Genomic DNA, 57,671 nt, shown 5'->3' with positions numbered 1-57,671 from the left:
TGAGCGCGGCGATCGGCCCGAAGAAGGCGGCGAGGACGGCGTGCGCGACCAGCCAGAGGGCGACGACCGCCCCGGCGAGGTAGGCGGTGAACTCGCCCGGGGTGACGTCGAGCCCGGTGGCGGCGAGCCGTTTCTCCAGGCGGCGGCCGTAGCGGGTGGCGCGGACCGCGCGGTCGAGGGCGGCGAAGCGGCGGCCCCGGCCGGTCACCGGCAGTCGGCGGTCGTCGGCGAGCCGGTCGACGACGGCGCGCCGCCGGTCCCGCCCGGACGCGTAGAGCTGGAGCCCGGCGACCGCGAGGACGCAGCTGAACAGGGCGGCGCCGACGGTGAGGAGCGCGGGGTCGAGGGCGCGCGTCATCGGGCCTCCCGGGTGGCGAGCTGATCGTCGGTGGCGGCGACGCCGAAGGCGGGCGGGACGGATTCGCCCGCCATCCGCAGGCGTTCGGCGGTCCGGCGCGGCAGCGGGAAGTGGCGGATGTGGCCGTGGACCCGGCGGTCGGCGGTCATCGGTTCGGTCTCGAAGCGGCAGACGGTGGCGAGGCGGTACGCCTGGTGGCCGCGGGAGTCGAGGAGGGCGACCTCGGTGATACGGCGGGCGCCGTCGGCGCCGCGCCCCAGCTGGACGAGGCAGTCGACGGCGCTGTTGATCTGGTCCCGCAGCGCCTCGAAGGGGATCTTGACGTCGGACATCGAGGCGAGGGTCTGGAGCCGCATCAGCGCGTCCTCGGCGCTGTTGGCGTGGACGGTGGCGAGCGAGCCGTCGTGACCGGTGGACATCGCCTGGAGCATGTCGAGGGTCTCGCCGCCGCGGACCTCGCCGACGATGATGCGGTCGGGCCGCATCCGCAGGGAGTTGCGGACCAGGTCGCGGATGGTGATGCGGCCCTTGCCCTCGACGTTGGGCGGCCGGGACTCCAGCCGGATGACATGGCTCTGCTGGAGCTGGAGTTCGGCGGCGTCCTCGACGGTGATGATCCGCTCGCCGTCCGGGATGAGCCCGGAGAGCGCGTTGAGCAGGGTGGTCTTCCCGGCGCCGGTGGCCCCGGAGACGACGATGTTGAAGCGGGCGCGGACGAGGGCGGCGAGCAGCAGCAGCATCTGTTCGTCGAGGGTGCCCATGCCGAGGAGTTCGGCGAGGGCGTAGGCGCGGGGGAAGCGGCGGATGGTGAGGACGGCGCCGTTGAGGGCGAGCGGCGGGATGATCACGTTGACGCGCTCACCGGACGGCAGCCGGGCGTCGACCATCGGATTCGACTCGTCGACCCGGCGGTTGACGGTGGAGACGATCCGCTCGATGGTCTGCATCAGCTGCTCGTGGGAGGCGAAGCGGACGGGGACCGGCTCGACCCGGCCGTGGCGTTCGACGTAGATCCGGTCCGGGCCGTTGACCATGATCTCGGTGATGGAGGTGTCCTCCAGGAGCGGTTCGAGGACGCCGAGGCCCAGCGCCTCGTCCACGACGCGGCGGATGAGCAGATCGCGTTCGGCGGTGGAGAGGACCGGGCCCTCGCGGCTGATGATGTGGCCGAGGACGCGCTCCAGCCGGGAGCGGCGCTCGGCGGCGGTCAGCGCGGACATCTCCGCCAGGTCGATCTCCTGGAGGAGCTTGGCGCGGTAGACGGGGACCAGCCGCCCGTCGGAGCGGGCCTCGCCCTCCGGTTCCGGGGCGGCGATGCGGCCTTTGAGACTCATGGCGCGAGGACTCCTTCCGGGGCGGCGCCCGGTGCGTGCGCGGCCGCGGGGCGGGGCATCGTCGCGCTGCGGCTGACGGTGCCGAGGGAGACACCGGGGATGACGGAGGGCAGGGTGACGGTCGTGGTGGCGCGGACCGCGTCGCCCGCGCCGCCGACGCCGATCCGGGCGCGCTCGGCGACCCAGCCGGTCATCGCGGCGCGCCCGGCGGCGGCCGGGTCGCGCTGCCGGTCCGGCGGGTCGAGCGAGGCGGTCCGGGCGGCGGCGCGGGCGCCCGTACCGGCCTGCTGCACGGCGAACGCGGCGATCCCGAGCTGGACGACGGCGAGCGCGACGACGAGCAGCAGCGGGAGGAACCCGAGGAATTCGATGGACGCCTGACCGCGGTCACCGGCCGGTCCGCGGAAGCGGCGGGCCCCTGCGGGCCGCCGCGCGCCGGGGGCGCGGGCGGCGTCGGACGCGCCGGGGGGCGTGCGGCGGGCGGGGTCCGTGCGGCGCGGTCCGCGCCCGCAGGTCCGGCTCATCGGCCCTCCTCGTCGACGGCTCCGGCGGTGCCGCTGACCGTCCAGGGGAAGGCGGCCGCACCCGGGAAGAGCACCGGGACCTTGAGGCGTACGGTCGCGTGCCACAGGCCCGCGTCGGCGGCGCAGGTGGTGGTGGCCGCGGAGCGCCAGGAGGCGGGGAGTTCGCCGGTGGCGGCGGTACGGCAGGCGCCGGGGCCGCCGTCGCGGAGCGCCACGGCGGCCCGCGCGCCCCGGTCGGCGGCGTGCGCGGCGAGCGAGAAGGTGTAGCCGACCAGCACGAACTGCCACAGCAGCACGAGGACCAGCAGGATCAGCGGCAGCATCCCGGCGAACTCGACGGTGACCTGACCGCGGTCCCCGGCGGGGCGGGTGCGGGGCGTCGCGGGGAGCCGACGGAGGCGGACGGGGCGCCCGCCGGGGCCGCGCCGTGGCGGACGCGCCGGGCCGGGCCGCCCCGGGCGCGCCGGGGCTCCCCCGCGGGAGCGCGTCGCCCGCGCCGCGCCGTGGTCTCCCGTACGCGCCTCGCCCGCCCGCCCCACCCGCTCAGCCCTCCTCGTACGGGGCGGACGGGCCCGCCGGTGCCGGAGGGGTGGCCGGGCCGGGGGTGGCCTGGGGCGGTACCGGGCCCGCCGGGAGGGCCTTGCGGCGGCGGCCGGTCAGCGACGGGCGGCCGCGGTGGCCGGATTTGAGGCGGGGGACGCCGGAGGCGGCGGCCACCAGGCCCAGCTCCCCGGCGAGCGCCCACAGGGCCGCGCGGACCGTGGAGCGGGCGTCCAAATCCTGCATCCGCCCGGAGTCGACGCAGGGCTGCAGCTCCTTGAAGGCCGCGGGCACGGTGGTGGCGGCGACGGCGGTGCCGGTGGCCTTGGCGATCAGCGGGGGCTGGATCTCGGTGTGCCGGGTGAGGCGGTTGACGACGGTGAGGGTGGACTCCGCCTTACGGATCCGCAGCCGGTCCCAGAGCCGGACCTGGCGTTTGGCGGCGCGTACCGCGACCACGTCCGGGGTGGTCACCAGCAGGGCGGTGTCGGCGAGTTCCACGGCGGCGGCGTTGGCGGACTGCATCTGGGAGCCGCAGTCGGCGATGACGACGTCGTAGCGGGCGCGCAGCGCGGTGACGATCTGCCGGGCGGCGTGGTCGTCGACCTCCTCGCCGCGCTCGCCCTCCTCGGGGGCGAGCAGCAGCGCGAGGCCGGTGGGGTGGTCGTGTATGGCGTCGGCCAGTACCCGGGCGGAGAGGTCGGCGATCCCGGCGAGGTCGACGACCGAGCGGCGGAACTGGACGTCCAGGTAGGAGGCGATGTCGCCGGACTGGAGGTCGAGGTCGACGAGGGCGACCCGGCGGCCCGCCTGGCGGGCGGCGAGGGCGAGTTGTACGGCGGTGACGGTGGTGCCGGTGCCGCCCTTTGCGCCGGTGACGGTGAGCAGGGTCCCGGCCGGTCCCGGCGGTGCCTCCCGCCCGCCGCCGAGGTGGACGCGGACGCCCGCGGCCCACTGGGCGGCGGCCCGGACGCGGGCGGCGAGTTCGTCGTGGCCGAGCGGCAGTCCGGCGACGCCGCGGGCGCCCGCGTCCATGGCGGCGGAGTAGAGCGCGGGCCCGGCGTCCGCGGTGAGCAGCACGACGCCGACCGCGGGGAAGCGGAGCGCCACCTCGCGGATCAGGTCGAGGGCGGGCAGCGGGCCGATGCGCTCGTGGACGAGGACGACCTCGGGCAGCGCCTCGACGGCGGCGGGCCCGGTGGCGTCCGGCGGCGCGGCTCCGGCGAGCGCGTCGAGGAGCGCCGCGGAGTCGGCGACCGGCGGCGCCGTGGCCGCGTCGGGCACCCCGGCGAGCAGGGTGGTCAGGGCGCGGGCGGCGTCGGGGTCGCCGACGGCCGGCAGGATGCGGATGGTCACCGGTGCCTCCGGGTCACTTGTCGCCGTCCAGGGTGTAGGTGCGGTCGGCCGGCGGGATGGCGCGGTCGGAGCCGGGGGCGAGCAGGGCGAGGCGTACGTGGGAGGCGAAGGACTCGGCGTAGGCGACGCGTTGGGCGTCCTTGGTGTCGAGCGAGAAGGTGATCGGGACGGCCTCGCCCTCCCGGCGGGCGCCGGTGGCGTCGCCGGGGTCCTGGGCGGCGAGCGGGGTGAGCTTGCCGACGTCGATGACCTGGGCACCGGCCACGATGACCTTGGAGACCGGCTTGTCCTCGGCGCGCTTGCCCTCGAACGTGGCGTAGATGTTGACCCGGGCGCCCGGGGTGATCTTCCCGGCGACACCGGTGGCCGCGTCGATCATGATGGCGATCTCCTGGCGACCGGGCTGGAGCGCGGGCCGGGCGACGATCATGTCGTTCTGGAGCAGCGAACCCTTGTGGAGGGGGGTGACCGCTATTTTCCCGCTGAGGGCGTCCAGATCGGTGACGGCGGTCGGCGGCAGCCAGCGCTCGGGCATCGCGACCTTCTCGAACTGCCCCGGATCCAGCGGGGTGTAGGCCGCCACATCGGCCTTGAGCCGGTACGCGGTCCGCTCCGGGCCGACCTTCGACTCGACGTTGCGGATGACGGAGAGCACCCCGGCGAAGGCGCCGGCCGCGCAGAGGACCGACAGCAGGAGCAGGATCAGGCCGCGGCGCTGACGTGCGTTCATGGGTGGGGGACCTCGATCGGGGCGGGACGGGGCGGCTGCGGACGGGGAACGCCTCCGGGCACGCCGGGCGGCGCCACCGGGGAGAGTCCGAGGGCGTACGGGGGCCCGGCCGCTGGCGGGGCCGCGGGCGGCGGGCCGGTGGGCGGCCGCCCGGCGAACGGGCCACCGGGGAGCGGCCCCGCCAGCGGCGTACCGCCCGGATACACCCCCGGGTACGGCGGCCCGGTGGGCGGCGCGTCCGGGGGCAACGGGGCGGGGCCCGCGGGCAGCCCGGGGACACAGGGCGCGCCGAAGGCGCCCGGCGCGCCCGGTACACCCGGCGTACCGAACGGCCGGGCCGCGGGCGGCGCTTCCCCGGGCGGGGCGGTATCGGGCGGGGCGGAGGCGGGCGGCGGGGCGGCGGACGCGGGGCCCGGGGGCAGCGGGCCGGGCAGCGGGCCGGGCGCCGTGCCCGGCAGCGGGGCGGGCGCTCCGGCCGAGGCGGGCGCTCCGGCGGCGGGGGGCTCGCCGCCTCCCGGGGGCAGCGCCGCGGGCGCCCCGCGGGTCCCCGTGGTCCCCTCGGTCACCGCGCGTCCACCTGCGGCGACGTGTTCCCCGCCGCGGCACGGTGTACCGCAGAACGCGCAGCGGTCGCCGAGGAGTTCGAGGCCGCACCAGGCGCACTCCTCGCGGCGTACCGAGGAGACCAGACGGTGCAGGAGCGCCGGGTCGGGGATGGCGGCGGCGAACTCGACCAGCTTGCGGGTGCCCCACCACTGCGCGGACTCGGTGGGCAGCGGCACCTCGTGGGCGCCGCGCACCTGCCAGGCGGGGGCGAGCACGGAGCCGACCCAGTCGCCGTTGAAATGGCCTCGGGCGAGGACCAGTTCCGTGGCGTACGACGGGGCGGGCAGCGCGGCGTCGGTGCGGTGGCGCTCGACCCTGACCAGGTGCGGCGCGGGCGCGGCGAGGACCGCGAACTGCACACCGGGCAGCCAGGACGCCATATGGGCGCGGAGGTCGACCTCGACGCGGTCCAGTCCGCCGACGGTGGCGAGCAGCGCCCCGGCGTGGATGTAGTGCGCCAGCAGCCGGGCGGCGCAGGCCAGGACGCCGGGGCTCAGCGCCGAGCGGGAGAGTTCGCGCAGCTGACGGGCGAGGACGGCGAGGCCGAGCGGCGGCAGGTCCACCTTGACCAGGGCGATGCGGTCGCTCTCCAGCAGCCCGCGGAGGGTGTGCAGCCGCCGTACGTGGTCGGCGGGGCAGGCGTCGGAGTAGAGGACGACGAGGTGGCCGTGGTGTTCGAGGACCGCGGCGGTCTGCGTCAGCGCCTCGTCGAGCGGTTGGAGGTGCGGGGCGGGGAGCACCACCGCCGCGGGGGTGGTGCGGTCGGCGGCGGGCAGCGCGAGATCGGAGCCGGTGACGGCAATCGCGGTCGGCACGCCGCTCCCTCCCAACTCCCTCCGGCCTCCGCTTCCCGGGGCCGCTGTCTGCACTGCTTGTCTCCGCACTGCTTGCGCACTCGGCGCCGTACGTCCAGCACTTTATCCGCGAGATACGTCCGGGAGAACACGTTCCGGGTCACTGACCCCGCGTCTGCGGCCCCTGGGGAAGGGCCACTTCACCTCCCGGCCATCGTCACGCCCGCCACCCGCAAGGGGCAACGGGTGGTGTCGGAAACCTTGACAGGGGCATTGGTCTGGACCACGTTGTACGGCAGCGCGGAGCTCTCTGCGCGCGCACCGCACACCCCCAACTCCCCCACAGCCGGAGGCAGTCGTGGTTGGCGCACGAAGCAGGAAGACACGTTCGGGTACGACGAGGAAGGCGCTGCCGGCCGTGGTCGCCGTGGCGGCGTTGTTGACGGGCGGTGCGCTCTCCGCGGGCACCGCGCAGGCGGCGCCGGAGGCCCACCGGCAATCCGTTCCGGCGGCGGGCGCGTCCGCGGTGGCCAAGCACGCGGTGACCGGCTACTGGCAGAACTTCAACAACGGCGCCACCGTCCAGAAGCTGAAGGACGTCGATGACGCGTACGACATCATCGCGGTCGCCTTCGCCGACGCGACGGGCAAGCCTGGCGAGATCACCTTCAACCTCGATCCGGCGGTCGGCTACGCCTCCGCCGACGATTTCAAGGCCGACATCAAGGCGAAGCAGTCGGCGGGGAAGTCCGTGATCCTCTCCGTCGGCGGCGAGAAAGGGGCCGTCTCGGTCAGCGACTCCGCCTCCGCGGACGCCTTCGCCGCGTCGCTGGACAAGCTGATGGACGAGTACGGCTTCAACGGCGTCGACATCGACCTGGAGAACGGCCTGAACTCCACGTACATGACGCAGGCGCTGAAGGCGGTGCACGCCAAGCACCCCGATGTGGTGGTGACGATGGCGCCGCAGACCATCGACATGCAGTCGCCGCAGAACGAGTACTTCAAGACGGCGCTGGGGATCAAGGACTTCCTGACCGTCGTCAACATGCAGTACTACAACAGCGGTTCGATGCTGGGCTGTGACGGCAAGGTCTACTCCCAGGGCACCGTGGACTTCCTGACCGGGCTCGCCTGCATCCAGCTGGAGAACGGCCTCGACCCCTCCCAGGTCGGTCTGGGTGTCCCGGCGTCCTCCAGTGCGGCGGGCGGCGGCTACACCGCCCCGTCGGTGGTCAACGACGCGCTGGACTGTCTGACGAAGGGCAGCGGCTGCGGCACCTTCAAGCCGTCGAAGACGTACCCCGGGCTGCGCGGTGCGATGACCTGGTCGACCAACTGGGACGCGGCGAACGGCAACGCCTTCGCGAGCCAGGTCGGCAAGCACGTGCACAGCCTGCCGTAACCACCGGCGCGGGCCCGGAGGTGGCGGGCCCCTCGAACGCCACCCCCCATACGGGCCGGGCCCCGCGTAGCGTGCGCGCGGGGCCCGGCCTCTTCATGTCTGCTGCGTTCAGCGGCGGACGCCGGACGGCTTGGGCAGCTCACAGCCGGAGGCGCTCAGGTCGAGCTTGTTGCCGTCGGTGAAGCACTTCGGGATGCCGTAGGTCTCCTGGCCGTACGGGGTGCCCTTGTGCACGGTGACGGCGCCGCTCTCGTCCACCTCGCAGGGGTTGTTGAGCGTGCACTTCTCACCGTCCTCGTTGACGGTGTTGTTGATGGCGGTGACCTTGCCGGTCTCGTCGTCGATCACCGGGGAGCCGGAGGTACCGCCGATCGTCTTGCAGTCGGTGGTGTAGCGGACCGAGTCCTTCCAGGTCCAGTCGCCCTCCTTGAGCTGGGGGACGAAGCCGTCGATGGCGCAGGAGTAGGTCTGCTTCCAGTAACCCGACACCACGGTGATCTTGTGGCCGTCGGTGGGGTGCGCGGTGTCCAGCTCCAAGGGCTTGATGCCGTACTTCTGCTGGATGTCGGCGTAGGTGGAGCCGCTCTCGTAGAGGGTGACGTCGGTGTCGGTCATCGTCGAGTAGACGACCTTGGTCGCCTTGACGGTGCCCAGCTCACCCGCCTTGGCGTCCAGGACGGTGAAGCTGCGGGTGGAGGGCTGGTCGACGATGACCTCGCCCGCCCCCGGCATCCCGGACTCCAGGCAGTGACCGTTCGTCATGACGAGTGCCGGGTCGGTGTCCTTGGAGGTCGGCATCTTCACGATGGAGCCGGAGCAGTTGCTGAGCGCCACCGTCCCGGCGAAGTCGACCGCCTGGGTGTGGGCCTTGGCCGGGGCGGATATGGGGGTGGTCGCACGGAAGGTGTTGGGGGCGTCCGTGCCGGACTGCTGGGCGGCACCGGCCGTTCCGGCGGTGCCCACCAGGGCGGCGGCGCCCAGCACGACGGTGGCGAGGGTGCCGACGAGAGGTCGGTTCATTGTGGGGTCCTCTCACGCTGCGTACCGCAGGGCGAACAGCCCTTCGGTTTGTCGTGCGCATTGTTGGCGCCCCACGGCCCCAGGGCAATGAATCGGCCCGGATCAGGCGGAAGTTGACGCACCGTGCCACCTTGCGCCGCCCGGACCGCCGGGGTCGTCCCGTTCCGTCCCCCGGCGGTCCGCCCCTCCGCTACACGACCAGACTGACCAGCGCCGCCACCGCGAAGCCCGCGACCGAGAGGACGGATTCCAGGACCGTCCAGGACTTCAGGGTGTCGCGCTCGGAGATGCCGAAGTACTTGGCGACCATCCAGAAGCCGCCGTCGTTGACGTGCGAGGCGAAGATCGAACCGGCCGAGATCGCCATGATGATCAGCGCCAGATGCGCCTGCGACATGCCCTGGCCCTGGACGAGCGGCAGGACGATCCCGGCGGTGGTGACGATGGCGACGGTCGCCGAGCCCTGGGCGACGCGCAGCACCAGCGAGAGCAGCCAGGCCAGCACGATGACCGGCAGCCCGACGCCGTGGAAGGTGTCGGAGAGGGCGTTCGCGACGCCGCTGCCCTGGAGGACCGCGCCGAAGACGCCGCCCGCGCCGACCACCAGCAGGATGTTGCCGATCGGCTTGAGCGAGGCGGTGGAGACCCGCTCCAGCGACTTGCGCGACCAGCCGCGGCGGATGCCGAGCAGGTAGTACGCGGCGAAGAGCGCGAGGCTCAGCGCGACGAACGGGTTGCCGAAGAACTCGACGACCGACCGGAACGTACTGGGGTCCAGCGCGATGGACGAGAACGTCGACAGCAGGATCAGCACCAGCGGTATCGCGATGATGGTGAGGACGGCGCCCAGCGACACCGGCTTCTCCTGCGGGGTGACCCCGGCGGCGCGCTGTTCGGCGAGGACCGCCGCCTTCGCCTCGTCCGCCGCCTCGGCCATGTCCTGCGGCAGTTCGACGAAGATCCGCTTACCGATCCAGGCGGCCCACGCCCAGGTGGCGAGGACCGCGGGGATACCGCAGACCAGGCCCATCAGGATGATCCAGCCGAGGTCCACGTGGAAGAGGCTCGCGGCGGCGACCGGTCCGGGGTGCGGCGGCAGGAAGGCGTGGGTCATCGACAGCGAGCCGAGCAGCGGCAGACAGTAGAGGAGCATCGACTTGCCGCCGCGTTTGGCCGCCGCGTAGACGATCGGGGCGAGGACGAAGATGCCGATGTCGAAGAAGACCGGGATGCCGAAGAGGAGGCCGGTCAGGCCCATGGCGAGCGGGGCGCGCTGCTCGCCGAAGAGGTTCAGCAGGCGGGTGCTGAGCACTTCACCGCCGCCGGAGACCTCCAGGATCGAGCCGAGCATGGTGCCCAGACCGATGATGATCGCGATATGGCCGAGGGTGCCGCCCATACCGCTCTCGATCATGGACTTCACATCGGACTTCTGGACCGTGCCGAAGAGTTCGGTGACGGAGAGTCCGGCGCCCAGTCCGACCGCGATGGAGACGGTGAGCAGCGCGACGAACGGCTGTAGCCGGAACTTGATGATCAGCACAAGCAGCAGGGCGATGCCGAGGACGGCGACGGTCAGCAGGCCCGGGGTGCCCGGTATCAGGGCGAGCAGCCCGCCCGTGTGCGGCGGCGGGGGCGGTGGCGCGGGGGCCGTGGCGGCGGCGAGGAACATCGTGTGACTCCGTTGTCGGCGGGGCCCGGAGGTCCGGGTGGCTCCCCTGGAATGCGTCTCGGGGCAGGGCGGACCGCGGCACGGCGCCCCGGAGGTGCGGGGCGCCGCGCCGTGCGGCGGACGGTGCGGGTGAAGGTGCTTTAAGGGCAAGGCGGTTGCTCGGTGGGGGGTGTGGGTGGCCGGGACCCTGCGGTGGGTGCCCGGCCCGGGCCCGTACGGCGACCCCTGCGGTGGGTGCCGTACGGACGGCCGGTGCGGCGGTGGACGGTGGCCGGGTGCGGCCCGGTCCGTCGGGTCAGCTCAGGACGGCGAGCGCGTCGATCTCGATGAGCAGGCCCTTGGGCAGACCGACGTAGACGGTCGTGCGGGCGGCGGGCGCCTCCTTGAGGCCCTGCTCCTCGAAGTAGGCGTTGTAGATCTCGTTCATCTCGGCGAAGTGGTCCACGTCGGTGAGGTAGACGCGCATCATCATGACGTCGTCCCAGGTCGCGCCGCCCTCTTCGAGGATCGCCTGGACGTTGGCGAAGGTCTGGAGGGTCTGCTCGCGCAGGGTGGGACCGGCCGGGGTGGGGGCCTTGCCCTCCTCGGCGGGGAGGAAGCCGACCTGGCCGGCGACCTGGAGGATGTTGCCCTTCCTGACGCCGTGGGAGAACTTCGCGGGCGGGGTGGTGTGGGTGGCCGGGGTGAGCGCGGTCTTCTCGGTCATGGTGTTCAGGCTTCCTGTGCGGGACCGGCGGAGGGCCGGGGGATTGCTGTTCCGGAGTACTCCCGGCTGATGGCGTCGGCGGTGCGGCGCACCAGCGGGAGGAGGGTGAGGAGTTCGTCGGCGGTGACGACGACGTTCGGTGCGGAGACCGACATCGCGGCGACCACCCGGCCGTCGGCGCCGCGGATCGGGGCGCCGACGCAGTTGATGGACTCCTCGTGGCCGCCGAGGTCGGTGGCCCAGCCCTGTTCGCGGACCTTGGCCAGTTCGGCCAGGAAGGCCGCGGCGTTCGGTGTCGAACGGGACGTGTAGAGGGGGTAGTCGAGCTTCTCCGCGATGCCGCGGCGCTCGGGGTCGGACAGGTCGGCGAGGAGCAGTTTGGCGACCGCGGCGACGGTGATCGCGACGGGCTTGCCGATCCGCGAGTACATCCGCACCGGGTAGCGGCTCTCGACCTTGTCGATGTAGAGGACCTCGTTCTCCTCGTAGACGGCGAGGTGGACGGTGTGTCCGCAACTCTCGTTGAGGGCGACGAGGTGGGGGTGGGCGATGTCGCGCACGTCGAGGTTCTCGACCGCCTGCTGGGCGAGGGCGAAGAGCCGGGCGCCGAGGCGGTAGCGCTGGTCGGGCTGGCGGTAGACGATGCCGTGCTCGTGCAGGGTCCGCAGCAGCCGCAGCGCGGTCGACTTGTGCACGCCGAGGCGGACCGCGACCTGTTCGAGGTTGGCCGGGCCCTCGGCGAGCAGCGGAAGGATGCTCAGTGCGCGGTCTACTGTCTGGCTCATGTCTGGGGGACCTCCACCCGTGTGTCGTGCAGCCCCGTCGTCCAGCCGGGGCCGAGACGCAGTCTCCCCCAGTCACCGGCGGGAAGGGCGGCGAGGCGGTCGGCGAGCGGGCGTGGCGGCGGTCCAGCGAGGTCACCGGGGACGGTCAGCGCGGCGGCGGCCATGAGGTGCCCGTGCCGGATCCGGTCGAACACCGGCAGCCCGCGCAGGGTCCCGGAGAGGAATCCGGCGGCGAAGGCGTCCCCCGCGCCGACGGAGGCGACGACGTCGACGGTGAGGGCGGGGGCGTAGGTGCGGGTGTCGGCGGCGGGCGTGTCGGCACCGGCTCCGGCGGGCGTGTCGGCACCGGCGGGCGCGCCGGGGGCCGTGCCGGGGTGCGCGCCGTCCGTGGCCTCCCGGTGGAGGACCGTGACGCCCTCGGAGCCCTGCTTGACGACGAGGACGGCCGGTTCGGGCAGCGCCGCGCGGATCGCCTCGGGCCCGTGCAGATCCCAGGCGGCCGCCGCCTCGTCCTCCCCGACGAAGACCACATCGGCGCCGCGGGCCAGGTCGAGCAGGGTCTCGGGGCCCTGCGGGCGGCCCTGCCACAGCCCGACGCGGTAGTTGACGTCGAAGGAGACCAGCGGGCGGTCCGGGGTGCGGCGGGTGAGGGTGCGCAGCACGGCGAGGCAGCTGTCGGAGAGCGCCGCGGTGATGCCGGTGAGGTGCAGCACCCGGGTGCCGTCGAGGGCGGCGGGGCCCGGCGAGTCGGGGGTCATGGCGGAGGCGGCGGATCCGGCGCGGTAGTAGACGACCTCGGCGGCGTCGGGCTCCTCGCCGTCCGCGCCGGTGGCCCGCTCCCCCGCGGTACGGAAGTAGATACCGGTCGGGCGGTGCGGGTCGCGGGCGACGTGGCCGGTGTCGACGCCGTGGGCGGCGATGGCGGCGACGAGGTGGTCGCCGAAGCCGTCGGCGCCGACCCGGGAGACCCAGCGGACGCGGTGTCCGGCGGCGGCCAGTACGCAGGCGACGTTGGACTCGGCGCCGCCGATGGCGCGCGCGAAGGAGGGTACGTCGGCGAGGCGCCCGGGGCGGGACGGCAGGAAGGTGACCATGGACTCGCCGAGGCAGACGACGTCGGTGGAGCCCGCCGGGAGCCCGGCGCCGTGGGTGGCGCCGCCGTCCTGGCCTGCGGTGCCGCTGGCGTTCGAGGGCCTGGTCACGAGGGTGGTGCTCCTTAGCTGTGCCGTGTGGGGAAGCCGTCGCCGGATCCGGGGACCCGGCCGTACCGCGGCGCCGGAGCCGTCCGTCCGGCACGCGTCGCGGCGGTGGACGTACCGGGCGGCGGCTCGGGGGCGAGGGCCGGGCGGCGGTCGCGGCGGGTGCGGGCGGCGGGTGCCGGGCGTCCGGTGGCGGTGCGGCCGACGACCGCGGTGACCACCGGATTTCCGGCCCGGGACACGGCGTGCGCGGCGGCCGTGACGACCGCCGACACCCGTCATTGACCCGGCGTCGGCTCGGATGTTAGACAGCATTAAGCGATATACGCAATGGGTGTTGCAGAATATGCAACGGATACGGAGAGGCCCGACCCGATCCGGCCCCGCCCCGATCCCCCGGCGCATACTTCGCCCAGCACCGACCGGCACGCCGCGGCGCAGCCCGCGCCCGGCGCCCAGCTCTGAGGAGGCCCCATGGCCGACGACCGGCTCACCCACGACCGGCCCGCCACGGACCCGCACGCCCCCGCGACGGCGGCCGCCCGGGCCCTCGCGGACGAACGCGTCGACCACCGCTTCAAGGCGCTCCCGCCGGACGCCGAGGGCCGCACCGTCGGGGAACTGGCCGCCGAACGCCGCAACCTCTTCGACGGCGGCTTCACCACCCCCGTCCTCGCGCTCTCCGCCGAGTCCGTGGCGCACAACCTCGCGCTGATGGAGACGTACGCGACGCGGCACGGCCTCGCCTTCGCCCCGCACGGCAAGACCTCCATGGCCCCGCAGCTCTTCGTCCGCCAGCTGGAGCACGGCGCCTGGGGCATCACCGCCGCCGTCCCCCACCAGGCCCGCGTCTACCGCGCCCACGGCATCGCCCGGATCTTCCTCGCCAACGAACTGGTCGACCCCGCCGCCCTGCGCTGGCTCGCCGCCGAGCTGGACGCCGACCCGGAGTTCCACTTCGTCTGCTACGTCGACTCCGTCCGCGGCGTCGAGCTGATGGACGCCGCGCTCCGCGACGCCGGGGCCCGCCGCCCCGTCGACGTCGTCGTCGAGCTGGGCGCGGGCGAGGGCGCCCGCACCGGCGTCCGCACCGAGGCGGAGTGCCGCGCGGTGGCCGACGCCGTCGCCGCGACCGCCACCCTGCGCCTGGCCGGTGTCGCCGGATACGAGGGCGAGGTCCCCGACGCGGACCACACCAAGGTCACCGCCTGGCTGCGCCGTCTGGTGGCGCTCGCCGCCGCGTTCGACGCCGAGGGCCGGTTCGCCGGGGTGGACGAGATCGTCGTCAGCGCGGGCGGCAGCGCCTGGTTCGACGCGGTCGCCGAGGTCTTCGCCGAGATCCCCGCGCTCTCCGCCCCGGTCCTCAAGCTGCTGCGCTCGGGCGCGTACGTCTCGCACGACGACGGCCACTACCGCCACCTCACACCGTTCAACCGGGTCCCCGAGGAGGGCACCCTCCAGCCCGCGTTCCGCCTCTGGGCGCAGATCGTCTCCCGCCCCACCCCGCACCAGGCGTTCGCCAACGCCGGGAAGCGGGACGCCGCCTACGACCTCGACCTGCCGCGGGCCCAGGTGGTCCGCTCCGCCCGGGACGGCGCCGAGCGGCCCGCCGCCGGAGTCACCGTCACCGGTCTCTCCGACCAGCACGCCTGGCTGGCCACCGAGTCCGCCGACGCCCTGGAGGTCGGCGACTGGGTCGGCATGGGCCTCTCCCACCCCTGCACCTCCTTCGACAAGTGGCAGCTGATCCCGCTGGTCGAATCCGACGGCACGGTCGTGGACTTCATCCGGACGTTCTTCTAGACCGGACGTTCCTCCGGACCTCCTTCCGGACGCTCTTCCGGAAGCGGTACGGGCGGGGGCGTTTCGCTCAGGAAGCCTTCCTGAACAAACCGCCCCCGCCCGGGCCACGCCCCCCACGTCTCACCCCGCCCCTCCGCCCCTCCCCACCCGACCGGCGAACCGCCCCGGACACCGGCCGACCGCAGGCTCGACCGCAAGGCCGACGTACCGAAAGGCAGCAGCTCCATGGACACCGTGCTCCGCGACGTACGCGTCATCGACGGGTCGGGGGGCCCGTCCTACCGCGCCGACGTCGCCCTGGTCGGCGGCCGGATCGCCACCGTGCACCGCGAGGGCGACGCCGGTCCCCGCCCGTCCGCCCGCCACACGCTCCCCGGCGACGGTCTCGCCCTCGCCCCCGGCTTCATCGACATGCACGCCCACAGCGACCTCGCCCTCCTCCGCGACCCCGCGCACGAGGCGAAGGCGGCGCAGGGCGTCACCCTCGAAGTCCTCGGCCAGGACGGCCTGTCGTACGCGCCCGTCGACGACCGCACCCTCGCGGAGGTCCGCGCCCAGATCGCCGGATGGAACGGCGACGGCAGCGACATCGACTTCACCTGGCGCTCGGTCGGCGGCTATCTCGACCGGCTCGACCACGGCTTCGACGGCGCCGGGATCGCCGTCAACGCCGCCTACCTCATCCCGCAGGGCACCGTCCGGATGCTCGCCCTGGGCTGGGAGGACCGCCCCGCCACCGCCGACGAGCTGACCCGGATGAAGCAACTCGTCGCCGAGGGCCTGGAACAGGGCGCCGTCGGCCTCTCCTCCGGCCTCACCTACACCCCCGGCATGTACGCCTCCGACGCCGAACTGACCGAACTCTGCCGCGTCGTGGCGGAATACGGCGGCTACTACTGCCCGCACCACCGCTCCTACGGCGCCGGTGCGCTCCAGGCGTACGAGGAGATGGTCGCCCTCACCCGCGAGGCGGGCTGCGCCCTCCATCTCGCCCACGCCACCATGAACTTCGGCGTCAACAAGGACCGCGCCCCCGAGCTGCTGGCCCTGCTGGACGCGGCGCTGGACGGCGGCGCCGACATCTCCCTCGACTCGTATCCGTACACCCCCGGCTGTACGACGCTGGTCGCGATGCTGCCGAGTTGGGCGAGCGAGGGCGGGCCCGAGGCGATTCTCGCCCGGCTGCGGGACGAGGGGAGCGCCGCCCGGATCCGGCACACCATGGAGGTCGAGGGCGCCGACGGCTGCCACGGCGTGCCCATCGAGTGGGACACCATCGAGATCTCCGGGACGACGGACCCGGCGTTCGCCCCGTACGTCGGGCGGACCGTCGCACAGAGCGCCGCCGCGCGCGGCGAGGAGCCGTGGACCGTAGCCCGCCGTCTGCTGATCGACGACCACCTCGGCCCGACGATCCTCCAGCACGTCGGCCACGAGGAGAACGTCCGCCGGATCATGCGCCACCGCGTCCACACCGGCGGCTCCGACGGCATCCTCCAGGGCGCCAAGCCGCATCCGCGCGCCTACGGCACCTTCCCCCACTACCTGGGCCACTACGTCCGTGAACTGGGCGTCCTCTCCCTGGAGGAGTGCGTCGCCCACCTCACCTCCCGGCCCGCCGCCCGCCTGCGCCTGCCCGACCGGGGCCTGATCCGCGAGGGCTACCGCGCCGACCTCGTCCTCTTCGACCCGGAAACGGTCGCCGCCGGCTCCACCTTCGCCGCCCCGCGCACCCTGCCCACCGGCATCCCCCACGTCCTCATCAACGGCGAGCCCGTCATCGAGAACGGCCACCGCACGGAGGTCCTGGCGGGAAGGGCGATCAGGCGCGCAGCGCCCCGGCCCTGACCGCGCCGCCGCACGCCTCGACGCGCCGGGCCCCCGCCTCACCCCCCGTGCCCCTCACCCCCGGCTCGCCGCCACAGCCTCCTCGATCCAGTCGAGCAGTACCCAGAGCCGGTCGGTCACGCCGAGCGCTCCGATCTCGGTGGCCCGGCGCTCGATCTCGGGGGTGATCCGGCCGGACAGGAAACCGACCGGTCCGGCGTACCGCTCCTCGTCCCGCAGGCGGCGGACGAAGGCGAAACCGGCGTCCGGATCGCCGCCCCGGGAGCAGTCGGAGAGGAACAGGTCCACCCGGTGGGCGGCGACCCGGGCCAGTGCCTCCGCCTCGGTGGCCGCGACCCACACGTCCACCCCCGGCCCCCGCACCCGCGCGACCAGCGACGACAGCGTCTCGGGGGTCTCGTCCAGCCACAGGACGGCCAGCTCCGGAGCGGAGGCGCTGCCCGACCGCTGCGCCGGAAGGGGCTCCGGCCGCCGCGCCCGCGCCCCGGTGTCGGGCGCCCCGGCCCGCTCCTCCGCGACCTCCCGCACCATCTCCCGCAACTCCTCCAGCTGATTGGTGATCCGTGCGCCCAACGACGCGGCGCGGTCCTCCCGTTCGGGGCTCTGCCGGATCGTGTAGAAGATCACCGGGCCGTCGTACCGCTGCCGCCCCCGGAGGCTCTCGACCATCGCGAACCCGGAGTTGTGGTCCCGGCCACGGCTGATGTCCGAGATCAGCAGGTCGGGGCGGCGCGTCCGCAGCGCGTCGACCGCCTCCCGGCTCGACCCCACATGCCGCACCCGCGCCCCCATGTTCAGCAGCATCTCCGCCACCTCACCCTTGCGCTCGGGCTGATCGTCCACCCAGAGCACATCGAGCCGCACCGGCAGGGCGTTCCCGTACTGGGCACGCAGGTTGCTGAGCCTGGACTCGTCCGGCCGTCGCCCCGACCATCCGAAGCCCCCGGGCTCGGTCCCGGAACCGCTCACCGCGTTGGGGTCCCCCAGCGCCATCATCCCGCTGACGGAACCGATCCGGCGGGAATCGGCGTCCCGCTCCGGCGGCTCCGGCGGCGCGTCCCGCCCCGGGTCGGCACCCGGCAGGCTCCCGCCCGGCGGAGACGTCAGCGCCCAGGCGAGCGGCGACCCGTCCGCGTCGAGCCCGTCCCGCATCCCGCCCAGGGCCTGCCGCAGCGGCTCCCACGCGGCCGACATCCGGGAGGGGCCGTCCCCGGAGAGCACCGGCCCCTCGCGCAGCCGCAGCAGCAGCCGCGCCGCGTCGTCCAGGTCGACCAGTTCGTCGATCAACGAGGTGAATCCGGAGTTCAGCACCAACTCCGGGAATTCTCGCGGGAGTTGGCGCTCCAGCGCGGCCAGGGTCTCCGGCCCGGTCGCGTCCGGCCCCTCCGGCAGCACCAGGTCGTAACGCCCGACGAACTCCGCCGCCTGCGCCGCCTCCCCCTCGGCGACCGACCCGCGCGGCGTCAGCAGCGTCCGCCGCACCGCCCGGTACGTACGGAACTCCGCGACCACATCGCCGTCCACCGTCCCCGACGGGCCGGTCATCATCCGGTAGAAGTCCGGATAGAAGTACTGGAGCAGCAGTGTGCGCAGCACCGCGTCCGGGCCGAAATCGCGCCAGACCGGGTTCAGCGTCGCCTCCAGTACGAAGCCGTTGACCAGGCGTTTGATCCGGCGCGGATTGCGGGCGCTGCGCTGCGCCAGCAGTTTGACCAGCGCGTCGTCCACCAGCGGCGCGACGCCCGCGGTCCGGGCACACCAGCGGATGTACTCCTCGACGCCGCGCCCGTCCGGCGCCGGGATGCGGTAGCTCGTCTGGAAGATCTTCTCCATGAACGCCGACCCGGCGGGCGACAGATCGCGCAGCAGCCCGTTGGGGCCCATCGCGGAGCGGTCGCAGCCGACGACGAAGGCGAGCCCGGGCACGTCCAGATAGACCTTGACCGCCTCGCAGACCGCGAGCACGGTCTCCTCCGAGCAGCGGTCCAGGTCGTCGATGAAGACGACCAGCATCCGCCGCAGCTCACCGGCGTTCCGCGCCCATTCGCCGACCAGTTCCCCGATGGCGGTCCGCATCTCGTTCCTGGCCTGCGAGTTGACGGACAGGCTCTTCCACAGTTCGTCCACCAGACCGGCGACGCCCAGCGGGCCCGCGGCGACCGTCGACGCGGCGCGGACCACCCGCAGCAGCGCCCGCTGCTCGGTGGCGCGCCGCAGCCCGCGCCGCAACACCCGCCGGTCGAACCGGAGCAGGACCGACTTGATCAGCCCCTCCAGCGCGTCCGCGCCGGTCGAGGTCCAGGCGTTGTACCAGACGGTGTGCACCTCGGACTGCGCGGTCAGCTCCGCGTCGACCAGCCGCATCAGGCTGCTCTTGCCCATCCCCCACCCGGCGTCCACCGCCAGCGTGAACGGGGTCGCCGGTCGCGAGGCGACCAGCAGCCCCGACAGCCGCCGCGCCGCCGCCTGCGCCCCGAGCAGATCCCCGCCCGCCTCGGTCACGGGCTCATCGCTCAACAACGAGAACGGCGTACTCCCCGCACCGCCGCCGTCGCCGCCACCGCTCCGTACCGCCGTCACCAGACCCCCGCGTCCCCGTCCCGGTCCGGCGGACCGCGCCCCTGGCCGGGCGCCGTCCGCCGACGATCGCCCGGAGCGTACCGCCGCGCCACCGCGCCCCGCAGCCGCTCCGCCCGCCTCCGCCCCCACCGGCCCAACGTGGGCAAGAACACCGCGCAGCTGGTCCTGGGCGGCCGTAAAGTGGCGGACATGCAGGTCATCCAGTCAACGAAGCTCGCCAACGTCTGCTACGAAATCCGCGGCCCGGTGCTGGAGGAGGCGATGCGGCTGGAAGCGGCAGGCCACCGCATCCTCAAGCTCAACACCGGCAACCCGGCGGCGTTCGGCTTCGAGTGCCCGCCGGAGATCCTGGAGGACATCCTCCGCTCCGTCGGCACCGCCCACGGCTACGGCGACGCCAAGGGCCTGCTCTCCGCCCGCCGCGCGGTCATGCAGCACTACCAGACCAAGGGCGTCGAGGTCTCCGTCGACGACATCTACCTCGGCAACGGCGTCTCCGAGCTGATCCAGATGTCCATGCAGGCGCTCCTCGACGACGGCGACGAGGTCCTCGTCCCCGCACCGGACTACCCGCTGTGGACGGCGTCGGTCTCCCTCTCCGGCGGCACCGCGGTCCACTACCGCTGCGACGAGCAGGCCGACTGGATGCCGGATCTCGCCGACATCGAGGCCAAGATCACCGACCGCACCAAGGCGATCGTCGTGATCAACCCGAACAACCCCACCGGCGCGGTCTACGACGACGCGCTCCTGGCGGGCATCGCGGAGATCGCCCGCCGCCACCACCTCATCGTCTGCGCCGACGAGATCTACGACAAGATCCTCTACGACGGCGTCACCCACACCCCGTTCGCCTCGCTCGCCCCCGACCTGCTGACGCTCACCTTCAACGGCCTGTCGAAGGCGTACCGCGTCGCCGGTTACCGCAGCGGCTGGATGGCGGTCTGCGGCCCGAAGGCGCACGCCACGTCGTACATCGAGGGCCTGACGATCCTCGCCAACATGCGCCTGTGCGCCAACATGCCGGCCCAGCACGCCGTCGCCACCGCCCTCGGCGGCCGCCAGTCCATCAACGACCTGGTCCTCCCCGGCGGCCGCCTCCTCGAACAACGCGACACCGCCTACGACCTGCTGACCCAGATCCCCGGCGTCACCTGCGTCAAACCCAAGGGCGCCCTCTACGCCTTCCCCCGCCTCGACCCCAAGCTCTACAAGATCACCGACGACCGCGAACTGGTCCTGGATCTGCTCCGCGCGGAGAAGATCATGATCGTCCACGGCACGGGGTTCAATCACCCGACGCCGGATCATTTCCGGTTGGTGACCTTGCCCAATAAGGATGATCTAACGGAGGCTGTTACTCGGATCGGGAACTTCTTGGAGGGGTACGGGAAGGGGTGAGAGTTGGCTCTCCGGGCAGGCGGGATGGGTAGAAAACCCCAGTTCGAGGAGGGTGAGCCCCGCAGGAGCGGGGATGGACCCGAGGTGGTGACGCCCATGTCCCGCAGCCCGTGGTGAGCCCCGCAGGAGCGGGGATGGACCCGCGGCGATGTCGCGGTTGTTGTGCAGGAGGTAGGTGAGCCCCGCAGGTGCGGGGATGGACCTACCATCGGCGATATTTTTACCAGCACGCTGTAGTGAGCCCCGCAGGTGCGGGGATGGACCTACCGCATCATTTCTCTGGGCGCAGGTGTCCAGGTGAGCCCCGCAGGTGCGGGGATGGACCCGCCAGGTAGACGATGCGGGCGTCCGGCATGCGGTGAGCCCCGCAGGAGCGGGGATGGCCCCATCCAGCCGGTGAAGGCGGTGGTGAGCTCCCAGCGTCCCCGCCGCCCGCGGGGATGCCCCGATTGCTCCCTCGGCGACCACTCAGGCGCCGTCTCGGCCCCGCGGAGGCGGGGATGCCCCCTGGGTCCCGTATTCGTTCAGCGTATCGGCGAGGCGCCCCGCACTCGCGGGGACAACGGCGGGAGGGGCGGCACCGCCTACCGCCCTCCCCTACCGCACCACCACCATCCCGCACCCATACGCCCGCCCATGCCCAACCCCGCTGGTCAGGACCCCCACGAACGTCTCCGGATCCGTCACCGTCAGCTTGCCGCGGATTTCGGCGCGGGTGAGGCGGAGGCCCTTGTGGGGGGCGGGGCTGGAGATGCGGGGGAGCATGCGGATGCCCAGAGTGTCCGGGTCGGCGTCGGCGCCGAGGCGAGTGAGACCGTCCGGGGCGACAGGTGGTTCGCCGAGTGGCTGGAGGCGGCGGATGAACCACTTCTTCACGTGGTCGGGCCGGGTGTGGGCGACCCGTACGCCCCGGGTCTTCGGCGGCGCGTCGGGTGGCGGCGGCTTGCTGTAGACGGGGTTCACCACGGTGCGGAAGCCGACCGTCTCCCCGATACCGAACGTCCGGTCCAGCGTCAGCGTCTCCGGCTTCGCGGCCAGCGCCTGCCGGGGGATGCGGCTCCAGTCGCCGGGGACCTGGGACTGCACGACGAGGGCGAGCCGCGCCTCGCGGAGGTTCAGCGTCCAGGTCGAGAGGATGCCCATCTGGGCGCGGGGGTCGCGGCTGCCGTCGTCGACCCAGCCGGGGAAGCCGCTCATGACCGTACGATGCATGTCCTGCGCGTCGATCAACGACTTGGCGGCGTACGGATGCTTGGCGTCGAGTGTCAGCAGGGTCTGGGTGGCGACGAAGCGGGCCGCCGCGGGGCGGGGCGCGTTCACGGGATGATGTTCCAATCGCGGGCGAGCGGGTGGATGTCGACGCGGGTACGGGTCTCCCAGCGTGGGGCGTGCCGCGCGCCGTCGGCATGGAAGTGCACCGGCTGATCCGCGACCGGCGCGGCGCCCGGCAGCGGTACCCGGCTCTCGATCCAGGCCCACGGCCGGTCGTCCTGTATCCGCGCGGACGCTTCAGTGGGCGACGGCAGCAGCGCCGACGACGCGAAGACCTCGGCGAGGGTGCCGGGCACGACGTCCAGCGTCACCTGCCCGGACGGCGGGCAGGACTTCCGGCCCAGCCACAGCAGCCGCGCGGGGTGCTCCAGCGCGTGGCCGATCCGCTCCAGCCACGTACGGTCCGGGCCCTCCAGCCCCACCAGGAACGCCGCGTCGGCGAGGTACCAGCGCTCGGTGACCATCGCGTTCCGCTGCACCTTGCCCGAGACGAGCGCCCCGGAGCGCGGGTCGGTGGCGATGAGTTTGGGTGCGCCGTACCAGTCCTCGACCTCGTGGTGTCCGAAGGAGCCGCCGGTCGCCGCGTCCGTCGTGGGCGCCGCAGCGGCCGCGCGCCGATGGTCGGTGACGAGGTCGCGGGGGCGCAGCGGATACCGCCCGGCGCCGACGGTGTGGTAGTCGCGGACCGGCTTGCCGGGGTGGTCGGCGCGTACGCCGAAGAGCAGCGGGGCGAGTCCGGAGAGCGGGTCCGGCTCGCCCTCCGCCGCCTCGCGCGGCAGGCCGAGCGCGGCGGCACACATCCCTATGACGCCCGACTTCGTGGGCCGGGAGTGGGTGTCACGCTGCCAGAACCGGCTGGCCACGCCCCACGACTGCAACGGCGCCGCGAGCCGCAGGAGCAGCACATGACTCACTGCGTCAGCGCCCCGATCGACGTCACGGACGTAACCCCCGACGTCTTCAGTACGGCATCGATCTGCGGGTCGTAGGTGAGGAAGCGAGCCGTTTCCAAGTCGTCGCGGCGGTCGCTGACGAAGGCGTGGTGGTCGAGAAGCCGCCGGACGGCTGCGGGTCCGGCCGGGCCCTCGCCGCGGGGGCTCTCGTCGACGGGGAGTTGGAAGGCGGCGGCGTAGTTGTAGGGCCGGTCGCCCTCGAAAGCGAGGACGAGCGCGGGAAGCGAGCCCGTGGACGCCGTGGAATTCTTCTTCGCCTCCGGGAACGCCTCCACGAACGCGTTGACGAACTCCTTCTCGGCGGCGACGGCCGCCTCCTCCGCCTCGTCCTCCGTCATCCCGGCGCCCCGGAGGTTGGTCCGCAACTGGACGCGGTCGAGGACGGCATGGCGGTAGAAGGTGCCCGAGATCAGCGACTGGTAGCCGGTCATTCCGGCCCCGGCGTCGTCGGCGGAGTCGAGAAAGTCCAGTGCATTGCGCTTACGTTCGAGCTTCGCGTCGTCGGCGGCGGCGTAGAAGTCGTCCATCTGCTCGGCCTCGTGGACAGTGAAGGCGTGACCGCTCTGGACCGCGCCATCCACGTTCGGAGAGTCGGCGATTTCGGCGAGGAAGCGGCCGTAGAGGGCGATGTCGATGGCATCACGCGGTGCGATGGCGAGGAGGACGGCATCACGGTGCTTCTTGGGCAGGGCGGGGAGAGAAGAGTCGGCGGCAGCGGCCGTGCCCTCCTCCGGTTCCGCCTTCTTAGCCCTCTTACGGGACGCCTTCTTCGCCAGCTCCCCTTGGGTGCGCAGATATCCGTCCCGCCACTCCCGGACCTCGTCGGCATGCGCGTGCACATGGGCGGCGATCCGGGTACCGGCGTCGGCGGGCGCGAAGAGCAGCACCTTCGTCAGATTGGCGACCGTCTTCTTGGCCGGGTCGCCAAACTTCAGCCCGGTGGCCTCGATGACCGCGCGGGCCGTGGCGATGGCCTCGTCCCGCTCCCAACCGTGCTCGCTCTCCAACGCCTTGGCGGTGATCAGTGCCCACTCACGGGTACGGAGCCCGGTGGTCCGCCCCTCCAGCGCACCGACCCCGGCGTTGGCCCGGTGCCGCGCATGCACCCGCTCGGCCCGCCGCCGCGCCTGGCTGCTGATCATGTGCCGTTCCACTCCGCCGTAGACGAAGCTCTTCGGCGCCCCGTTCTCATCCCGCACAGGCAGCACCGCGACCAGCGTCTCCAGCAGATGCAGGGAGAGAAATTGGCGGCTGCTTCGGGGGTCCTCGGTCACGTACTCGCGTCCTTCCGCGTCGTCCACGTCTACTTGTCCGTCCCGCTCCGGGCGCCGGGCCCGCTCCGCCGCCGGGCCTGCGGCTCGTGGAAGTCCACCGACCATCCGTAGGCGATCCGCGCCCGGCGGTCGTACCACCTGGTCAGATCATCGGTGAGCCGCGTCCAGGAGGGCGGCGCCTGCTCGCAGGAGCGCAGCCGGGTCACCGTGTGCTGGAGGTGCCGCCACGGGACGCGACGACTCGCCACCACCCGCGCCAACAGCCGCTGCGCCCCAGGATTCTCGGGCCCCCGCCCGCCCCCGTCCCCGATCCGCCGCGCCGCGGCCCCGAGACTCCCCGAACCGTACGAGGGGACGGAGCGCCCCTGGTGGTAGATCCCGAAGAGAAACGCAACCTTCTCGAAGGTCTCGCGGTGTTCTTCCGGGGCGAACCATCCGGCGCGGATGTGGGTGTCGGTGGGGCGGGTGCGGCGGAGATCGGCGAGTTGGCCGTATTCGCGGTTGTGCACGAGTGCCATGAGCCAGGCCGTCAGCTGTGCGCTGCCCTGCTGCTCGGACAGCTCCTCGGTCCACTCCGTCATGTGCGTCCCCCGGTCACGTGTACGTCTCCCCCCGGAGTTCTTCGGGCCCCTTGGGCGAGGCCAGATCGTCGTGGAAGCGCCGCTCTGCTCGGGCGCGGGCCTGCAGCCCTCTCGCATTGTGGGGCAGCGAGTCGAGTCGGTTCCGTAGGAACTCCTCGGCATGGGTACGGAGTTCCCCCGCGTAGCCGAGCAAGGAAAGCGGTACGGGGTCACCGTAGGCCGTCGCTTCGAGCAGCCTCAGGAAGGGGGCTTCCGCATCCGGCCAGAATTCCCGCCGCGCGTCGAACCGGGCCTGCTGTGCGGGCCGGTCGGCGGGCTTGGGATTCGGATATTGGACCTTCCACGCCGCGTACGCCGCACGCTCCAGCGACCAAGCCACATGCTCGGCGATGTCCGAGCCACGGCGCGACGCCACACACAACTCCTCCCCCAGACTCGGCGCGTACGGAAAGAAGCCTTCCGTCCAGGTGGACGCGACGGTCTTGTTGGCGAGGAGGCCAACGGCCCACAGCCTGCAGACCGTACGGTTCCCCTGCGTCGGGAACGTGAGGTCGCGCAACCGCCCGAAAAGGCCTTTCTCCTCGTCCCTGGCAGCGGCGTAGAGAGAGTGGGCGTTGCGCCACAGGGCGCGGGTGGGCGACGGCCACAGCGGTTTACGGTGGCCGTTGATCTTCTTCCCCAGGACGGCGTCTTCCAGGTCCCGCTCAGGGTCGAGGGTGAGGAGTTCACCGGCGCCGATCAGCACCCGGTCGACCATGACGGACTCACCATCCTTGCGCGGCGCCGCCTGCAGCAGTACCGACCGGCCGAGGTAACTGTGCAGGTCTGCCGGGCCGGAGGTAGCCCGCCCCGGAGGCCTCACATCGAAGGTACGCCGATCGACACCCTCGCCCGTCCATGAGTGGTTGAACCGCCCCGGCCCTCCGGCCGCCGGATAGAGGTTCATCCGCAGGGTGTCGCCGACCATCCGCCCCTGGACCACGACGCGGATACGCCCTTGGAGGCGCCCGGCGGAGAGGTTGGTCAGTCGTGGCCCGAGAGTCTTGCCGGAGATCCGCGCCCGGCCCGACAGCCCGTAGACATGCTGGGTGAGCATCGCCCGGAACGCCTCGGCTGCGGTCAGCGACGCCGGGTGCTCAAGGTGGTGGTGATCGAAGAACTGGACGTAGTCACCCACCCTTTCCAGCACCAGCTGCGCGGGGCCGGTGCCGTGTTCCGCCATCAAGTGGCCCAGAAGAATGTTCTGCCCCAACGGGCGTTCCGGGTGGAAGAGATCCCATGCGTCGTCAGGCTCCCCCGCCAGCCACTCCGCGGCTCTTCCGAGCCCCTGCCGCTCGGCGACCCAAACGTGCCACTCCTCGGTGGAACCGGGGAACACCCCCGAGGCGAAGCAGATCGCGAGCAGGTAGTCGACGAGGGCGACACCTTCGCCGGGGGTGGAACAGGAGAGGTGACTCAGGTCCTCTGCCCGGCGCAAGACATCGAGCAACGAAAGCTCGGCGCTCTCCCCCTCCGCTGTGACAACGGGCACGCACGGTTGATACCGCGGGTCCCAGGAGGGACGGCGCTCGGCGGATGGGCTCAGGACGGGCAAGACGTGGATACCGCTCTCATAATTGACCACCTTGGGTGACCGAAGTGACGCTAGCAGTACTGAAATCGGGCAGCCGCGCGTTTATGAAATTTCCCGGGCGGCGAGGGGTGCCGGCGAGTTCCCCGCCGCCCTGGTGCGACTCTCGACGGGAGGTTCCGCTTGAGGCTCACCCCCGCGGTCGGCGCCCCACCATGATCCGCAGCGTCTCGCGGGCGTCACGACGGCGGTCCCGGGCCCGCGCCAGGACGGAGGTGAGGGCGACGGCGGCGAGGACGACTGTGTACGTCGCCGTTCCGGCGGCAGCCAAGGCCGTAGCGTCGTGAAGGAGGGCAGGGAGCTGGAGCACGGCGGGGTCCTTCCGGTTGGCGCCCGACCTTCCGTATGCCGGGCAGTGCGAGCACTTTGGCCTCCCGAGGCCCCCGTCAACGATGTCGCGCTATGACGCATCGCCATAAAAATCGCAGGTCAGAGAGTGCACACGAGAGAAGGTGGACACCAGGTGAACAGAGCTGAGGGGAGCAGCAATGGTGACGAATGAGGCCGATAAAAGACAGAAGGCACGGCAGGAGTTCGGCGACAAGCTGAAGGAGTTGCAGGTCGCGGCCGGTAAGGCCGGCAGCGCCGCCGCCTGTGCACGGGCGACAGGGCTGAAGCCAGGAATGCTGGGGAGCTGGTTCCGGGGAGAGGTGGCCCCGGGCCGCGACCGCACGCACGCCGCACGGCGACTGGTGGAGTACCTCCGGGAGCAGGCCGGCCAGCCACCACTCTTCGACGACGGTTGGGCCCGGCTGCTCGAAGCGGCACAGCAGGAGGCGGACGAGCGGCGGGGACTCTCCGCACGCCGCTCGGGCGAACTCCGTGAGCGTGCTGACACGTGGGGAATCACGCAGCACCTGGCAGCCCCCTTCAGGGGCGGTGCCGAGCTGAAGGCCACCCGAGAGTTCATCCGTAGCAGGGCGCCCGACGCCCCCTCCTACCTCTGGTGGCAAGGGCCTCCCGGGGCCGGGAAGTCGGCCCTGCTGAGCCGAGTGGCGGCGCAGGCGTCACCTGACAACACCGACACCGCGGCCTTTTTCCTCTCCGCGGCCGAGGGCAGGGACAACGCCGGCGCCTTCGTGCGCACGATGGTCGGGCAGCTCACGAAAGTCCTGACAGGGAAGACACCAGACAGTTCGAGGCTCCCCTCGCCGGATGAGCTTCAGGACTTGTACCGGGAGGCGGCGGCGCGTTCCGCAAAGGAGGGACGCACGCTCCTGCTCGTGGTGGACGGGCTGGATGACGACGCCGCGTGGCGCGGCGGTGTCAGCAAGCGGCCTTCGCACAGCATCGCGTCGCTCCTGCCCGAGGTTCCGGCCTGCGGCCCCCTGAAATCAGGGGCCACGATCCGCGTCCTCGTCGCCGGACGCACCGTCGCGGAGCCGCCCACCGACGTGCCGGAGGGGCATCCGCTGCGCGCGCCGGAGACCATACGCCTGATCGGCACCCGGGAGACCGGGCCGGGCGCGGACCACGCCGTGCGGGAGGCGCTGGACCGGTGGGGAACATCTCGGGTGGAGCGGACCGTTCTCGGGCTGATCGCGGTGGCCGGGGCGGGGCTGCGGGCGAGCGATCTGGCTGAGCTGGCGGGCGTTGGGCAGACGGAGGCGGAGCGGCTGTTGCGGGCGGCCGGCGGCCGCTACCTCATCCCCGACGGGCCGGGCGTACCGCCGGACGGGCCCGCCGTCGAGGCGACGGTGCGCGCCGCCCGGGAGCGCACCGACGCCGCGACTCGGGACCGTTGTACCGAACAGCTCCACGACTGGGCCGCTTCCTGGCAGGGCAGAGGCTGGCCCCCGGACACACCGCCCTATCTGCTGTCCCGCCTCCCATCCCTGTTGCACGGCACCGATCTCCTCGTCCCGTACGTCCTCGATCCGCGCCGGCTGTCGCGGATGGTGGTGCGCGGGCAGGGCGATGAAGCACTGGCGCAGATCGCCCTCGTCGGGGGTGGGTACGGCTCCGATCTGGCGGTTTCCTTCCAGGTAGCGGTCGCGCGGGCATTGCTCGCCTCACGTCTGCGACGGGTGCCGCGGGAGTTCTGTGGGCTGTTCGCACAGGCGGGTGACGCACAGCGGGCCCGTGAGCTGGCATTGTCGGCGCCGCTGGAGGCGGACCGAGCGGTACGGCTCGCCGACGCCGCCAGGGCACTCGGTGGCGGCCCGGAGGCCGAAGATTTCGCCCGCGAGGCCGCTAGGTGGGCGGGACTGGCACTGAAAGACGCGCCCCGCGCAGCCGAGTCCGACAAGGCGCTGGAGGCCGTGGTCCGGGCAGGGCACGGGCTCCGCACGATCGGGCTGCGAGGAGGAGGCAACGTCGTACTCCAGGAGGCGGGCGAGAGCATGCTGCGGGCCACCGTCCACTGTGAGGCCCTGGCGTGGTCGACCCGAGTCCGCGCCGCGCAGGACCTGGAACCGAAGCAGGAGTCGAAGTCGAAACGGGGGCAGAAGAAGCCGACGCTGCTCAACCACATGCCTTCCTATGCAGCAGAGTTGGCTGCGCGTGGCCCTGCAGAGCAGGTCGAGGCGCTGGAGATCTGGGCGGAGGTGGCACGGAGCACCAGGGAACCGGCTGCCACCGCGGCGCGGGACGGAGTGGAGGCGTTCTGCGCCGGTCTGGAACCGGAATCCGATCTGACGCACATCGAGTTGCTCGCGCTCGGCGCCTGTGCGGTACTGCCGAAGCGACGGAGGACGGGCGCGGGGTTGGCGCTCCGGGCCCAGCGTGCACTGCTCGCCGCCTTCACCTCCCCCGAGGCGCTGCCGGACGCCGCCCGGGCCCAGCTCGCCCTGGAGATGGGCCCGGCTCTGACGTATACCGTCCGGGCGTTGTACAAGGCGGATCGGCCGTCCGACGCAAAGGAACTGCTGGCCGCCGTACCGTCTGCGTTGCACCGCGACCTGTTCGACGACGATGTCAAGGGCGAGGCGGATCGCGCGGCGAAGAAGGCCGCATCGGAGCGAGATGACGAGCTGACGCGGCGGGCCGCCAAGAACGAGAAGGCACGGCAGGCCAGGGAGAAAGCCGAGAAGACACAACAAGCCAGGAAGAAGGCCGCGCCGGGCGATAAAGCGGTGCGGAAGAGCCTCGCCGAAGAGGGCGGGACGGTCGAGGATGATGTCAGGAATCCGCCGCCACCCGAGTATCTGACGCCCGAGGAACACGAGTCCCTGTCCCAGCAGTTGAAGGTATCCGGTGATGTCGATCGGCAGCGTCTCGCCGAGGTGTACGCCCGTTGGAAGGGGCACGAGCCGGTGGCCGACGCGGGCGTGTGGGGTCTCGCCCTCGCCGGCGCGCTCGCCGCGACCGGACATCCCGAAGCGGCGGCGAAGCTCGCCGGGTACGCACGGGGCCCGGCCGACCTGGCGGGTGTGCGGGCCATCGTCGCGATGCACAGCGCGGTGGGCGGGCACGCGGTTGCTGCCGGGCAGTACGCGCAGTCGGCCACGGAACACGCCGATGCGACGTTGAGCGGCCTCCTCGCCCAGGCATTCGCGTACGCGGGAGAGAAGGTCGCCGCCAGGAGCTGGGCGGAGAAGGTGGGGCAGAGGCCTCGCGACCGGAATGCGCAGGAGTGGGCGGCCGTGGCCGTGACCGTGGGGCTCGCCCGGTGCGCGCCCGAGGACGCCGGAATTCTCATCGGGGAGCGGCTGCCTCCTAGTCGTCCGGGTGTGCCCCTCACCCCGGGCGTGCCCGGCATGCGTGACACGGCGCTGGCACGGATGGCCGCCCTGATCCCCGCGCTGCCCCATCCACACGCCCCGGACACTGCGGTGCACACAGAGCTCCGGAGGATCTGCGGCGACGGCACGAGGAGTGAGGACATCCGGCAGCAGAATCCACACACTGCGCTGCTCCTCTTTCTGCTGCACGAGAGCGGATGCTGTCCCGGCCTCGTATCGGAGGGGCAGATCCGGTCCTGGGAGCGGTACATGACCACGACCCGCCTCGCCAGTGGCCGCCCGATCGCCGAGTGGGCGGTCCTCCAGGCCGTTCGGGGCGACGTCCGGGCGGCGCAGGCCACGGTGGACCTGGCCGAGACGCCGGAGGAACGGGCGGCGGCGCTCGCGGCGGTGGCGACTTACCTGGCGGGCGTCCCAGTGATCGCCCCGCTCGCGGAGGGCTGGTCCCCGCAGCGGGTCCCTGTGCTCCGCTACCTCGCGCTCGCCGATGCGGTCGGCCCGGAGTCGTCGCGCGACGAGGCCGAGGCCCGGCGCCTCGCCCAGGAACTGCTGGCCGGGCCCCACTGGCGGTACGCACTCCCGCTGCTGCCGCGGCTGGCGCCGGAGAGCGCCGCATCCCTTGCGGAGTTGGCGCTGGCGCATATGTCTCCGTGACGACGGGCTCATGCAGGAAGCGACCGGGCCGCTGCGGGTACGGTCGAGGGCCCGCCATGTGGGGATGGCCCCGGGTGCGGCGCGCAGCCGTGATTCCAGCCGCCGTGAGCCCGGGTATGCGGGGATGAACCCGCGCCGCCGCCGATGGTGACACGCGTGTCCACGTGAACCCCGCGGGCCCGAGGGTGCCCCTCCATCGACGCCGTCCAGGCGGCACCGGCCCGTGGGCCAGGGCGAGCACGATCCCCACCACCTCACCCACGAAGAAACCCAACTTTAGACTCAATCTAAGTTAGGATGGTTTCCTAGTCGTTTTCAGGAGGCTGTCCCATGTACGAACCGATCCGTTCCAAGTCGGTCCACACCATGGCCGGCGTCGGGGAGTTTCCGCACCGTTCGCGGGCGGAGGAGTTGGATATCCGGCTCGCCGGGCATCTGACCGCGCTGTTGACCGTCACCGATGAGCTGCGGGCGTTGGCGTCCGGGGCGGACGGGGAGGCGCTGGCGGCGGCGGCCGATCGGATCGCCGGGCAGGTGGCGCGGCTGCGGGGTGGGCGGTATGCGCTGCGGGCCGAGCCGACCGGTGGGGATCCGGCGCGGGCGCGGGCGTTGCACCGGCGGGCGTACGCCCTGGCCGGGCATGCGCTGACCGTCGCCACCTCGCGGAACGACGCGGCGGCCGTCGCGCTCGCCGCCGAGCGCCGCGCCGCCCACGAGGGCCCCGCCGCTGCGACCCACCCGCACCTCGCCTCGGCGTAACCGGGGAGACCGGGCCCACGGCCCCGTACACAACCCGAGGGACCCCACGCCACCAGGTGCGGGGCCCCTCGGTCCGTTCACGGGGCGCCGTCGCACGGCGCCACCGGCCTCACCCCAGCCGCTGCACCAGCGACCGGTACTCGTCCCACAGTTCCTTCGGGGCGTGGTCGCCGAAGGTGTTGAGGTGCTCGGGGATCAGGGACGCCTCGTCGCGCCAGACGTCCTTGTCGACCGTGAGGAGGAAGTCGAGGTCGGAGTCGGAGAGGTCGAGGCCCTCGGTGTCCAGGGCGTTCTTCGTCGGGAGGATGCCGATGGGGGTCTCGACGCCCTCGGCCTTGCCGTCGAGGCGCTCGACGATCCACTTCAGGACGCGGCTGTTCTCGCCGAAGCCCGGCCACACGAAGCGGCCCTTGTCGTCCTTGCGGAACCAGTTGACGTAGTAGATCTTCGGGAGCTTGGCCTGGTCCTTGTCCGCGCCGACCTTCACCCAGTGACCCATGTAGTCGCCCATGTTGTAGCCGCAGAACGGCAGCATGGCGAATGGGTCGCGGCGCAGCTCGCCGACCTTGCCCTCGGCGGCGGCGGTCTTCTCGGAGGCGACGTTCGCGCCGAGGAAGACGCCGTGCTGCCAGGACATCGACTCGGTGACGAGCGGGACGGCGCTGGCGCGGCGGCCACCGAAGAGGATCGCGGAGATCGGCACGCCCTTGGGGTCCTCCCACTCGGGCGCGATGATCGGGCACTGACCGGCGGGGACGGTGAAGCGGGCGTTGGGGTGGGCCGCCGGGGTCTCGGACTCCGGGGTCCAGTCGTTGCCGCGCCAGTCGGTGAGGTGCGCGGGCAGCTCCTCGGTCATGCCCTCCCACCAGACGTCGCCGTCGTCGGTGAGCGCGACGTTGGTGAAGACGGAGTTGCCCCACATCGTCTTCATCGCGTTGGCGTTGGTGTGCTCGCCGGTGCCGGGCGCGACGCCGAAGAAACCGGCCTCGGGGTTGATCGCGTAGAGGCGGCCGTCCTCGCCGAAGCGCATCCAGGCGATGTCGTCGCCGATGGTCTCGACCGTCCAGCCCGGGATGGTCGGCTCCAGCATCGCGAGGTTGGTCTTGCCGCACGCCGACGGGAACGCGGCGGCGACGTACTTCGCCTCACCCTGCGGCGGGGTGAGCTTGAGGATCAGCATGTGCTCGGCGAGCCAGCCCTCGTCGCGCGCCATGACGGAGGCGATGCGCAGCGCGTAGCACTTCTTGCCGAGCAGCGCGTTGCCGCCGTAGCCGGAACCGTACGACCAGATCTCGCGGTCCTCGGGGAAGTGCGAGATGTATTTGGTGGTGTTGCAGGGCCACGGCACGTCGGCCTCGCCCTCGGCGAGCGGGGCGCCCAGGGTGTGTACGGCCTTGACGAAGAAGCCGTCCTCGCCCAGTTCGTCCAGGACCGCCTGGCCCATGCGCGTCATGGTGCGCATCGAGACGGCGACGTAGGCGGAGTCGGTGATCTCGACGCCGATCGCGGAGAGCGGCGAGCCGAGCGGGCCCATGCAGAACGGGACGACGTACATCGTCCGGCCGCGCATCGAGCCGCGGAAGATGCCCTGGTCACCGGCGAAGATCTCCCGCATCTCGGCGGGGTCCTTCCAGTGGTTGGTCGGGCCGGCGTCCTCCTCCTTGGCGGAGCAGATGAAGGTGCGGTCCTCGACGCGGGCGACGTCGCGGGGGTCCGACGCGGCGTAGTAGGAGTTGGGGCGCTTGACCGGGTCGAGCTTGGTGAACGTGCCCTTTTCGACGAGCTCCTCGCACAGCCGCTCGTACTCCGCCTCCGAGCCGTCGCACCAGACGACCCGGTCGGGCTGGGTGAGGGCGGCGATCTCGTCGACCCAGGCGATGAGCTCCTGGTGACGGGTCTGGGTGGTGGGAGCCGCGTTGTCGCGCGCCACGATCGCTCCTAGATGAGGGTGTGGACGGACCCCGACGGGCCGGGCCGGGGGCTGCCGGTCCGGTGCGGGAGATCCGCTTCTTTGGTTGATGCCCCTTGGGGGCTGCGACCCGGACGCTTCGTGACCGCTCATCCGGTGCCGACCGCACTCATTTGATCATCCGACCCCGGCGGGCTTCTGTCCAGGGGGCCCCGTGGTGACCGTCACCACTCGCTCCCGTACGTACACCCGCGGCGAAAAGCCCTCGTCAAGCGTGTGCCAAGCGTTCGCCAAGCGCCTTCGGGCCGAGCGGTGGCCGACGGCTCCCGCCGGGCCGCGCCCTCACCCGACCGCGTCCGGCAACCCGCGCATCCGGGTCCGTCATCGCCCGGGCGGCGGCCACCGGACCGGGAACTTACGGTGCCGTAGATAGCATGACCGGCATGACTTCCGCGCCCGATGCCGCAGCGAGCCAGCCCCCGTCCGCGCCCGCGGCGGCCGAAGCGGTCCCCCCGACCGGAGCGGCCACCGCCGCGGCCGATCCGGCGGCGACCGTCCCGGCCAAGCCCCGGCTGCGGGGCTGGCTGCACGCCGGGATGTTCCCGGCCGTTCTGCTGTCCGGCGTCTTCCTCACCGCACTCGCCGACAGCACCCGCGGCCGAGTGGCCTGCGCCGTCTACACGCTCACCGCCTGCCTGCTGTTCGGCGTCAGCGCGCTCTACCACCGCGGCAACTGGAGCCCGCGCGTCGGCGGGGTGCTGCGACGGCTGGATCACGCCAACATCTTTCTGATCATCGCCGGTACGTACACCCCGCTGACGATGCTGCTGGTCCCGGGCAGCCGCGGGCAGATCCTGCTCTGGGCGGTGTGGGCGGCGGCGCTCGCCGGGATCGCCTTCCGGGTGTTCTGGGTCGGCGCGCCGCGCTGGCTCTACACCCCCTGCTACATCGCGATGGGCTGGGCCGCCGTCTTCTTCCTCCCCGACTTCCTGCGCACCGGCGGCATCGCCGTCCTCGTCCTGGTGATCGTCGGCGGGCTGCTCTACAGCGCGGGCGGCGTGATCTACGGGATCAAGCGGCCCAACCCGTCCCCGCGCTGGTTCGGCTTCCACGAGGTCTTCCACTCGTTCACGCTGGCGGCGTTCGTGGTGCACTACGTCGGTATCTCGCTGGTCGCCTACTCGCACGGCTGACGCCGGTGACCACCGCACGCGCGGCCGGTACGGCGCCGCCCGCCGTACCGCGCCCCGCCGCGCCCGCCGACGGGCTGCGGGAGCGGAAGAAGCGCCGCACCCGCCAGGCCATCCGCGACGCCGCCTTCCGCCTCTTCGACTCCCGGGGGTACGACGCGACCTCCGTCGACCGGATCGCCGAGGCGGCCGATGTCTCCCCCAGCACCGTCGCGCGGTACTTCCCGGCCAAGGAGGACATCGTCCTGCGGGACGTCCACGGGGAGCTGCTGGTGGCGGAGTTGGCCGCCCGGCCCGACGGGGAACCGCTGCCCGAGGCGCTGCGCGCCGCCGCCCTGGCGGTCTCCGCACGGCTGTCCGCCCGGGACCTGCGGGAGCTGCGGCGGCGGGCCCGGCTGATCCGCGACGTCCCGGCGGTCCGCCGCCGCACCGCCGACCACCACGCCCGCGCCGCCGCCGACCTCACCGCCGCCCTCACCGCGCGGACCGGCCGCCCCGCCGACGACCTGGAGATCCGGGTGATCGGCGCGGCGCTGCCCGCCGCCCTCCAGGAGGCGCTGCTGCACTGGGCGGAAGGGCCGTCCGGCGGCCGGGGCACGGAGCTGGCGGCGGCGATCGGTCAGGCGCTGGACGTACTGCTGCGGGGGCTGACGCTGTCCTCCTCCCCGGAGTGAGGCGGGGGCGACGGGGCTTCTGGGGCGGGCCCGCCGGGGCTTCTGAGGCGGGCGGGCCGGATGCGGCACCGTGACCGCCTTCCGGGCCCGGCCGCCCGTCCCAAGACCGTCCCAAGAGGCCCGTGCGCACTCCCACCCCAAGGAGTGACGGCCGGTCGCCGTGCCATGCCCACGCCAGAGTGAACGGCGGCGTTCACCCCTCGGCGCGGCCCGTACCCCCGGCGGCCACCGCGCCGTCCGCCCGTAGCGCCTCCTCGATGCCCGCCGCCCAGCCGAGGACCGCCGGATCGGAGCCGTACGGGCCCACCAGCTGGAGGCCGAGCGGCAGGCCGTTCGCGGCGTACCCGGCGGGCAGACTCACCGACGGCAGACCGGCGTTGCTCCACGGCAGGCACATCACCGACGTACCGGTGGAGCCCAGGCCGAAGGGGGCCGGGCCGGTGGCCGCGGGGGTGAGCCAGAGATCGGCACCGGCCGCCCGCCGCGCCGCGTCCAGCTCCTCGCGGAACGCGGCGCGCCGGGTGCGCGCCGCCTCGTAGGCGGTGTCCGTGACGGCGTGGCCCTCGTGCAGGGCGGTCGCGGTCTGCTCCCGGTAGAGGTCGCCGAAGCGCGCGTACCACTCGGTGTGCGCGCGGGCGACCTCGTAGCGGTTCATGGTGAACAGCTGGGTGACGATCTCCTCGAAGTCCGCCATCACCGCCACCTCGACGACGGTGTACCCGGCGCGCCGCAGCACCTCCCGCTGCGCCCGGAGGGCGGCCAGCGCCTCGTCGTCCGCGCGGCGCAGATACGGGCCGACGGGCACGCCCAGCACCGGCCGTCCGGGCGCCGCGTCCGGGCCGTCCGGCCAGCCGTCGCACAGCACCGGGGCGGCCAGCGCGGCGCCCGCGACGTCCTGCGCGTACCAGCCGACGGTGTCGAAGCTGCGCGCGTTGGGGATCACCCCGGCGGTCGGGACGCGGTCGAAGCTCGGTTTGAAGCCGACGATGCCGCAGTACGCGGCCGGGCGGATCATCGAGCCGACGGTCTGGGTGCCGAGGGCCAGCGGCACCAGGCCCGCCGCGACGGCAGCCGCCGAACCGCTGCTCGACCCGCCGGGCGTGTGGCCGACATGGTGCGGATTACGGGTCGGGCCCGGCGCGGTCACCGCGAACTCCGCGGTCACCGTCTTGCCCGCGATCAGCGCGCCCGCCGCGACCAGCCGGTCCACGACGGTCGCCTGCGGACCGGCGAGCACACCGGGCGGCAGCAGGGAGCCCGCGCGGGTGGGCAGTCCATCGACCCGGATGATGTCCTTCACCCCGACCGGCACGCCGTACAGCGGCGGTGTGGCGGGGCGGTCGGGGGCGCCCGCCGTCGCGCCGCCCCAGGTGGCGACGGCGCGTTCGGCCGCGGCCAGCAGCCGCTCCCGCCGGTCCGGTTCGGGTACGAAGGCGAGGAGGTGCGGGTCGACGGCGTCGATACGGTCGCAGGTGCGGCGCGCCGCCGCCACGGGGTCGTCCGCACCGGACCGCAGCGCCGCGGCCTCCCGGACGAGTGAGCGGTACCGGAGAAGGCTGTCCACGGCGGCAGGCTACCGCCGCAGGGTGCGGGGCGGGGGCGGATGCCGGAAGAGCCGGGCGCCGCCGCCCCGCCCGGCTCACAACTCCACGATCACCGCGCCCATATGACGTCCCTCGGTCAGCTCCCGCAGCGCGGTCGGCGCCTGCTCGATGCCGTGCAGACGGCTGTGCGGGAAGGTGAACGTGCCGTCCCGAAGGCCCTTGCCGAAGCGGGCGTTCCACTCCGGGATCAGGTCCAGGTGGTCGTGGAGGGCGACACCGCGCAGCGTGATGCCCCGGCCGAGCAGCGAGAGCGTGTCGATCTCCAGCGGGGCCGAGCCGCGCCCGTCCATCTGCGCGGCGAGCGAGCCGACGACCGCGATCCGGGCCCCGCGGTTGGCCACCGCGAACGCGGCGCGCAGCTGCTCCCCGCCGACGTTGTCGAAGACCGCGTCGACGCCCTCCGGGGCGACCCGGCGCAGCTCCTCCTCGAACGGACCGGCGCCCCGGAGCACCACGGCGTCGTAGCCGAGGTGCTCGACCAACTGGTCGGCCTTGGCCTGCGAACCGGTGCTGCCGATGACCCGGGCGGCGCCCTGCGCCCGGGCGATCTGCCCGGCCAGCGAGCCGACGCCACCGGCCGCGCCGCTGATGAACACGGTGTCCCCGGGCCGCACCTCGGCGCCCCGGACGACGCCCATCCACGCGGTGGGGCCCTGGGAGAGATGGGCGGCCGGGTCGGGCAGCTCCGCCGGGTCGAGCCGCTGCACGGCCGCGGCGTCCACCAGCGCGTACTCGCGCCAGCCCAGGCGGTGCTGCACCAGCGCGCCGACGGCCACCTCGCCGCCGGGCGCGGCGACGACCTCGCCGACGGCCGGTCCGCTCAGCGGCTCACCCAGCGCGAACGGCGTGAGCGGCACCACGCTGGACTCGTCCATGAGGGTGCGCATCACGGCGGCGACGCTCATCAGGGTGTTGCGCACCAGGACCTGCCCGGGCGCGGGCTCGGGGACCGGCACCTCCACGATCTCGAAGAGCGCGTCGGTGACCGGCCCCTCGGGACGGGCCGTCAGATGGACTTCACGTGCGGTGCGCTGCGTCATGGCTCGATCTCACGCCCGATTCCCACCCGGCGTCAACTCCGTCTTTCGACGGAGCGCTTCGGACCTAGGGGGCGCGCCCGTAGGAGGGGCGCCGCCCGCCCGCCCCTCCTCAGCGCACCGTCCCGCGGAGCCGACCGCCCAGTTCGTCCGGGTCGGTGACCGGCCGCTCGCAGGCGAAGTGACGGCAGACGTACGCGGCGGGGGCGCCGTCGACCAGCGGCCGGTCCCGCAGCAGCGCCACCGCGCCCGCGTCGTCCGTGTCCGGCGCGCCGAGCGCGACGACCGCGCCGGGGGTGTTGCCGAGCAGCGCGGTGCGGTGCAGCGCCCGGGTGGCGGCGTCCTCCGGCGGGCCGACGACGGCGATCTCCCGGGGGCCGTCCAGCGCCGCCTCGGCGACCGCCAGCCCCCAGCCGATGAACCGCGGCACCCGCCCGGCCAGCGCCGTCACCACGGCGAGCGCCTGCTCGGCCGCCTCCCGGTGCGGGGCGCTGCCGGTGAGCGCCCCGTAGGAGAGCAGCGCCCCGGCGGCGGCGGTCCAGCCGGACGGGGTGGCGTTGTCCGTCGGGTCCTGCGGGCGGCGGATCAGCGCCTCGGCGTCCGCCGCGGTGTCGTAGAGCGAACCGTCCTCGGCCCGGAACTGCACCAGCACCGTGTCGAGGAGGAAGCCCGCGAAGTCCACCCAGACGCCCTCGCCGGTGACGGAGGCGAGGGTGAGGAAGCCCTCCGCGACGTTCCCGTAGTCCTCCAGCACACCGCCGTTGTCACCGGCGACGCCGTCCCGGGAGGTGCGGTGCAGCCGCGCCTGCCAGTCCATGTGGACGCGGACCAGCAGATCGGCGGCGTCCGTGGCCGCCCGGACGAGGTCCGGCCGGTCGAAGTACGCGCCGGTCTCGGCGAGCGCGGCGATCGCCAGCCCGTTCCAGGACGCGACGATCTTGTCGTCCCGCCCCGGGCGCAGCCGTGTCTCCCGCGCCGCCAGCAGCCGCTCGCGCACCGACCGGACCCGCTCGGCGTCCACCGGGCCGACCCCGTCCGGGAGTTGCAGCACCGAGGCGCCCTCCTCGAAGGTGCCCTCCTCGGTCACCCCGAAGTACCCGGCGGCGAACTCCCCGTCCGCCTCCCCGAGCACCTCCCGCAGCTGCTCGGGGGTCCAGACGTAATACGCGCCCTCGGCGTGGCGCCCGCTGCCCGACCCGTCGTCGCTGTCCGCGTCCAGCGCGGAGGCGAACCCGCCCTGGACGGTACGGAGTTCCCGCACCATGAAGTCGGCGGTGGCGAGCGCGACCCGGCGGGCCGGGGCGGAGCCGGTGGCCCGCCACAGGTGCGCGTAGACGCGGCAGAGCAGCGCGTTGTCGTAGAGCATCTTCTCGAAGTGCGGCACCGTCCATGTCGCGTCGACGGCGTAGCGCGCGAAGCCGCCGCCGAGCTGATCGTGGATCCCGCCGCGCGCCATCGCCTCGCACGTCGCCTCGACCATCTCCACGGCGCCCTCGGAGTCCGTGCGCGCGTGGTGGCGCAGCAGGAACTCCAACGCCATGGCCGGCGGGAACTTCGGGGCCCCGCCGAAACCGCCGTGCACCGCGTCGAAGTCCCTGGTCAGCGCCATCAGGGCGGCGGCCAGGTCCTCCGGCCCGGGAGGCCCGTCGGCCGACAGCGACCCGGCCAGGGAGCGCCCGGCCAGATCCGTGGCGATCCGCCCGGCGACCTCCCCGACCTCCCCGCGCCGCTCCGCCCAGGCGCTCCGCACGCCCTCCAGCACCTGCCGGAACGACGGCATCCCGTGCCGCGGCTCCGGCGGGAAGTACGTCCCGAAGTAGAACGGCTCCCCGTCCGGCGTCATGAACACCGACATCGGCCACCCGCCCTGCCCCGTGGCCGCCTGCACCGCCTCCATGTAGACGGCGTCGACGTCGGGCCGCTCCTCCCGGTCCACCTTCACCGAGACGAAGTGCTCGTTCATGAACGCCGCCGTCGCCTCGTCCTCGAAGCTCTCGTGAGCGAGGACATGACACCAGTGACAGGCGCTGTACCCGACGCTCAGGAAGACGGGCACATCCCGCCGCCGCGCCTCCTCGAACGCCGCGGCCTCCCAGGGCCACCAGTCGACGGGGTTGTCGGCGTGTTGGAGCAGATACGGCGAGGTCACACCAGCCAGCCGGTTCATGTGATCCAGCCTCTCACAATGATCTCCTCAGCTCAGGCGGGGCACGGTGGCTGCGATCCAATTCGTGATGGAACGCTGCATTTTCGGAGAATCAACGAGGAGGGGTTCGAATTCAGGCCACGCTTCAGCAACCCGTGCAGCAGTGTTTGCCGCCACATCACCAAGCTGAGCTCCCGTACTTCCGAAGCGGTTATCCAGTCGACTTTCAAGGCGGGAGAAGGACGCTGCTGTGACGACTTCAAATCGCTTACTGCCGCCCAGCTTGAGCCCTAGGTCCTCCTCTTCACCAAATGGCGCGTAAGGAATCGTAGATACTATGTCATACGCGGGTGAGAGGCTGGGCGAAATGCGCCCATGGTAGATCAGCGACCAGTTCTTCAGGTGAGCGTCACCGTTTCCGATGGCCACGGCAAAGGAAATCCGTCGGGCCGCCTCACGCAGACTTTCTAGATCTCTTCCACGATACGCGTAAGATGCAACCGTTTCGAAAGAAGAATTGTACTTTTCAGCAGAGTAGACGTCTTTGATCTGAGCGAAGTCTTCAATATGGGTTCGGGGACTTCCTGGGCTTGAAGCGCGGTCAAAGCGACGCACCGCATATGCCCACTCCTCTTCATTCGGCCACATGCGGTCAGGGACATCGCGCAGTTCATCTCGGTGCACTAGACGCACTTCAGGCACATTAATGCCGACGCAGGCTGCCAGCGACATCATGGCGTGCTCGTTACGCGGAACCTGCGGGTGGCGGTAATCCGGGAATTTAACCAGCCAATCGCCAAGTTCGCCGCCCGATGGAACAGTTAGGCGATCACCGCGTGCCAGCATGGAGAATTTAAGGGCGACGCCAGCAAGTGAGAACCGCCACGGCGAGGAGTACTCCTGATTTCCCGAAGTCGCCCGGGACATTCTCGCGGCGTCTGCTTCTTCCCATGACCATCCGTCATCCGGCCCCCGTGCGGGCAACACCTGCACAGCTCCAGGAAGGTCGTGACCCACTTGGGCCAACAGCTCCATCTCACGGTCCAATGAGACGCCTCGGTCTTCAGCGATCCATTCCCGAAGCGGGCCTTCGGGAAGCAGGTTAGAGAACCAGCAGGGGAGGCGGAGAGCTGCTGAATACGAGGCCGTCAGATTCTCCTCAAAGCGGAGACCCAGCACAGGGCGATGCGGAGAGTCAAGGTAGTCCTGGTTAAAGACGAAGCGAGTGTGATCGCCGCGCTGGCAGAGGGTGCCCACGCGAGTCTCATGAAGAAAGACGGCGTGAAAAATCTCCGGAGAACTGGACATATTTTTCTTTCGGAGGCATCAGATGCGACTAGCGCAACCTATCATCGGAGAGGTCGAAGTCTTGCTCTGTCAACTCCTCCTCGTCATCATCGAGATCCATTTGGTCTAGTGTGGGCGTATCCTCGTAATCCCACTCGGCCATCCTGCCGAGGAACGATTCCAGGTGGGACTGGATGGATTCCTGACGAACCCTAAGAAACTCGGATCGATCATCCCGAGCCAGGGCTTCGACTGCTTGCTCGCCGATCAAGTGAGACCGCAGAATCATCTCTTGAAGGGGGGCACTAATATCGATGCGAGGCATAGAGAGGAATCGTGACATTTCAGTCGGACGCATCTCATCGAAGGGAATGAAAAGGCGGTTCGCGGCGGCAAGACGCATCTCTCGTTCCTTTTTTCCCTGGAGGCGGGGATACACGTACGGAGTGGCGAGTGCCGCCGTTTGCTCATCTCCCAGCAGACTCGAAAGGCTTTGAAGATCCGCTGGGTCGCCCGTCTCCAGAGAACGGGGACGCAGCGCCCACCAAGAGCAGAGTGTAATTCGCGTACTTGCATCATTGGTACGGAACTGTTGAAGGCTAGGCCTGGAACGCACCGCACCCTTGGTGGTATTAAGCAATGCCTGCAGCGATCCATCCTCGTCGCCAGGTTTGATGCGACTGCACAGAGTCCGACTGAAAGTCGTAAAGCTTCCTCGGAAAATCGTCGGACCATCCACAGATAGTCGCCAGAAAAGTCGCCGCAGCAGCCGCAGTGAGTTATTTCCGGGACTCGGGAAGTGCGCAAAGAAGCGCGCCAGAACCACCAGCTGCGCCCGATATGGGAGCATCACAATGTGCGGAACACCCGCTTCTTCGATTAGGAATGTAACAGCTCGCACCAAAGCATCTTGCACTTGACTGTATGCGGTTTGCTCATCCTCATCGAACTCTGCCTGTCGACTCATCTCGCCACGAATCTCGCGTGTGGGGTCAGGCCCTCGACGAGCAAGGAAAGCAGCCAGTACCGTATTCACATCGATAGTACCGAAGAGCGTCTCCGAAGCCACATTGTCCGCAATCGTGGAGAAGTTCAATCGGTCCTGGAATCCTTCTTCGATCCCAGAGTTAAGGGCGCTGAAGATCTCTGCACGGTTTAGCTTGCGACCGTGACTGTTCATGCGATCAAAAATATCAGTCAGGATTTTCAGGTCATCCTGACGCACCAGGTACGCGGGAACTTTGTACTGGCGTAGCTTCGTCGACACGACTTCGGCTTTATCGTAGTAATCTTCAGCGTTGGGCCCTTGAGTTCTAAACCAACTCAGGAGGCGGCGGCCGTTGAATAGCGTTGGCACGTCAATCTGATGCGCTTCAAGACCATTCCTCGGCGCCTCAATGAATTTTTCATCTTTGAGATCGTAGACAACATTGAACGGCGCATGCTTATTTCCCTCAACGCTGAGAGCATTTGCCAAGCTCGTAAGTCGCTGCTGCCCGTCGACAACCCAAAATGCTTCATCGGTGGCCGGCGCATCGATCTCAAGATTACCCAATTTAATGGTGTCGGCAGGGGACCTTCGGACCCAGAGGAGCAAGTTACCGATCGGGTAGCCTCGTACAATACTGTCAAAGAGTCGGAGTACGTCCTTAGACTTCCAGCGGAAGCCCCGCTGGAAATGTGGCACCCGGACCTTTCCCTCCCACGCGAGAGGTACCAGTGTCCCCAACTCGTACGTGTCGGCGCTGGGCTGAGTATCAAGACTGGGTTCAGTGCCAGACATTCCATGCTCCGTAGGGTTGATTCCGTCGGGATGAAGGCTCCGAATCAGAGGCTACGTTAGTTCGCTCTCAGACAGGGACTGGCTGCTGCCAGGCTCCACGCTCGGACCTGGACGTGAGACAAGCTCGTAGCCTGGGGCCACTGCCACGTCGTTCCCACCTGTCGGGGCCCGTGACGCACGACCCCAGCAAAACGCCATGTCGGCGGCATGACAGTCAGGCATGACCCAGTTTCAGACTTCTGGCAGCACGCGGTTCTATCACCCTTGTTGCCAGGGCTACCGGGTTGTCTTCACTGCTGCACCGATGAATAGCGCAGTACCGCGCGCTCAAAACACCGGCACATCCCGCCGCCGCGCCTCCTCGAACGCCGCGGCCTCCCAGGGCCACCAGTCGACGGGGTTGTCGGCGTGTTGGAGCAGATACGGCGAGGTGGCGTGCGCGAGTCGGTTGGCCATGGGGCCATCCTCGCGTACGGGGAGCGGGGGCGGTGGGGCGCGGGGCGGCGTGGCGGCGCGCGGGGAACGCGCGGGGGCCGGGCCGACGGGTCCGCCGCCGGGGACGCGGCCCCGGCGGCGGGTGCGCGTACGCCCCCGGGCGCCGGAGGGTCACCCGCTCCGGGCCGCCCGGCTACCGAGCGCAACCGCCCACCGGAACGGCCGCCCTCGGCCGGGCCCCGGGCACCCCCGCCCGGGTCCCGGCCGAGGGATCAGCCGGTCAAGGGATCAGCCGGCTTCCGCCTCTCCCTTGGGGGCGGAGGCGGTGGAGCCGGTGGCGGAAGCGGTCGCCGCTTCCTTCTCCTCGAAGTCCACCTTGCCCATGTGGCGGTTCATGGACTTCATCAGCAGCCATACGGCGCCGCCGATGACCGCGAAGACGATGAAGCCGAGGATGCCGGGGGTCACCTTGTCCTTGTCGAACGAGTCGGCAAGGGCGACGAAGTGCGTCAGGGCGAGGGTGCTGGTCGCGCTCATCATGAGGTCAATTGTTGCGGATGCCCGCGAAGAGGTCGTCCTCGGGGAGGGAAGTGTCCACGAGCGACTTCGCCAGCTCGTACTCCTCCGTCGGCCAGACCTCCTGCTGGATGTCCATCGGGACGCGGAACCAGCCGCCGTCGGGGTCGATCTGCGTGGCGTGCGCGATCAGCGCCTTGTCCCGCACCTCGAAGAAGTCGGCGCAGGGAACATACGTGGTCAGGGTGCGTTCGCGCTGTTCGAACTGCTTCCAGCGCTCCAGCCACTCGCCGTACGGGGACTCCAGACCGCGGGCGAGCAGCGCCTCGTGGAGGGCGACGGTGCGGGGGCGGTTGAAGCCCTGGTTGTAGTAGAGCTTCTGCGGCTGCCAGGGCTCACCGGCGTTGGGGTACTTCTCCGGGTCCCCGGCCGCCTCGAAGGCCACCATCGTGATCTTGTGGGTCATGATGTGGTCGGGGTGCGGGTAACCGCCGTTCTCGTCGTAGGTCGTGATCACCTGCGGCTTGAACGAGCGGATCAGCTTCACCAGCGGCTCGGCCGCCGCCTCGACGTCCTGAAGGGCGAAGCAGCCGTCCGGCAGCGGCGGCAGCGGGTCCCCCTCGGGGAGCCCGGAGTCGACGAAGCCGAGCCACTCCTGCTTGACGCCCAGGATCTCCCGGGCCTCGTCCATCTCCTTCTTACGGACCTCGTGGATGTGCTCCTCGATGTACGGGTCGCCCTGGAGCTTGGGGTTGAGGATGGAGCCCCGCTCCCCGCCCGTGCAGGTGGCGACCAGCACGTCCACCCCCTCGGACACGTACTTGGCCATGGTGGCCGCACCCTTGCTCGACTCGTCGTCGGGGTGGGCGTGGACCGCCATCAATCGCAGCTGCTCAGTCAAGACTCGATCCTCAGTAAAGGCTGGGAGAAGATGCCTCCTATAGTGACCGAAGCGAGGGGGCCGTGTATTCCCCGTTCGGGGAACCCACGAGGCCGGACGTTTCCCGGCCCCGGTAGCAGGAGGACAGAGCATGACCGCGGTACGCGACGGGCTTCCCGAGGGCCGCTACGGCAGGTCCTCCAACGGCCGGAACGACCGGGGGCTGAAGATCCTCGGCGGGGTGCTGGGGGCGGTGCTGCTCGGCGTGGTCGTCTGGAGCGGGGTCTCGTACATCGGCGGTGAGAAGGTCAGCGGCCGGGTGATCACCTGGGAAGGCGTGCCGGACGGCACGGTGAAGGTGCATCTGGAGGTCGTCAAGGACCGGGACGCCACGGGCGTGTGCACGCTGCGGTTGCTCTCCAAGGACAAGGCCGAGGTGGGACGGAAGGACGTCACCGTCGGCGGGCGCGGGGAGCAGATCGACACCGAGGTGACCCTGCGGACGACGGGCAAGGCGACGGCGGCGGAGCTGGTCGGCTGCACGTCCGCCCCCTCCGGCGGTCACTGAGCGCGGGACCCCGGGCCCCCGGCATGCCCGGGTGATCACCGGCCCGGCGCCTGGGCACCGCCCGTGACCTGGGGGTTTCCCGCTCAGGGAGGTTCCCTGGCAATTTCCTCTTCCCCGTTTTGTGCCGGAATTGTTAGGCTCGTGGTTTCGCCCACCCGTGAAGGCGCAATCCTTCCCTGGTAGGGCGTTTGATTTATCCCCAGTACCGACGAGGAGCACCTGTGACCCAGACCAGCGAAAGCGTCACCTGGCTGACCCAGGAGGCGTACGACCAGCTCAAGGCCGAGCTGGAGTACCTGTCTGGTCCCGCACGCGCCGAGATCACCGAGAAGATCGCGGCGGCCCGCGAGGAAGGTGACCTGAAGGAGAACGCCGGGTACCACGCGGCCAAGGAGGAGCAGGGCAAGCAGGAGCTTCGCGTGCGCCAGCTCACCCAGCTGCTGCAGACCGCGAAGGTCGGCGAGGCCCCCGCCGCCACCGGTGTCGTCGCTCCCGGCATGGTCGTCACCATCGCGTTCGACGGAGACCCGGACGACACCCTGGAGTTCCTGCTCGCCTCGCGCGAGTACGCCAGCGCGGACATCGAGACGTACTCCCCGCAGTCCCCGCTGGGCGAGGGCGTGAACGGCAAGAAGGTCGGCGCCGACGCGGAGTACGAGCTCCCCAACGGCAAGAAGGCCAGCGTGAAGATCCTCGACGCCAAGCCGTACTCGGGCTGATCACGCCGTATTCCGGCTGATACACGACGCGGGGAAGCGGCCCGGAGCGCGATGCTCCGGGCCGCTTCCCCGTGTCCGGGGCCGGTCGGGAGCCGCTAAGACGCCCCGGGCCCCGGCCCCTCTCACTCCGCTTCCGACACCGTGTAGCCCGCGTCCCGCAGCGCCGTCGTGACCTCGGCGCAGTGCTCGGGGCCGGAGGTCTCCAGCTGGAGTTCCACCTCGACCTCGGTCAGGCCCAGCCGCGGGCCGGTGCGGACGTGGCCGACGTCGAGGACGTTGGCGTCGGCCGCCGACAGGACGCCGAGCAGCGTCGCGAGCGCCCCGGGGCGGTCGGTCAGCCGCAGCCGCAGCGAGAGATAGCGACCGGCGGCGGCCATGCCGTGCCGCAGGATCCGCTGCATCAGCAGCGGATCGACGTTGCCGCCCGACAGCACCGCGACGACCGGGCCCCCGAACGCCCCCGGGTCGCTCAGCAGCGCCGCCACCGGGCTCGCCCCGGCGGGCTCCACCACCAGCTTCGCCCGCTCCAGACAGAGCAGCTGCGCCCCGGCCAGCGCGTCCTCGGAGACCGTACGGACCTCGTCCACCAGCGCCTTCACGATCCGGAACGGGACGTCGCCGGGCCGCCCGACCTTGATGCCGTCGGCCATCGTCGACAGCCCCTCGACCGCCACCGGGTGCCCGGCGGCCAGCGACGGCGGATAGCACGCCGCGCCCGCCGCCTGGACGCCGACGACCCGGACGTCCGGGCGCAGCGCCTTGACCGCGACGGCCACCCCGGCGGCCAGCCCGCCGCCGCCGACGCCGACCACGACGGTGCGCACCTCCGGGCACTGCTCCAGGATCTCCAGGCCGACACTGCCCTGACCTGCGATGACGTCGAGGTGGTCGAAGGGGTGGAGGAAGACCGCGCCGGTGCGGTGCGCGTACTCCTGGGCGGCGGCCAGCGTCTCGTCGACCACCTGGCCGTGCAGCCGCACCTCGGCGCCGTAGTCGCGGGTCGCGGCGACCTTCGGCAGCGGGGCGCCGACCGGCATGAAGACCGTCGACCCCACCCCGAGCAGCGAGGCGGCCAGCGCCACGCCCTGGGCGTGGTTCCCGGCGCTCGCCGCCACCACTCCGGCCGCCCGCTCGGCGGGGGTCAGCCGGGCGATGCGCACATATGCGCCACGGATCTTGAAGGATCCGGTGCGCTGGAGGTTCTCGCACTTGAGGTGGACCGGGGAGCCGATGAGCCGGGAGAGGTAGCGGCTGCTCTCCAGGGCGGTGGAGCGGGCGACGCCGGAGAGCAGCTTGTGGGCCTCGCGGATGTCCTCGACGGTGAGCGCCACCGCGTCGTCCAGGGGGGACGCGGGGTGCGGGGACGGCGTGTGGTCGGGCATGACGTCAGTCTGGCAGTCCGGCGGCCACCGGGCCTTTTCCGGCCAAGGTGCGGACAGGGCGGCGGAACGGCGCCGCCCCCGCCCGGCCCGCGGCGGGCCGCCGGGCCGCGTCCGGAGCCGTCCGCCGGAGCACCCGCGGGCCCGCGCCCGGCCGCACGTCCGGGCCTGTCGGGGCCTGCCGCCGGGCGGACTTCGGGGGCGGCGTCAGGGTGTACGTCAGGGGCGCCCGGTGAGTGACCGCACGCCCTTACGGGTCAGGTCCGGCCCGGGTTGCCGCGGCTTTCGGCGGTCGGTCTCCGGCCACTTCCGCGTAACCTTGTCCACCGGTCCCTCAGCCCCCCATGAAGCGAGCTCCCGGCCATGCCCACCTCTTCGGACATGACGACCCCCACCGATCCCGCCGTTCTGGACGCCCTCCAGCACCAAGTGGCCGTGTTCGCCCGGCGTGCCGAACAGAGCCGCCTCGGCGGGGTCGGCCAGGCGCGCAACTCCATGGACCGCGCCGCGTATCTGCTGCTCAACCGCCTGGACCAGGAAGGTCCGATGGGCGTCAAGGCGCTCGCCGCCGGGATGGGCATCGACTCCTCGACCGTCACCCGGCAGGTCGCGCCGCTGGTCGAGTCCGGGCTGGTCAACCGCGCCACGCACCCCGAGGACGGCCGGGCGGTCGTCCTCCAGCTCTCCGAGCGTGGCCGCACCCGCCTCGGCGAGGTCCGCGCCTCGCGCCGCGCCCTGATGGAGCTGGTCACCGACGAGTGGACGGAGGAGGAACGCGCCGTCTTCTGCACGCTGTTGACCCGTTTCAACGTCTCCCTCGCCGCCATCACCGCGACGATGCCCCCGGCCGGCGCGGCTTCCTGAGCCCGCGCCCCCAGGGGCGGTCCCGGGGCGCGCCGGGAGAACGGCGCGCCCCGGGTGCGGTGCCCGTACGGCTGTCCCCTACGGGTCGCCGTACGGGCACCGGACGCTCAGCCCAGTGCCTGGGTGAGGTCAGCGAGCAGGTCGTCGATCGACTCGATGCCGACGGAGAGACGGACCAGGTCGGCGGGGACCTCCAGCGCGGAACCGGCCGTCGAGGCGTGCGTCATCCGGCCCGGATGCTCGATGAGCGACTCGACGCCGCCCAGCGACTCCCCGAGGATGAACAGCTTCGCGCGGTCGCAGACGTCCACGGCCGCCTGCTCGCCCCCGGCGACGCGGAACGACACCATGCCGCCGAAGGAACGCATCTGCTTGGCAGCGATCTCGTGCCCCGGGTGCTGCGGCAGCCCCGGGTAGTAGACCTGCGTCACCTTGGGGTGCGCGGAGAGCAGCTCCGCGACCCGGGCGGCGTTGGCGCTGTGCCGGTCCATCCGGATGGCGAGGGTCTTGATGCCGCGCATCACCAGCCACGCGTCGAACGGCCCGGCGACCGCGCCCATCGCGTTCTGGTGGTAGGCCAGCTCCTCACCGAGGGCGTCGTCCGCCACCACGAGGGCGCCGCCGACCACGTCGGAGTGGCCGCCCATGTACTTGGTCGTGGAGTAGACGACGACATCCGCGCCGAGCGCCAGCGGCTGCTGGAGGTACGGGCTGGCGAAGGTGTTGTCGACGACGAGCCGGGCACCGGCCTCGCGGGCGACGGCGGCGAGCGCCGCGATGTCGGTGATGCCGAGCAGCGGGTTGCTGGGCGTCTCCACCCAGATCGCCTTCGTACGGGGGCGCAGCGCGGCTCGGACCGACTCCGGGTCGGAGGTGTCGGCGACCGACCATTGCACGCCCCAGCCCTCCGCGACCTTGGCGAACAGCCGGAAGGTGCCGCCGTAGGCGTCGTCGGGGATGACGACGTGGTCGCCGGGGGTCAGCAGCGTCCGCAGCAGGCAGTCCTCGGCGGCGAGGCCCGAGGCGAAGGCCAGGCCGCGGCGACCGCCGTCGAGGGCGGCGAGGTTCTCCTCCAGGGCGGTGCGGGTCGGGTTGGCGCTGCGGCTGTACTCGTAGCCGCCGCGCAGACCGCCGACGCCGTCCTGCTTGTAGGTGGACACCTGGTAGATGGGCGGCACCACCGCGCCGGTCGCCTCGTCGGGCTCCTGACCTGCGTGGATGGCGAGGGTTTCGAAGTGCTGGTGGCGCTGGGCGCGCTGTTCGCTCATGGAAAGCGAGGGTAGTCGCCCTCGGGCGGGACGTTCTGCGGAACTTTCTGGTTCGCTGGGGAGTGGAAAGAGCAGGACGTGCGCACCCCGCCCGTCCACCGCCCCGCCCGCCCTGCCTCCGACCGGGACACACCTCATGGACGCTCTGCTCGTACTCCTCGCCGCCACCGCGTTCGGCGGTCTCGTCCTCCTGCCCTGGCTGCGCCGCCGCCGGGCGGCCGGGCAGTTCCGGCAGCAGGGCCCGCCGCACGTCTCCGACCCGGTGTCGGGCTACGGCTTCGTCCCGCTCGACTCGCTCGACGTCCGGCTGCCGGGCCCCGACGAGGAGCTGGAGCACGTCCTCGCCGAGATCCGCCGCAGCCCCGACTGGCGCCCGGCGGCGGCGCTGCTCAAGGCCACCCCGGAGGACGACGAGCGGCGCTGGCAGCGGGTCCAGACGCTCGCCGGGGCGGCCGCCTTCGAGCTGGCCCGGGAGCAGGACGACCCGGCTGCCGCGCCCGGGGCGCCGCGCAACGGCGGGGTGTGGCTGCGGCGCTGGCGGCTGGAGGCCCCGAAGGACGCCGGGGGCGCGCAGACGCACGCCCAGTTCCTCGTCCTCCAGGCGCTGCGGGACCCGGGTTCGGAGGACTTCCGGATGATCCTGGAGGAGGCCCGGACGGTCTGCGGCGAGGCCGCCCTGCTGGCCCCGGGCAGCCCGATCCCGTACGTCATCGAGCTGGCCGTCGCCCGCGGGCTGCACGACCGCCCCGCCGACTACGCCGAGCTGTGGGAGAAGGTCGCCCGCCGCGCCCCGCACCACATGGGCGCGCACCTCGCGGCGCTCCCCTACTGGTCGCAGAAGTGGCACGGCTCCCGGGAGGAGGCGGAGGCGTTCGCCGAGCGCGCCGCCTCCGGCGCACCCAAGGGCAGCCTCCTCCCGGCGCTGCCCCTCTTCGCCGTCTACGAGCACCTCCCCGAGGCCAACATGGTCCGCGGGCTCTACCAGAGCGCCGTGATCGAGCGCGCCGTCGAGGGCGCCCACTACGCCCTCCGCGAGGCCCCCGCGGACCACCCGATGGCCCCGCACGTCCGCCATCTGCTGATCTGGTTCCTGGTCCGCGCCGAACGCTACGGCGAGGCCCTGGACCAGCTCCGCGAGGTCGACGGCCACGTCGGCGCCGTCCCGTGGTCCTACGGCCACAGCCCCGCGGCCGAGTACGCGGCCTACCGCGCCCTGGCCGTCGCGGGCTGGGAGCGCAGCGGGGGAACGGCTACGGGGGGTGTGCGGCCGGAGTGAGGGGGTCCCTTTGGCGCGCGGCCGGTCTCCCGGGACCCGTGGGGCGGGCTCGCGCCGGGCGCCCCCACCCGCAAATGACCCCACCGGCCCGGAATGCCACCGTCGCGCCCGGTGTTGCAGCTGAGGCCACGGTCCTCACGGCAGGCGGCCGCCTGCCACCACCCGCCGTCGTCCCCGGAGCCTGATCGCGATGCTGTTCTCCCGCTTCAAGAACCACCTCCCGACCCCCGAGGAAGCCCTCAAGGGCCGCCCGGAGCGGGAGTTCGCCGTCCCCGACCGGCACACCGTCCTCGGCACGTCCCTGCTCGGCCCGTACCCGGAGGGCACCGAGATCGCCGACTTCGGCCTCGGCTGCTTCTGGGGCGCCGAGCGGAAGTTCTGGCAGACCGAGGGCGTCCACACCACCCTCGTCGGCTACCAGGGCGGCCACACCCCGCACCCGACCTACGACGAGGTCTGCAGCGGCCACACCGGTCACACCGAGGCCGTCCGCGTCGTCTACGACCCCGCCGTCGTCCCGTACACCGCACTCCTGAAGCTCTTCTGGGAGTCGCACAACCCGACCCAGGGCTTCCGCCAGGGCAACGACGTCGGCACCCAGTACCGCTCCGCCGTCTACACCCACTCCCCCGCCCAGCAGCAGGCCGCCGAAGCCTCCCGCGACGCCTACGCCGAAACCCTGCGCACCCGCGGCTACCCCGACATCACCACCGAGATCCTGCCCGCCACCGACCGCCCCTTCTACCCGGCCGAGGGCTACCACCAGCAGTACCTCGACAAGAACCCGGCGGGATACTGCGGGATCGGCGGCACGGGGGTCTCCTGCCCGGTGGGGGTGGCCCCGGCCGACGGCTGAGCCCCCGGCCCCACCGTCGAGCGCCCCCGACCGCCCCACTCCCCATGGCCTCCCGCCCCCGAGGTGGGGTTTCCCCCCGTCCGCTTGGGCCCGGCAGCCGGATTCCGGGGCGGGCCTTCCCCGAAGATCCTGGAGTGACAGGAGCGGGGACAGTCGACGGGGAGAGGCGACATGCGCGGCAGGGGCGGGGTAGCGAACAGGGCACGGGCCGGGCGTCACGGCGGGCGGGAGCGCCGGGGAACGGCGGTCGCCGTGCTGCTCGCCGTGGCGGCCGGGGCCGTCATGGCCGGGGGACCCGTTGCCGCCGCGTCGTACGGGGCCGACCGGCCGGACGGGAGCGACCGGCTGAGCGGGGCCGACCGGCTGGACGGGGTGTGGCGCAGTGACGGGTACGGGACCGTGTTCGCCCTGCACGGCGGGCGGTTGCAGGAGTACCTGACGACCACCACGAGCTGTCTGCCCGGCGCCACCGCCCGCCGCACGGACGGCAACAGCAGTGGGAACGGCGGCAACACCGGCCCCGGCACCGGCGGTGGGAACAGCCACAACACCGGCCCCGGTAACGGCAACGCCACCGGCCCCGGCTTCGGCCCCGGCCCCGGCCCCAGCTCAGCGATCTACACCGGCGACGACACGACCATCTACCGGTTCCGGTCCGGTGTCGGTGGTGCCCGCGCCACCCTGCACCTCGACGGATCGGTCGGTGACCGTCGGCTGCGGCGCGTACCGGCTCTGCCGGGCCGGTGCGTGAGGGCCGCGCCGAAGGGGGCGGTGGCGACCTTCGACGTCTTCTGGCAGACCTTCCGGGAGAACTATCCCTTCTTCGCCGCCAAGCGGATCGACTGGCAGGCGGTCAGGTCCCGCTACCGGCCCAGGGTGCACGACGGGATGGCGCCCGCCGAACTCTTCGCCGTCCTGCGGGAGATGGTGCTCCCGCTGCACGACGCGCATGTGTCCCTCGACGCGGGCGACGCCGGGTTCTTCGCGCAGAGCCGCCCCGGCACCGCGATCCCCTCCCCCGCGCTCGACCAGCAGGTCCGTCGCTATGTGGAGCGGCACGACCTCGGCGGGGCGCCGCTCCGGCAGTTCGCCAACGGGCGTATCGGGTACGCCGAGTTGCCCGACGGCACCGGCTATCTGCGGATCTCCGGCTTCGGCGGGTACGACGAGGACAGCCCGGCGTACGCGCGTAACAGCGCCGCGCTGGACCGCGCGCTGACCGAGACCGTCCGGCCGGGGCTGCGGCGGCTCGTCCTGGATCTGCGGATCAACGGGGGCGGCTCCGACGCGCTCGCGTTGCAGGTCGCCGAGCGGCTCACCGACCGTCCCCACCTCGCGTACATCAAGCGGGCCCGCAACTCGCCCACCGACGCGGCGCACTTCACCCGCCCGCAGCGGGTGGCCGTACGGCCCGCGCCCGGCCGGTTCCGGTTCACCGGCCCGGTGGCCGTACTGACCGGCGGCGAGACCTACAGCGCAGGCGAAACCCTCACCCAGGCCCTGATGCAACGCCCGGCCACCACCCTCCGGATCGGCCGGAACACCCAGGGCGTCTTCTCCGACGTCCTGGAGCGCGCCCTCCCGAACGGCTGGAGCTTCGGGCTGCCGAACGAGGAGTACCGCACCCCGTCCGGCACCACCTTCGACGGCCCGGGCATCCCGCCGGACCTCCGCACCGGCGCCTTCCTCCGGGAGGTCGCCGCGGGCGCCCGGGACTCGGCGTTCACCCGCGCCCTCGCCGCCCTGCGCTCCCGCAGCCGGTAACCCTTCCGCGTGCGCCGGGCACCCGGGGAGCGCACGCTGAGACGGGTAGGACGTACTGCCGGTGACGGCCGGTGACCTCGGCCGCCGCGGCCCGGGCGCCCGGCGCGCGGCGCGGCCGGTGGGGCGCGCGGGCGTCTCCCGCGCGCCCCGGTGCCCGCCCGGCCGTACCGGACGCAGGCGCCGTACCGGACGGAGGCGGTGGGAGTGACGGAAGCGACCTCGGACCGGCCGTCGGCGGGGCGGCGGGCCCTCGCGCCGCTCGCCCTCGCGCAGTTCATCTGCTGCTTCACCGGTTCCAGCCTGAACGTGATGATCAACGACATCGGCCGGGACCTGGGCACCACCGTGCACGGGGTGCAGGTCACGATCACGGTCTTCCTGGTGGTCATGGCCGCGTTCATGATCCCCGGCGGCAAGCTGACCGACCGCTACGGCCGTAAGCGCTGCTTCCTGGTGGGCCTGACGATCTACGGCGTCGGCGCCCTGATGAGCGCGGGGACACCGGGGCTGGGCGGACTGCTCTTCGGCACCTCGCTCCTCCAGGGCGTCGGGACGGCGCTGCTGATTCCGCCCGTCTACGTCCTGACGACGCTGCTCTTCGCGGACTTCGCCTCCCGGGCGCGCGCCTTCGGGGTGGTCATGGCGATGGGCGGGCTGGGCGCCGCCGCGGGCCCGCTGATCGGCGGGGTGATCACCTCCGGGCTCGGCTGGCGGGCCGTCTTCGTCTTCCAGGCGCTGGTCGTCGTCCTGATCATCGGGCTCGGCCGCACCCTCGTCGATCCCCTGCCGCCGGATCCGGACCGGCCCTTCGACACCGGCGGGGCGGTCCTCTCGGCCGCCGGTCTCCTCCTCGTCGTCGTGGGCATCCTGGCCGTCGACAACGACGGTCGGCTGGCCGCCGTCCTGCTCGTCCTCGGCGTTCTCGTCCTCGCCTGGTTCGTCCGGTCGCTGCGCGCCCGCGAAGCGGCGGGACGGGAACCGCTGCTGTCCACGGCCGTGTTCCGCGACCGCACCGCCAACCTCGGCCTCGTCACGCAGTTTCTGCAGTGGCTGCTGCTGTTGGGGACGTCCTTCACCGTCGCGGCGTATCTGCAGGTCGTCCGCGGCTACGACGCCGTCGGGACCGGCGTGGTCTTCTCCGCCGCCACCGTCGGCCTGCTCGTCTCGTCCCTCGCCGCCGAGCGGCTGGCCGCACGGCACCCGCCGCGCACACTGGTCCTCGCGGGCTTCGCCCTCGCCGTCGTGGGCATCGTCATCCTGATCGCCCTGGTCAACGCCTTCCCCGGCGCCTGGGCGTTCGCCCCCGGGCTCCTGCTGATCGGGCTCGCCCTGGGCCTCATGCTGACCCCCTCGGTCAACGTCGTGCAGTCCGGCTTCCCCGAGTCCCGGCAGGGCGAGATCGCCGGTCTCTCCCGCAGCCTGTCCAACCTCGGCGCGTCCCTGGGCACGGCCGTCGCCGGCACCATCCTCCTCACGGAACTCACCACCGGCACCTACGCCACCGCCATGACCGTCCTCGCCGCCCTCGCCCTCCTCGGCCTCCTGACGGCCGCATTCCTCCCCAGGGGGGCGGTAGCGGCGGGTGGGGAGGGGGAGGAACAGGGGGCGTGATCGGCCACGGAAGGCAGGCGGCCCGGCCGCGGTGGGGAGTCACAGGGCCGGTCCGCGCAACCGTCGGAGGGCGGACCGGCAGCCCCCGCAGCGACAATGAGGCACACCCCGCCGCTCACGCCGGGGCACCGCACACTGGCCGACGACGGGGGCAGTCGCATGAACGACGAGGAAACAGCAGCGCGTTTCGACGGGAGGCCGTCCGTCGAGTTCGACCTCGGCGGGTTCTCCGCGCACCACGCCGACCGCATCACCTGGCTGGCCACGGAGCTGGGCTACCGGCTCAGCGCCGAGGAGCGCCCCGGGAGAGGGCAGTACCGACTCCGGTACACCCGGGACGACAGCCCGCCCGCGCGGCAACGTGCACAGGCCGCCCTGTCCCGGGTGCAGGCCGCAGGCAGCTGGCTCGCGGTGACGGCCGCGCCTTGCGCACCCGGAGCGCCCGCGACTCCTCCGCAGCCCTCCGCCCCGAACCCCGTCACACCCCTGCGCGCCGCACGCGCCCAACGGCTCCTCACGTTCTACGAGGAGTCCTCACCCGCACGCACCCCGCTCATCCTGCTCGCCGCCGCCACCGGTTTCGCCCTCCTGGCAGTGGCCGTACGCGAAACGGTGCCGCTCTGCGCCACGTTCGGTCTCCTGGGAGCGGCAAGCGCGGTGGCCGCCGCCCTGGCCCCGCGCCTCCTGCGGAAGAGCTACGACACGCAGCTGCGCCTGGTGGAGGAGGACCGGCGCCGGCAGGCGGCCCGGTTCCCGGTACCGCCGCCGGGGCCGGTGCCGCCGATGCCGGATTCCGGTGCGTCCGGCGGGCGTCCCGGGGTGTGAGACCGAACGCGTAGGGGCCCGCTCAGACGCCCCTCCCCCGCCCCCACAACTCCTCCGCGTGTTCCGTGAAGCGGTCGAACATGCCGCCGTCGCCCTGGTGGTGGAAGTGCAGCATCGGTGAGTCGTGGCCGACCAGTCGGGCCAGATGGGGTGTGACCAGTGCGTCGTGGTCGAAGCGGAAGACGGACAGCGATACGTGGTTCACGGCGTCCGCGGCGGCGGAGAACCGCGCCTCGACGCCCGGGGTCGCGGACAGCGTCGCCAGATGCTCCAGCGAGATCCGGATGCGGGTGGAGACCGACAGGGCGACGTCCTCGATCCGCTCGCGCTCCCGGGTGACCTCCCCGTCCGGATCGCCGAGCAGGAACCGTACGCGGCACCCCTGCTCGGCCTTGCGGCGCAGGGTCTCCACGAACGCGGGTTGCTCCAGCCACAGGAAGTAGTTGGTGTACCCGGCCAGAAAGATCTCCTCCGAGGCGGCCGCGACCAACTCCCCCCAGACCGACGACGGGCAGGCGGAACGGTACGGATAGCTCCGCACGAGTTCCCCGTCGGCGTCCGACTTGAGCCTGTTCCGTACGGCCTTGGGCCACAACATGTCTGCTTCAACTCCCAACGTTGCCGCGGTGTCTTCCCTGTTCCTCGCGTGGGGGATCAGTGCGTCGTCGGCGAGCCAGCGCTCGACCGTCTTCCCCGTCACCCCCACACGCAACGCCAGTTGACGTGCGGAGACACCGGCGTCAGCCATAGCAGTACGTAACGAACTGTTCAAGATGCCCTCCGTGGACATTTGGGCGTTCTTCACGGTACCGCCATGACGCCCCAAACCGCCTTGCCTGCGGGCGGATTCGTCCCTCATGGGTGACGAACCTGGTGGCCATGACGAACGACAACAGGCTCGCCCCACACCGCGACCAAGACCTCTCGCATCGGGGAGACCGGTCGGGCCCGGTCCCCTACATCACCCGGTGGAGCGCGGAGCGGCATCCGCCCCTGCGCATGGTGGAGAAACGCGGGGGCATCGGTTACGCCGGTGAGAAGCCGTACGACCGCGACACGCAGGGCGTGCTGTGGAGCCGCACGCCGTCCCTCCCGGGAAAGGGCCGTCCGCAGTTCGGGCAGGTGCACGCCCTGCGGCAGCACCGGGCCATGACGGAGTTGCGGTGCCAGGTCTGCGGCGGCCCTGCGGACCGTGACGCGGACGGGGTGCTCTGGCTGCTGGGTGAGGATCCGCACGACCGCGTGTCCTGGCCGCCGGAAATCCTGACGGTCCACCCACCGCTCTGCAGGCCCTGCGCTGCGGTGTCCGTGCGGGTCTGTCCTCATCTACGGGCAGGGTGCGTGGCGTTGCGTGTCCGCGCCGTCCGGCCGGTGGGGGTGCGTGGTGCCCTCTACCGGCCAGGAGCTTCGGAACCAGTTCCGATCGGGGCCGTGGGAGTCGCCTACGACGATCCGAGGATCCACTGGGTGCGGGCGGGGCAGCTCATCGTGCAGCTTACCCACGTGGACGTCGTCGATCCGGCGTCGCTGGGATGACGGGTACGGCCATCCGCCGCAGCCCCCACCCCTCACCCCTCCCCCCTCCCCCAACCGCGCCCGATCCGCCGCCTCCC

The 57,671-nt window shown here is 72.0% G+C and carries 48 protein-coding genes, 1 pseudogene and 1 CRISPR repeat array (1 of these 50 running past the window's edge); of the genes and pseudogenes, 17 read left to right on the top strand and 32 right to left on the bottom strand.

The window, feature by feature from the left end; translation table 11 throughout:
- The 7 genes in view from IF23_RS0126470 to IF23_RS32260 are tightly spaced (at most 13 nt apart) and all read right to left on the bottom strand, a layout consistent with a single transcriptional unit that may run on beyond the window.
- Positions 1-358: the 5' portion of a type II secretion system F family protein gene (locus IF23_RS0126470; protein WP_030287941.1), read on the bottom strand. 590 nt of this gene lie to the left of the window's left edge; 358 of the gene's 948 nt are visible here — the first part of the coding sequence; it begins with the start codon at positions 356-358; its stop codon lies off the left edge, out of view.
- On the bottom strand, positions 355-1,692 hold the full coding sequence (locus tag IF23_RS0126465) for a TadA family conjugal transfer-associated ATPase (RefSeq protein WP_030287939.1): 1,338 nt from the start codon (positions 1,690-1,692) through the stop codon (positions 355-357). The genes IF23_RS0126470 and IF23_RS0126465 overlap by 4 nt, the downstream gene beginning before the upstream one ends.
- On the bottom strand, positions 1,689-2,216 hold the full coding sequence (locus IF23_RS0126460) for a TadE/TadG family type IV pilus assembly protein (protein WP_078654279.1): 528 nt from the start codon (positions 2,214-2,216) through the stop codon (positions 1,689-1,691). Before IF23_RS0126460 ends, IF23_RS0126465 begins: the two co-directional genes overlap by 4 nt.
- On the bottom strand, positions 2,213-2,755 hold the full coding sequence (locus IF23_RS35180) for a TadE/TadG family type IV pilus assembly protein (RefSeq protein ID WP_078654278.1): 543 nt from the start codon (positions 2,753-2,755) through the stop codon (positions 2,213-2,215). The genes IF23_RS0126460 and IF23_RS35180 overlap by 4 nt, the downstream gene beginning before the upstream one ends.
- Positions 2,756-2,759: 4 nt before the next feature.
- Positions 2,760-4,112, bottom strand: a complete 1,353-nt coding sequence (locus tag IF23_RS0126450; RefSeq protein WP_030287932.1) for a CpaE/TadZ family protein — start codon at positions 4,110-4,112, stop codon at positions 2,760-2,762.
- Between the two features lie 13 nt (positions 4,113-4,125).
- Entirely contained in the window at positions 4,126-4,842 is a 717-nt protein-coding gene (gene cpaB, locus IF23_RS0126445; protein ID WP_030287930.1) for a Flp pilus assembly protein CpaB, read from the bottom strand.
- Complete coding sequence (locus tag IF23_RS32260) at positions 4,839-6,263, bottom strand: hypothetical protein (RefSeq protein ID WP_051739908.1); 1,425 nt, start codon at positions 6,261-6,263, stop codon at positions 4,839-4,841. Before IF23_RS32260 ends, cpaB begins: the two co-directional genes overlap by 4 nt.
- Positions 6,264-6,651: 388 nt before the next feature.
- Here IF23_RS32260 and IF23_RS0126435 point away from each other — a divergent pair, with 388 nt between their 5' ends.
- On the top strand, positions 6,652-7,647 hold the full coding sequence (locus IF23_RS0126435) for a chitinase (RefSeq protein WP_169750033.1): 996 nt from the start codon (positions 6,652-6,654) through the stop codon (positions 7,645-7,647).
- A gap of 108 nt (positions 7,648-7,755) precedes the next feature.
- Here the strand turns inward: IF23_RS0126435 and IF23_RS0126430 are convergent, their stop codons facing one another.
- The 6 genes from IF23_RS0126430 to IF23_RS35175 form a co-directional block, all read right to left on the bottom strand.
- Positions 7,756-8,667: a S1 family peptidase gene (locus IF23_RS0126430; RefSeq protein ID WP_030287924.1), complete on the bottom strand. Its 912-nt coding sequence runs from the start codon at positions 8,665-8,667 to the stop codon at positions 7,756-7,758.
- Between the two features lie 190 nt (positions 8,668-8,857).
- The gene (locus tag IF23_RS0126425; protein WP_030287922.1) at positions 8,858-10,339 is read right to left on the bottom strand and encodes a GntP family permease; all 1,482 of its coding nucleotides are present in this window, start codon (positions 10,337-10,339) and stop codon (positions 8,858-8,860) included.
- Between the two features lie 295 nt (positions 10,340-10,634).
- Positions 10,635-11,045: a RidA family protein gene (locus IF23_RS0126420; RefSeq protein ID WP_030287920.1), complete on the bottom strand. Its 411-nt coding sequence runs from the start codon at positions 11,043-11,045 to the stop codon at positions 10,635-10,637.
- Positions 11,046-11,050: 5 nt separating this feature from the next.
- Positions 11,051-11,830 (bottom strand): IclR family transcriptional regulator, encoded by a 780-nt coding sequence (locus IF23_RS0126415; protein ID WP_030287918.1) that lies wholly within the window; start codon positions 11,828-11,830, stop codon positions 11,051-11,053.
- A complete protein-coding gene (locus tag IF23_RS0126410) occupies positions 11,827-12,924 on the bottom strand; it encodes a sugar kinase (protein ID WP_051739913.1) in 1,098 nt (365 codons plus the stop codon). The genes IF23_RS0126415 and IF23_RS0126410 overlap by 4 nt, the downstream gene beginning before the upstream one ends.
- A gap of 122 nt (positions 12,925-13,046) precedes the next feature.
- Complete coding sequence (locus IF23_RS35175) at positions 13,047-13,304, bottom strand: hypothetical protein (protein WP_030287914.1); 258 nt, start codon at positions 13,302-13,304, stop codon at positions 13,047-13,049.
- 199 nt (positions 13,305-13,503) lie between these two features.
- On the opposite strand from IF23_RS35175, the gene IF23_RS0126400 reads away from it, so the two are divergent.
- On the top strand, positions 13,504-14,832 hold the full coding sequence (locus IF23_RS0126400) for an alanine racemase (RefSeq protein WP_030287912.1): 1,329 nt from the start codon (positions 13,504-13,506) through the stop codon (positions 14,830-14,832).
- 225 nt (positions 14,833-15,057) lie between these two features.
- Positions 15,058-16,680, top strand: coding sequence for an N-acyl-D-amino-acid deacylase family protein (locus IF23_RS0126395; RefSeq protein ID WP_030287909.1), 1,623 nt, complete (start codon positions 15,058-15,060; stop codon positions 16,678-16,680).
- 54 nt (positions 16,681-16,734) lie between these two features.
- Here IF23_RS0126395 and IF23_RS32255 read toward each other — a convergent pair whose 3' ends face one another.
- Positions 16,735-19,197: a P-loop NTPase fold protein gene (locus tag IF23_RS32255; RefSeq protein ID WP_245655118.1), complete on the bottom strand. Its 2,463-nt coding sequence runs from the start codon at positions 19,195-19,197 to the stop codon at positions 16,735-16,737.
- Positions 19,198-19,449: 252 nt separating this feature from the next.
- Between IF23_RS32255 and IF23_RS0126385 the strand changes: the two genes are divergently transcribed.
- On the top strand, positions 19,450-20,661 hold the full coding sequence (locus tag IF23_RS0126385) for a pyridoxal phosphate-dependent aminotransferase (RefSeq protein WP_030287905.1): 1,212 nt from the start codon (positions 19,450-19,452) through the stop codon (positions 20,659-20,661).
- Positions 20,662-20,713: 52 nt separating this feature from the next.
- Positions 20,714-21,047: direct repeats of the CRISPR family, unit length 28 nt; unit sequence GTGAGCCCCGCAGGTGCGGGGATGGACC.
- Between the two features lie 211 nt (positions 21,048-21,258).
- On the opposite strand, the gene IF23_RS0126380 is transcribed toward IF23_RS0126385, so the two are convergent.
- The 6 genes from IF23_RS0126380 to IF23_RS0126355 form a co-directional block, all read right to left on the bottom strand.
- Positions 21,259-21,981 carry a type I-E CRISPR-associated protein Cas6/Cse3/CasE gene (locus IF23_RS0126380; RefSeq protein ID WP_030287903.1) on the bottom strand — a complete coding sequence of 241 codons (723 nt, stop codon included), beginning with the start codon at positions 21,979-21,981 and terminating at the stop codon, positions 21,259-21,261.
- The gene (cas5e, locus tag IF23_RS0126375; RefSeq protein ID WP_030287900.1) at positions 21,978-22,847 is read right to left on the bottom strand and encodes a type I-E CRISPR-associated protein Cas5/CasD; all 870 of its coding nucleotides are present in this window, start codon (positions 22,845-22,847) and stop codon (positions 21,978-21,980) included. Before cas5e ends, IF23_RS0126380 begins: the two co-directional genes overlap by 4 nt.
- Positions 22,844-24,160 carry a type I-E CRISPR-associated protein Cas7/Cse4/CasC gene (locus tag IF23_RS0126370; protein WP_030287898.1) on the bottom strand — a complete coding sequence of 439 codons (1,317 nt, stop codon included), beginning with the start codon at positions 24,158-24,160 and terminating at the stop codon, positions 22,844-22,846. Before IF23_RS0126370 ends, cas5e begins: the two co-directional genes overlap by 4 nt.
- 29 nt (positions 24,161-24,189) lie before the next feature.
- The gene (casB, locus tag IF23_RS0126365) at positions 24,190-24,741 is read right to left on the bottom strand and encodes a type I-E CRISPR-associated protein Cse2/CasB (RefSeq protein WP_030287896.1); all 552 of its coding nucleotides are present in this window, start codon (positions 24,739-24,741) and stop codon (positions 24,190-24,192) included.
- A 13-nt stretch (positions 24,742-24,754) separates the two neighbouring features.
- Complete coding sequence (locus IF23_RS0126360) at positions 24,755-26,272, bottom strand: type I-E CRISPR-associated protein Cse1/CasA (protein WP_030287894.1); 1,518 nt, start codon at positions 26,270-26,272, stop codon at positions 24,755-24,757.
- Between the two features lie 229 nt (positions 26,273-26,501).
- Positions 26,502-26,642 (bottom strand): hypothetical protein, encoded by a 141-nt coding sequence (locus IF23_RS0126355; RefSeq protein WP_245655117.1) that lies wholly within the window; start codon positions 26,640-26,642, stop codon positions 26,502-26,504.
- 217 nt (positions 26,643-26,859) lie between these two features.
- Here IF23_RS0126355 and IF23_RS33760 point away from each other — a divergent pair, with 217 nt between their 5' ends.
- On the top strand, positions 26,860-30,708 hold the full coding sequence (locus IF23_RS33760) for a P-loop domain-containing protein (RefSeq protein ID WP_030287890.1): 3,849 nt from the start codon (positions 26,860-26,862) through the stop codon (positions 30,706-30,708).
- Between the two features lie 330 nt (positions 30,709-31,038).
- Positions 31,039-31,467, top strand: coding sequence for an SCO4983 family protein (locus IF23_RS0126345; protein ID WP_030287888.1), 429 nt, complete (start codon positions 31,039-31,041; stop codon positions 31,465-31,467).
- 109 nt (positions 31,468-31,576) lie between these two features.
- Here the strand turns inward: IF23_RS0126345 and IF23_RS0126340 are convergent, their stop codons facing one another.
- A complete protein-coding gene (locus tag IF23_RS0126340; RefSeq protein ID WP_030287886.1) occupies positions 31,577-33,397 on the bottom strand; it encodes a phosphoenolpyruvate carboxykinase (GTP) in 1,821 nt (606 codons plus the stop codon).
- Positions 33,398-33,819: 422 nt separating this feature from the next.
- On the opposite strand from IF23_RS0126340, the gene trhA reads away from it, so the two are divergent.
- Together trhA and IF23_RS0126330 are read left to right on the top strand one after the other, a co-directional pair.
- Positions 33,820-34,569, top strand: a complete 750-nt coding sequence (gene trhA / locus IF23_RS0126335) for a PAQR family membrane homeostasis protein TrhA (protein WP_030287884.1) — start codon at positions 33,820-33,822, stop codon at positions 34,567-34,569.
- 5 nt (positions 34,570-34,574) lie between these two features.
- Entirely contained in the window at positions 34,575-35,240 is a 666-nt protein-coding gene (locus IF23_RS0126330) for a TetR/AcrR family transcriptional regulator (RefSeq protein WP_030287882.1), read from the top strand.
- Between the two features lie 193 nt (positions 35,241-35,433).
- Here IF23_RS0126330 and IF23_RS0126325 read toward each other — a convergent pair whose 3' ends face one another.
- The 8 genes and pseudogenes from IF23_RS0126325 to mca all read right to left on the bottom strand — a co-directional run bounded on the left by IF23_RS0126325 (position 35,434) and on the right by mca (position 44,949).
- The gene (locus IF23_RS0126325) at positions 35,434-36,804 is read right to left on the bottom strand and encodes an amidase (RefSeq protein WP_051739906.1); all 1,371 of its coding nucleotides are present in this window, start codon (positions 36,802-36,804) and stop codon (positions 35,434-35,436) included.
- A gap of 75 nt (positions 36,805-36,879) precedes the next feature.
- Positions 36,880-37,884, bottom strand: a complete 1,005-nt coding sequence (locus tag IF23_RS0126320; protein WP_030287878.1) for an MDR family NADP-dependent oxidoreductase — start codon at positions 37,882-37,884, stop codon at positions 36,880-36,882.
- A gap of 109 nt (positions 37,885-37,993) precedes the next feature.
- Complete coding sequence (locus IF23_RS0126315; protein WP_030287877.1) at positions 37,994-40,048, bottom strand: thioredoxin domain-containing protein; 2,055 nt, start codon at positions 40,046-40,048, stop codon at positions 37,994-37,996.
- A 27-nt stretch (positions 40,049-40,075) separates the two neighbouring features.
- On the bottom strand, positions 40,076-41,335 hold the full coding sequence (locus IF23_RS33130) for a type II toxin-antitoxin system HipA family toxin (RefSeq protein ID WP_078654273.1): 1,260 nt from the start codon (positions 41,333-41,335) through the stop codon (positions 40,076-40,078).
- A 28-nt stretch (positions 41,336-41,363) separates the two neighbouring features.
- Positions 41,364-43,097 carry a GmrSD restriction endonuclease domain-containing protein gene (locus IF23_RS0126310; RefSeq protein WP_030287872.1) on the bottom strand — a complete coding sequence of 578 codons (1,734 nt, stop codon included), beginning with the start codon at positions 43,095-43,097 and terminating at the stop codon, positions 41,364-41,366.
- Positions 43,098-43,395: 298 nt separating this feature from the next.
- Positions 43,396-43,553, bottom strand: a pseudogene (locus IF23_RS33755) (DUF255 domain-containing protein); the annotation flags it as partial.
- Positions 43,554-43,820: 267 nt separating this feature from the next.
- A complete protein-coding gene (locus tag IF23_RS0126300; protein ID WP_030287871.1) occupies positions 43,821-44,072 on the bottom strand; it encodes an RAMP4 family protein in 252 nt (83 codons plus the stop codon).
- A gap of 4 nt (positions 44,073-44,076) precedes the next feature.
- Complete coding sequence (gene mca / locus IF23_RS0126295) at positions 44,077-44,949, bottom strand: mycothiol conjugate amidase Mca (protein WP_030287869.1); 873 nt, start codon at positions 44,947-44,949, stop codon at positions 44,077-44,079.
- Positions 44,950-45,079: 130 nt separating this feature from the next.
- Between mca and IF23_RS0126290 the strand changes: the two genes are divergently transcribed.
- Both IF23_RS0126290 and greA read left to right on the top strand, forming a co-directional pair.
- Positions 45,080-45,496 carry a DUF4307 domain-containing protein gene (locus IF23_RS0126290; protein ID WP_030287867.1) on the top strand — a complete coding sequence of 139 codons (417 nt, stop codon included), beginning with the start codon at positions 45,080-45,082 and terminating at the stop codon, positions 45,494-45,496.
- Positions 45,497-45,717: 221 nt separating this feature from the next.
- Positions 45,718-46,215, top strand: coding sequence for a transcription elongation factor GreA (greA, locus tag IF23_RS0126285; protein WP_030287865.1), 498 nt, complete (start codon positions 45,718-45,720; stop codon positions 46,213-46,215).
- Positions 46,216-46,337: 122 nt separating this feature from the next.
- Here the strand turns inward: greA and ilvA are convergent, their stop codons facing one another.
- Positions 46,338-47,597 carry a threonine ammonia-lyase gene (gene ilvA / locus IF23_RS0126280; RefSeq protein ID WP_051739905.1) on the bottom strand — a complete coding sequence of 420 codons (1,260 nt, stop codon included), beginning with the start codon at positions 47,595-47,597 and terminating at the stop codon, positions 46,338-46,340.
- Positions 47,598-47,957: 360 nt separating this feature from the next.
- Here ilvA and IF23_RS0126275 point away from each other — a divergent pair, with 360 nt between their 5' ends.
- Positions 47,958-48,458 carry a MarR family winged helix-turn-helix transcriptional regulator gene (locus IF23_RS0126275; RefSeq protein ID WP_030287860.1) on the top strand — a complete coding sequence of 167 codons (501 nt, stop codon included), beginning with the start codon at positions 47,958-47,960 and terminating at the stop codon, positions 48,456-48,458.
- 107 nt (positions 48,459-48,565) lie between these two features.
- Here the strand turns inward: IF23_RS0126275 and IF23_RS0126270 are convergent, their stop codons facing one another.
- Entirely contained in the window at positions 48,566-49,726 is a 1,161-nt protein-coding gene (locus tag IF23_RS0126270; protein ID WP_030287858.1) for a cystathionine gamma-synthase, read from the bottom strand.
- A gap of 136 nt (positions 49,727-49,862) precedes the next feature.
- On the opposite strand from IF23_RS0126270, the gene IF23_RS0126265 reads away from it, so the two are divergent.
- From IF23_RS0126265 to IF23_RS0126245, 5 genes are all read left to right on the top strand, one after another.
- Positions 49,863-51,002: a hypothetical protein gene (locus IF23_RS0126265; protein ID WP_030287856.1), complete on the top strand. Its 1,140-nt coding sequence runs from the start codon at positions 49,863-49,865 to the stop codon at positions 51,000-51,002.
- 190 nt (positions 51,003-51,192) lie between these two features.
- On the top strand, positions 51,193-51,858 hold the full coding sequence (gene msrA, locus IF23_RS0126260) for a peptide-methionine (S)-S-oxide reductase MsrA (protein ID WP_030287854.1): 666 nt from the start codon (positions 51,193-51,195) through the stop codon (positions 51,856-51,858).
- A gap of 252 nt (positions 51,859-52,110) precedes the next feature.
- A complete protein-coding gene (locus IF23_RS0126255; RefSeq protein WP_342667936.1) occupies positions 52,111-53,622 on the top strand; it encodes a S41 family peptidase in 1,512 nt (503 codons plus the stop codon).
- Between the two features lie 204 nt (positions 53,623-53,826).
- Positions 53,827-55,233, top strand: coding sequence for an MFS transporter (locus tag IF23_RS0126250; RefSeq protein ID WP_030287850.1), 1,407 nt, complete (start codon positions 53,827-53,829; stop codon positions 55,231-55,233).
- A 159-nt stretch (positions 55,234-55,392) separates the two neighbouring features.
- Positions 55,393-56,058 carry a hypothetical protein gene (locus IF23_RS0126245; RefSeq protein ID WP_030287848.1) on the top strand — a complete coding sequence of 222 codons (666 nt, stop codon included), beginning with the start codon at positions 55,393-55,395 and terminating at the stop codon, positions 56,056-56,058.
- A gap of 22 nt (positions 56,059-56,080) precedes the next feature.
- On the opposite strand, the gene IF23_RS31625 is transcribed toward IF23_RS0126245, so the two are convergent.
- Positions 56,081-56,656: a phospholipase D-like domain-containing protein gene (locus IF23_RS31625; protein WP_037679733.1), complete on the bottom strand. Its 576-nt coding sequence runs from the start codon at positions 56,654-56,656 to the stop codon at positions 56,081-56,083.
- A 281-nt stretch (positions 56,657-56,937) separates the two neighbouring features.
- Here IF23_RS31625 and IF23_RS0126235 point away from each other — a divergent pair, with 281 nt between their 5' ends.
- On the top strand, positions 56,938-57,594 hold the full coding sequence (locus IF23_RS0126235; RefSeq protein ID WP_051739911.1) for a hypothetical protein: 657 nt from the start codon (positions 56,938-56,940) through the stop codon (positions 57,592-57,594).
- Positions 57,595-57,671 lie beyond the last annotated feature (77 nt).

Source organism: Streptomyces catenulae, assembly GCF_000718015.1.
In the GTDB taxonomy this organism is placed as follows: Bacteria; Actinomycetota; Actinomycetes; order Streptomycetales; family Streptomycetaceae; genus Streptomyces; species Streptomyces catenulae.
The sequence above is the reverse complement of the archived record's forward strand: the minus strand, read 5'-3'. Positions and strand labels throughout refer to the sequence as shown.

Excerpts from the sequence above, each read along its gene's own strand:
- IF23_RS0126465 (WP_030287939.1), bottom strand. The coding sequence starts at position 1,692 with ATGAGTCTCAAAGGCCGCATCGCCGCCCCGGAACCGGAGGGCGAGGCC.
- IF23_RS0126315 (WP_030287877.1), bottom strand. The coding sequence starts at position 40,048 with ATGAACCGGCTGGCTGGTGTGACCTCGCCGTATCTGCTCCAACACGCC.
- IF23_RS0126415 (WP_030287918.1), bottom strand. The coding sequence starts at position 11,830 with ATGAGCCAGACAGTAGACCGCGCACTGAGCATCCTTCCGCTGCTCGCC.
- IF23_RS0126290 (WP_030287867.1), top strand. The coding sequence starts at position 45,080 with ATGACCGCGGTACGCGACGGGCTTCCCGAGGGCCGCTACGGCAGGTCC.
- IF23_RS33760 (WP_030287890.1), top strand. The coding sequence starts at position 26,860 with ATGGTGACGAATGAGGCCGATAAAAGACAGAAGGCACGGCAGGAGTTC.
- IF23_RS33130 (WP_078654273.1), bottom strand. The coding sequence starts at position 41,335 with ATGTCCAGTTCTCCGGAGATTTTTCACGCCGTCTTTCTTCATGAGACT.
- IF23_RS0126395 (WP_030287909.1), top strand. The coding sequence starts at position 15,058 with ATGGACACCGTGCTCCGCGACGTACGCGTCATCGACGGGTCGGGGGGC.
- IF23_RS0126410 (WP_051739913.1), bottom strand. The coding sequence starts at position 12,924 with ATGGTCACCTTCCTGCCGTCCCGCCCCGGGCGCCTCGCCGACGTACCC.
- IF23_RS0126320 (WP_030287878.1), bottom strand. The coding sequence starts at position 37,884 with ATGACGCAGCGCACCGCACGTGAAGTCCATCTGACGGCCCGTCCCGAG.
- IF23_RS0126245 (WP_030287848.1), top strand. The coding sequence starts at position 55,393 with ATGAACGACGAGGAAACAGCAGCGCGTTTCGACGGGAGGCCGTCCGTC.
- casB (WP_030287896.1), bottom strand. The coding sequence starts at position 24,741 with ATGACGGAGTGGACCGAGGAGCTGTCCGAGCAGCAGGGCAGCGCACAG.
- IF23_RS31625 (WP_037679733.1), bottom strand. The coding sequence starts at position 56,656 with ATGTTGTGGCCCAAGGCCGTACGGAACAGGCTCAAGTCGGACGCCGAC.
- IF23_RS0126430 (WP_030287924.1), bottom strand. The coding sequence starts at position 8,667 with ATGAACCGACCTCTCGTCGGCACCCTCGCCACCGTCGTGCTGGGCGCC.
- IF23_RS0126400 (WP_030287912.1), top strand. The coding sequence starts at position 13,504 with ATGGCCGACGACCGGCTCACCCACGACCGGCCCGCCACGGACCCGCAC.
- IF23_RS0126345 (WP_030287888.1), top strand. The coding sequence starts at position 31,039 with ATGTACGAACCGATCCGTTCCAAGTCGGTCCACACCATGGCCGGCGTC.
- IF23_RS0126235 (WP_051739911.1), top strand. The coding sequence starts at position 56,938 with ATGACGAACGACAACAGGCTCGCCCCACACCGCGACCAAGACCTCTCG.
- cpaB (WP_030287930.1), bottom strand. The coding sequence starts at position 4,842 with ATGAACGCACGTCAGCGCCGCGGCCTGATCCTGCTCCTGCTGTCGGTC.
- ilvA (WP_051739905.1), bottom strand. The coding sequence starts at position 47,597 with ATGCCCGACCACACGCCGTCCCCGCACCCCGCGTCCCCCCTGGACGAC.
- IF23_RS0126265 (WP_030287856.1), top strand. The coding sequence starts at position 49,863 with ATGGACGCTCTGCTCGTACTCCTCGCCGCCACCGCGTTCGGCGGTCTC.
- IF23_RS0126420 (WP_030287920.1), bottom strand. The coding sequence starts at position 11,045 with ATGACCGAGAAGACCGCGCTCACCCCGGCCACCCACACCACCCCGCCC.
- IF23_RS0126310 (WP_030287872.1), bottom strand. The coding sequence starts at position 43,097 with ATGTCTGGCACTGAACCCAGTCTTGATACTCAGCCCAGCGCCGACACG.
- IF23_RS0126270 (WP_030287858.1), bottom strand. The coding sequence starts at position 49,726 with ATGAGCGAACAGCGCGCCCAGCGCCACCAGCACTTCGAAACCCTCGCC.
- IF23_RS0126300 (WP_030287871.1), bottom strand. The coding sequence starts at position 44,072 with ATGATGAGCGCGACCAGCACCCTCGCCCTGACGCACTTCGTCGCCCTT.
- IF23_RS0126275 (WP_030287860.1), top strand. The coding sequence starts at position 47,958 with ATGCCCACCTCTTCGGACATGACGACCCCCACCGATCCCGCCGTTCTG.
- IF23_RS0126460 (WP_078654279.1), bottom strand. The coding sequence starts at position 2,216 with ATGAGCCGGACCTGCGGGCGCGGACCGCGCCGCACGGACCCCGCCCGC.
- msrA (WP_030287854.1), top strand. The coding sequence starts at position 51,193 with ATGCTGTTCTCCCGCTTCAAGAACCACCTCCCGACCCCCGAGGAAGCC.
- IF23_RS0126425 (WP_030287922.1), bottom strand. The coding sequence starts at position 10,339 with ATGTTCCTCGCCGCCGCCACGGCCCCCGCGCCACCGCCCCCGCCGCCG.
- trhA (WP_030287884.1), top strand. The coding sequence starts at position 33,820 with ATGACTTCCGCGCCCGATGCCGCAGCGAGCCAGCCCCCGTCCGCGCCC.
- IF23_RS0126385 (WP_030287905.1), top strand. The coding sequence starts at position 19,450 with ATGCAGGTCATCCAGTCAACGAAGCTCGCCAACGTCTGCTACGAAATC.